44 protein-coding genes, 2 tRNA genes and 1 other annotated feature (1 of these 47 running past the window's edge) are annotated in these 57,671 nt (G+C 61.8%); of the genes, 15 read left to right on the top strand and 31 right to left on the bottom strand.

What is annotated here, in order from left to right:
• The 5 genes from AB5Y53_RS03690 to AB5Y53_RS03670 form a co-directional block, all read left to right on the top strand.
• Positions 1-1,765, top strand: the 3' portion of a protein-coding gene (locus AB5Y53_RS03690; RefSeq protein WP_368181143.1) for a multidrug efflux RND transporter permease subunit. The gene continues 1,370 nt to the left of window position 1, outside the view; 1,765 of the gene's 3,135 nt are visible here — the last part of the coding sequence; its start codon lies beyond the left edge, outside the window; its stop codon occupies positions 1,763-1,765.
• A gap of 810 nt (positions 1,766-2,575) precedes the next feature.
• Positions 2,576-3,937 (top strand): putative glycoside hydrolase, encoded by a 1,362-nt coding sequence (locus tag AB5Y53_RS03685; RefSeq protein ID WP_139127908.1) that lies wholly within the window; start codon positions 2,576-2,578, stop codon positions 3,935-3,937.
• A 61-nt stretch (positions 3,938-3,998) separates the two neighbouring features.
• A complete protein-coding gene (locus tag AB5Y53_RS03680) occupies positions 3,999-5,288 on the top strand; it encodes a carbohydrate porin (protein WP_039041336.1) in 1,290 nt (429 codons plus the stop codon).
• Positions 5,289-5,362: 74 nt separating this feature from the next.
• The gene (locus AB5Y53_RS03675; RefSeq protein WP_368181142.1) at positions 5,363-6,232 is read left to right on the top strand and encodes a MalM family protein; all 870 of its coding nucleotides are present in this window, start codon (positions 5,363-5,365) and stop codon (positions 6,230-6,232) included.
• 139 nt (positions 6,233-6,371) lie between these two features.
• Positions 6,372-7,394: a LacI family DNA-binding transcriptional regulator gene (locus AB5Y53_RS03670; RefSeq protein ID WP_041201452.1), complete on the top strand. Its 1,023-nt coding sequence runs from the start codon at positions 6,372-6,374 to the stop codon at positions 7,392-7,394.
• A 327-nt stretch (positions 7,395-7,721) separates the two neighbouring features.
• Here AB5Y53_RS03670 and AB5Y53_RS03665 read toward each other — a convergent pair whose 3' ends face one another.
• From AB5Y53_RS03665 to AB5Y53_RS03655, 3 genes are all read right to left on the bottom strand, one after another.
• Positions 7,722-9,053, bottom strand: a complete 1,332-nt coding sequence (locus AB5Y53_RS03665) for an ABC transporter substrate-binding protein (protein WP_103244411.1) — start codon at positions 9,051-9,053, stop codon at positions 7,722-7,724.
• Positions 9,054-9,063: 10 nt separating this feature from the next.
• Entirely contained in the window at positions 9,064-11,037 is a 1,974-nt protein-coding gene (locus AB5Y53_RS03660) for a methyl-accepting chemotaxis protein (RefSeq protein WP_368181141.1), read from the bottom strand.
• 93 nt (positions 11,038-11,130) lie between these two features.
• Positions 11,131-13,809 (bottom strand): glycoside hydrolase family 3 N-terminal domain-containing protein, encoded by a 2,679-nt coding sequence (locus AB5Y53_RS03655; RefSeq protein ID WP_368181140.1) that lies wholly within the window; start codon positions 13,807-13,809, stop codon positions 11,131-11,133.
• A 718-nt stretch (positions 13,810-14,527) separates the two neighbouring features.
• On the opposite strand from AB5Y53_RS03655, the gene AB5Y53_RS03650 reads away from it, so the two are divergent.
• The 6 genes from AB5Y53_RS03650 (at position 14,528) to AB5Y53_RS03625 (ending at position 22,100) form a co-directional block, all read left to right on the top strand.
• Positions 14,528-16,879, top strand: coding sequence for a glycoside hydrolase family 9 protein (locus AB5Y53_RS03650; protein WP_368181139.1), 2,352 nt, complete (start codon positions 14,528-14,530; stop codon positions 16,877-16,879).
• An 840-nt stretch (positions 16,880-17,719) separates the two neighbouring features.
• A complete protein-coding gene (locus AB5Y53_RS03645) occupies positions 17,720-18,025 on the top strand; it encodes a PTS sugar transporter subunit IIB (RefSeq protein WP_010673339.1) in 306 nt (101 codons plus the stop codon).
• Between the two features lie 27 nt (positions 18,026-18,052).
• Positions 18,053-19,405, top strand: a complete 1,353-nt coding sequence (locus AB5Y53_RS03640) for a PTS cellobiose transporter subunit IIC (RefSeq protein ID WP_010673338.1) — start codon at positions 18,053-18,055, stop codon at positions 19,403-19,405.
• Between the two features lie 57 nt (positions 19,406-19,462).
• The gene (locus tag AB5Y53_RS03635) at positions 19,463-20,842 is read left to right on the top strand and encodes a glycoside hydrolase family 1 protein (protein WP_323950440.1); all 1,380 of its coding nucleotides are present in this window, start codon (positions 19,463-19,465) and stop codon (positions 20,840-20,842) included.
• Between the two features lie 10 nt (positions 20,843-20,852).
• Positions 20,853-21,164, top strand: a complete 312-nt coding sequence (locus AB5Y53_RS03630; RefSeq protein ID WP_010673336.1) for a PTS lactose/cellobiose transporter subunit IIA — start codon at positions 20,853-20,855, stop codon at positions 21,162-21,164.
• Positions 21,165-21,404: 240 nt separating this feature from the next.
• Positions 21,405-22,100: a family 16 glycosylhydrolase gene (locus AB5Y53_RS03625; protein WP_080560416.1), complete on the top strand. Its 696-nt coding sequence runs from the start codon at positions 21,405-21,407 to the stop codon at positions 22,098-22,100.
• A gap of 94 nt (positions 22,101-22,194) precedes the next feature.
• On the opposite strand, the gene AB5Y53_RS03620 is transcribed toward AB5Y53_RS03625, so the two are convergent.
• Positions 22,195-22,282: transfer RNA gene (locus tag AB5Y53_RS03620), tRNA-Ser, on the bottom strand.
• 198 nt (positions 22,283-22,480) lie between these two features.
• On the opposite strand from AB5Y53_RS03620, the gene AB5Y53_RS03615 reads away from it, so the two are divergent.
• The gene (locus AB5Y53_RS03615) at positions 22,481-23,230 is read left to right on the top strand and encodes a DsbA family protein (RefSeq protein ID WP_039041345.1); all 750 of its coding nucleotides are present in this window, start codon (positions 22,481-22,483) and stop codon (positions 23,228-23,230) included.
• Between the two features lie 174 nt (positions 23,231-23,404).
• Here the strand turns inward: AB5Y53_RS03615 and galE are convergent, their stop codons facing one another.
• The 20 genes from galE to AB5Y53_RS03515 form a co-directional block, all read right to left on the bottom strand.
• Entirely contained in the window at positions 23,405-24,430 is a 1,026-nt protein-coding gene (gene galE / locus AB5Y53_RS03610) for a UDP-glucose 4-epimerase GalE (protein ID WP_052816338.1), read from the bottom strand.
• Between the two features lie 85 nt (positions 24,431-24,515).
• Entirely contained in the window at positions 24,516-25,535 is a 1,020-nt protein-coding gene (locus tag AB5Y53_RS03605; protein WP_368181138.1) for an FAD-binding oxidoreductase, read from the bottom strand.
• Between the two features lie 100 nt (positions 25,536-25,635).
• On the bottom strand, positions 25,636-27,285 hold the full coding sequence (gene hcp, locus AB5Y53_RS03600) for a hydroxylamine reductase (protein WP_139736627.1): 1,650 nt from the start codon (positions 27,283-27,285) through the stop codon (positions 25,636-25,638).
• A 236-nt stretch (positions 27,286-27,521) separates the two neighbouring features.
• Positions 27,522-27,989 carry a Dps family protein gene (locus AB5Y53_RS03595; protein WP_010673329.1) on the bottom strand — a complete coding sequence of 156 codons (468 nt, stop codon included), beginning with the start codon at positions 27,987-27,989 and terminating at the stop codon, positions 27,522-27,524.
• A gap of 130 nt (positions 27,990-28,119) precedes the next feature.
• A complete protein-coding gene (locus tag AB5Y53_RS03590) occupies positions 28,120-28,662 on the bottom strand; it encodes a DUF3833 domain-containing protein (protein WP_368181137.1) in 543 nt (180 codons plus the stop codon).
• An 11-nt stretch (positions 28,663-28,673) separates the two neighbouring features.
• A complete protein-coding gene (locus tag AB5Y53_RS03585) occupies positions 28,674-29,216 on the bottom strand; it encodes a chalcone isomerase family protein (RefSeq protein WP_069785031.1) in 543 nt (180 codons plus the stop codon).
• Positions 29,173-29,391 (bottom strand): TIGR02450 family Trp-rich protein, encoded by a 219-nt coding sequence (locus AB5Y53_RS03580; RefSeq protein WP_010673326.1) that lies wholly within the window; start codon positions 29,389-29,391, stop codon positions 29,173-29,175. Before AB5Y53_RS03580 ends, AB5Y53_RS03585 begins: the two co-directional genes overlap by 44 nt.
• Positions 29,388-29,867 carry a DUF2878 domain-containing protein gene (locus tag AB5Y53_RS03575; protein ID WP_368181136.1) on the bottom strand — a complete coding sequence of 160 codons (480 nt, stop codon included), beginning with the start codon at positions 29,865-29,867 and terminating at the stop codon, positions 29,388-29,390. Before AB5Y53_RS03575 ends, AB5Y53_RS03580 begins: the two co-directional genes overlap by 4 nt.
• A gap of 2 nt (positions 29,868-29,869) precedes the next feature.
• Positions 29,870-31,126 carry a class I SAM-dependent methyltransferase gene (locus tag AB5Y53_RS03570; RefSeq protein WP_368181135.1) on the bottom strand — a complete coding sequence of 419 codons (1,257 nt, stop codon included), beginning with the start codon at positions 31,124-31,126 and terminating at the stop codon, positions 29,870-29,872.
• Positions 31,127-31,232: 106 nt separating this feature from the next.
• A complete protein-coding gene (locus AB5Y53_RS03565; protein WP_042017709.1) occupies positions 31,233-32,012 on the bottom strand; it encodes a DUF1365 domain-containing protein in 780 nt (259 codons plus the stop codon).
• Positions 32,009-33,268: an NAD(P)/FAD-dependent oxidoreductase gene (locus tag AB5Y53_RS03560; protein WP_041214656.1), complete on the bottom strand. Its 1,260-nt coding sequence runs from the start codon at positions 33,266-33,268 to the stop codon at positions 32,009-32,011. The genes AB5Y53_RS03565 and AB5Y53_RS03560 overlap by 4 nt, the downstream gene beginning before the upstream one ends.
• Positions 33,265-33,999 (bottom strand): SDR family NAD(P)-dependent oxidoreductase, encoded by a 735-nt coding sequence (locus AB5Y53_RS03555; protein WP_368181134.1) that lies wholly within the window; start codon positions 33,997-33,999, stop codon positions 33,265-33,267. Before AB5Y53_RS03555 ends, AB5Y53_RS03560 begins: the two co-directional genes overlap by 4 nt.
• Positions 33,996-34,424 carry a nuclear transport factor 2 family protein gene (locus tag AB5Y53_RS03550; protein WP_010673320.1) on the bottom strand — a complete coding sequence of 143 codons (429 nt, stop codon included), beginning with the start codon at positions 34,422-34,424 and terminating at the stop codon, positions 33,996-33,998. The genes AB5Y53_RS03555 and AB5Y53_RS03550 overlap by 4 nt, the downstream gene beginning before the upstream one ends.
• A 1-nt stretch (position 34,425) precedes the next feature.
• Positions 34,426-35,850 carry a deoxyribodipyrimidine photo-lyase gene (gene phrB, locus AB5Y53_RS03545; RefSeq protein ID WP_368181133.1) on the bottom strand — a complete coding sequence of 475 codons (1,425 nt, stop codon included), beginning with the start codon at positions 35,848-35,850 and terminating at the stop codon, positions 34,426-34,428.
• Entirely contained in the window at positions 35,847-36,734 is an 888-nt protein-coding gene (locus AB5Y53_RS03540) for a MerR family transcriptional regulator (RefSeq protein WP_042864296.1), read from the bottom strand. The genes phrB and AB5Y53_RS03540 overlap by 4 nt, the downstream gene beginning before the upstream one ends.
• Before the next feature lie 139 nt (positions 36,735-36,873).
• Positions 36,874-37,818, bottom strand: coding sequence for a DUF523 and DUF1722 domain-containing protein (locus AB5Y53_RS03535; RefSeq protein ID WP_010673317.1), 945 nt, complete (start codon positions 37,816-37,818; stop codon positions 36,874-36,876).
• Positions 37,819-37,991: 173 nt separating this feature from the next.
• Complete coding sequence (locus AB5Y53_RS03530) at positions 37,992-38,621, bottom strand: outer membrane beta-barrel protein (RefSeq protein WP_039041374.1); 630 nt, start codon at positions 38,619-38,621, stop codon at positions 37,992-37,994.
• A gap of 178 nt (positions 38,622-38,799) precedes the next feature.
• Positions 38,800-39,354, bottom strand: coding sequence for a DUF3157 family protein (locus AB5Y53_RS03525; protein ID WP_039041373.1), 555 nt, complete (start codon positions 39,352-39,354; stop codon positions 38,800-38,802).
• A gap of 88 nt (positions 39,355-39,442) precedes the next feature.
• Positions 39,443-40,306 (bottom strand): hypothetical protein, encoded by an 864-nt coding sequence (locus tag AB5Y53_RS03520; protein ID WP_162726160.1) that lies wholly within the window; start codon positions 40,304-40,306, stop codon positions 39,443-39,445.
• Positions 40,307-40,420: 114 nt separating this feature from the next.
• A complete protein-coding gene (locus tag AB5Y53_RS03515) occupies positions 40,421-41,020 on the bottom strand; it encodes an HAD family hydrolase (protein ID WP_368181132.1) in 600 nt (199 codons plus the stop codon).
• A 191-nt stretch (positions 41,021-41,211) separates the two neighbouring features.
• Positions 41,212-41,345 (top strand) — a sequence feature (Phe leader region).
• Between the two features lie 38 nt (positions 41,346-41,383).
• Here AB5Y53_RS03515 and pheA point away from each other — a divergent pair.
• Positions 41,384-42,556 (top strand): prephenate dehydratase, encoded by a 1,173-nt coding sequence (gene pheA, locus AB5Y53_RS03510; RefSeq protein ID WP_103244400.1) that lies wholly within the window; start codon positions 41,384-41,386, stop codon positions 42,554-42,556.
• Between the two features lie 538 nt (positions 42,557-43,094).
• On the opposite strand, the gene AB5Y53_RS03505 is transcribed toward pheA, so the two are convergent.
• On the bottom strand, positions 43,095-43,520 hold the full coding sequence (locus AB5Y53_RS03505) for an LPP20 family lipoprotein (protein WP_010673311.1): 426 nt from the start codon (positions 43,518-43,520) through the stop codon (positions 43,095-43,097).
• An 88-nt stretch (positions 43,521-43,608) separates the two neighbouring features.
• Positions 43,609-44,229 carry a FlgO family outer membrane protein gene (locus tag AB5Y53_RS03500; RefSeq protein ID WP_010673310.1) on the bottom strand — a complete coding sequence of 207 codons (621 nt, stop codon included), beginning with the start codon at positions 44,227-44,229 and terminating at the stop codon, positions 43,609-43,611.
• 265 nt (positions 44,230-44,494) lie between these two features.
• Between AB5Y53_RS03500 and AB5Y53_RS03495 the strand changes: the two genes are divergently transcribed.
• Both AB5Y53_RS03495 and AB5Y53_RS03490 read left to right on the top strand, forming a co-directional pair.
• Entirely contained in the window at positions 44,495-45,646 is a 1,152-nt protein-coding gene (locus AB5Y53_RS03495) for a flagellar assembly protein FlgT (RefSeq protein ID WP_368181131.1), read from the top strand.
• Positions 45,647-45,696: 50 nt separating this feature from the next.
• Positions 45,697-45,773 (top strand) — tRNA-Arg (locus AB5Y53_RS03490).
• Positions 45,774-45,960: 187 nt separating this feature from the next.
• Here AB5Y53_RS03490 and AB5Y53_RS03485 read toward each other — a convergent pair.
• The 5 genes from AB5Y53_RS03485 to AB5Y53_RS03465 form a co-directional block, all read right to left on the bottom strand.
• Positions 45,961-47,175: an HlyD family efflux transporter periplasmic adaptor subunit gene (locus tag AB5Y53_RS03485; RefSeq protein WP_368181130.1), complete on the bottom strand. Its 1,215-nt coding sequence runs from the start codon at positions 47,173-47,175 to the stop codon at positions 45,961-45,963.
• Complete coding sequence (locus AB5Y53_RS03480; RefSeq protein ID WP_368181129.1) at positions 47,165-49,273, bottom strand: ATP-binding cassette domain-containing protein; 2,109 nt, start codon at positions 49,271-49,273, stop codon at positions 47,165-47,167. Before AB5Y53_RS03480 ends, AB5Y53_RS03485 begins: the two co-directional genes overlap by 11 nt.
• Positions 49,274-49,325: 52 nt before the next feature.
• Positions 49,326-50,621: a TolC family protein gene (locus tag AB5Y53_RS03475; RefSeq protein WP_319907794.1), complete on the bottom strand. Its 1,296-nt coding sequence runs from the start codon at positions 50,619-50,621 to the stop codon at positions 49,326-49,328.
• Positions 50,609-53,245 (bottom strand): sulfotransferase, encoded by a 2,637-nt coding sequence (locus AB5Y53_RS03470; RefSeq protein ID WP_368181128.1) that lies wholly within the window; start codon positions 53,243-53,245, stop codon positions 50,609-50,611. The genes AB5Y53_RS03475 and AB5Y53_RS03470 overlap by 13 nt, the downstream gene beginning before the upstream one ends.
• A 71-nt stretch (positions 53,246-53,316) precedes the next feature.
• Positions 53,317-57,671 (bottom strand): beta strand repeat-containing protein (locus AB5Y53_RS03465; protein ID WP_368181127.1); only part of this gene is annotated, 4,355 nt, incomplete at its 5' end.

Raw genomic sequence — 57,671 nt, 5'->3', positions numbered from 1 at the left:
GTTCGGCAGCGGCTCCGTGGGGGTCATCTACCAGCAGTTCACCCTGTCGATGGCGGTCTCGATCCTGATTTCGGCCTTCCTCGCCCTGACCCTGACGCCGGCGCTCTGCGCCACCTTGCTGCGTCCGGTCAGCCCGGATCACCATGAGAAGCGCGGTTTCTTCGGCGCCTTCAACCGGGGCGTCGAGCGGCTCACCGCAGGCTACGGCGTTCGGGTCACCCGGCTGGTCGGGCGCAGCGGACGCATGATGGTCACCTTCGCCGCCCTCTGCGCCGTGCTGGCGATCGCGGCCACCCAGCTGCCCTCCTCCTTTCTGCCGGACGAGGATCAGGGCTACTTCATGACTTCCATCCAGCTGCCGACCGGCGCCACCAGCGAGCGCACCCTGGCCGTCATCAAGGAGTTCGAGGCCCATGTGGCCTCTCGCGAGGCGCTCGACACTAATCTGGTAGTGCAAGGCTTCAGCTTCTCCGGCGCCGGCCCCAATGCGGCCATGGCCTTCACCATGCTCAAAGACTGGGACCAGCGCCATGGTGCCACGGCCGCCGAAGAGGCAGAGCTGGCACAGGCCGCCATGGCCAACAGCAAGGAAGGTACTGTGATGAGCCTGCTGCCGCCCGCCATCGACGAACTGGGCACCTCTTCGGGTTTCACGCTCTTCCTGCAAGACAGGGCCAACCAGGGGGAGGCCGCGCTGCTGGCCGCCCAGGCGCAACTGCTGGCACTGGCGGCCCAAAGCGAAGTGGTGAGCGATGTCTATCCCGACAGCCTGCCCCCCGGCGAGAGCATTCACCTCGAGATCAACCGGCAGAAGGCCGAGGCCATGGGGCTCTCGTTCACCAGCGTGAGCAGCACCCTGTCGGCGGCAATGGGGTCGCTCTACATCAACGACTTCCCCAATGGCGGACACATGCAGCAGGTCATTCTGCAGGCCGACGCCAAGGCGCGCATGCAGCTCGATGACGTGCTCGGCCTGCGGGTGCGCAATGCCAGCGGCGGCATGGTGCCCCTGCGGGAGGTGGTGACGCCGACCTGGCGCCAGTCGCCGCAACAGATGATGCGCTTCGAGGGCTTCCCCGCCGTGCGTCTCTCCGGGAGTGCCGCCCCCGGGGTTTCCAGTGGCGCCGCGATGGCGGAAATGGATCGCCTGGTGGCGCAATTGCCGCCAGGCTTCGCCCTGGCCTGGACGGGACAGTCGCTGCAGGAGCGCCAGTCGGCGGCCGAGGCCCCCCTGCTGATGCTGCTGTCGGGGCTGGTGGTCTTCCTGGTGCTGGCCGCGCTCTACGAGAGCTGGTCCATTCCGCTCTCCGTGATGCTGGTGGTCCCCCTGGGCCTGCTCGGCGCCGTGGCGGCGGTAATGCTGCGCGGCATGCCCAACGACGTCTTCTTCAAGGTGGGCATGATCACCATCATCGGGCTGTCGGCCAAGAACGCCATCCTCATCGTGGAGTTTGCCCGCCTGTTGCATGGCGAAGGACGCTCGCTGCTTGACGCTGCGGTGACCGCCGCACGCCTGCGTCTGCGCCCCATCCTGATGACGTCGCTCGCCTTCACCCTTGGCGTGGTGCCGCTGATGCTTGCCAGCGGTGCCAGCGCGGAGACCCAGCATGCCATCGGCACCGGCGTGTTCGGCGGCATGATCAGCGGCACCCTGCTGGCCATCTTCTTCGTGCCGGTCTTTTTTGTCTTCGTCATCGGCACCCAGGCGCGCATTCAGGCCTGGCGGGCACAGCGAGCACAGCGAGCACAGCACCGATCATGCTGACCGCTGCGCGGGTTTGCTGGCCCTGGGGAGGCGATGATCATGCAATGCATGCCTGGCACCATTTTGCGTTCCTTCGAAGAGGATGAGCGCGCCATGGTGCCGGGCCTGTGGTTCATGGCCGGTGCTGCGGGGCGACCCTATCGCGGGTTGCCTCTCCAGGATTTGTGACCAGCCCTCCGTCACCGGTGCATCCTTGGTCTTCTCCAAGATGGCGATCTGCTATCTGGCACAGGGGGCTTGCACCATCCCGGGTCGGTGCCAACCCAGCAGGAACCCGGCCTCAGCATCGCTCTGACGGCCGACTCCCTTGGCCTCATCGACTGCATGCTGTCTGCCATCACCAGTCAAGGCTGGACACTCCTGGTGCCTGAACCGCTGGAGAGGCCCCCGCAATGTTGATGACAGCCTGAGTCTCATTCAACACACCATGAAATCGAAGTCAATTTAAGTGTTGCTCAGAAATCGACACATCGCAATCACCTCAGATACATTGCAGATCTACTCCAATACTATCCCTCTGATATTCAGCCTCAAGATAAAAATAAAATAAACGATAAAAAACAACACCATAAACTCTTTTCGTTTAAAGATAACTCTTTCTTGCACATCCCATCAGCTGGTCATCAGGACACGCTTTCTGTGATTTGAAACACAAACTTTGATCATCACAGGGGATAAGCATTGCATTGGAAATCGATTTCAAGAAAATGAAGCCAGCATGATTTGTCTTGGCATCGATTGCATAGCGTCTGTTTGAGTCTTGACGGTTCATCGCGGTGGATATTTTTCCCATTGATTGGAGTGGTCAGTATGAATGCATCAAAAAAAGGACTTTTGGCGTCGTTGATCGCCGCTGCCCTGCTTGGCGGGTGTGGTGGGGCCGATAATATCGACTCGAATAGTGGCAACACCGGTGGTAATAACGGTGGCGACAACGGTGGCACCACGCCCCCTGGCGACAGCACCCTGATCCTGTTCGGGGTCGGTGCCAATGGGGGTACAACCCCCAGCATCCAGTCAGAGAAGGACAACTGGAGCTTGCAACCGGTCACCGCTTCTCCCGTCGCCATGACCAGCATCAGCGCCGTGCTCATCAACAATGCCGGTACCGATGACACCGCCGATGTGCAGGTAGCCGGTGACGGAGATGGCACCTTCATGCTCAAATCCGCCACCCCTCTGAACCTGAGCAAATACGCCTCCGGTTTCATCGAGTTCCAGTTGCGGACCAAGAGCAAGGTGCCGGAAGTGCTCAATGCCTCCATCGACAACGAGTATCCCAACCGCAGCAGCCTGCCCATTGCCAGCGCCCTGACCGGTTCGGGCGACTGGGAAACGCTCACGCTGCCCATCAACTGCATGAAGCCCTTCCCCGGTGCCACGGCCATCAACCTCGCCACTGTGGGCACACCGTTCCACCTGGCCACCAAAGAAGCCTTCAACTACGAAATCACCAACATCAAGTACCTGCTCACCACCTCGGCCAAGCCCGTTGTCGACCCGGTCACCTGTGAAGCGCCTGGCGGCGCTACCGACCCGGGCACAGACCCAGGCACCGACCCGGGAACCGATCCCGGTACCGATCCTGGCACCGATCCAGGTACCAATCCGGACACAGGCTCCGGCGTCAACAATGCCCCCGCGTTGGTGGCCACCGATGCCGCGCTCTACTACTCCGGTGACAAGAGCCAGGCCTTGGACCGCAGCGCCGATTACCCGGCAGCCAGCTTCGGCGGCACCCTGACCGATGAAAACCAGGTCATCACCATGGACCTGCCAGGCAATGGCGCCGCCTTCCTCGGGACCGACAGCGCCAATGGGGATCTCTCCGCCTATCAGGACGGCGCCATGCTGCTCGACCTGAAAGTCTCCAGCTACGGTGACTCCCCCAACATCCAGATCCGCATGGACGGTACCGCAGGCCCGGACTTTGGCACCTTCTTCACCATGGACAGCAACATCGTGCCCGATGACGACACCTGGTACCGATGCATCCTGCCGGTCGCCTCTCTCATTCCGGCGGCCAACACAGGCTCGGTGCAAAAGGCGCTCTACCTGAGCGGGGCCTGGGACTCCATGGCCGGTCTGCGCTTCGCCTTCACCAACGTGGCCCTGAAAACAGCCATCCCGGCAGACTTTGACAGCAATCAGCCCTGCCAGCAGATCAAGTGACAAGGCATTGAATCTTCGAGAAATCGATTGAAAATAATTTTCTACGGATTGGAGCAATAAGATGAAATTGAAGTCACTCGCCTTGTTTGTCGGGGCATGTTGCGGGCTGGCAGTGCCCGCAGTATCGAATGCCGCCGAGAGTTTTGGCTTCCACGGTTATATTCGTGCCGGCTCGATGTTTGACGCCAAGGACAACTTCGCCAAGGCGGGGTACGAATATGAGATGGACAAGACCATGGGGCGCCTGGGCTCCGAGCTGGACAACAGCTGGGAAGCAGGCCTGAACAAATTGTGGGATCTGGGCAGCAACAAGTCGGTCAACATCCACTTCAAGGTGGAGTCCGATGCCGATGGCCTGCAAACCCGTGCCGCGCCTCGCGAAAGCGGTGTGTCAGAAACCTATGTGGAGCTGGGTGGCATCACCCCGACCGGGACCATGTGGGGCGGCCTGCGCTATTACGACCGCGAGAACTACATCTGGACCACCGACTATTTCTACACGGACTACTCGGGAACCGGCGTCGGCATCAAAGCCATGGAGATGGCGGGTGGCAAGTGGGACTTTGCCTATATCAACAGCAACGACACCAGCCACTCCGACCGCGCCAATGGCACTGAAGCCACCATGCACACCCTCCACACCAGCGCCCTCTACGGTGCCTGGGACATGGAGATCGCACTCAAGCAGATGCCCAGCAACGAGTTCACCGGCGACAACAAGCAATATGCGACCAAGGGGGCAGAAGGAACCGTCATCTATTCCCGCGACGACTTCTTCTTCATGCCGGGGGGCTTCTCCAAGTTCATCGCCCAGGCAGGACGTGGGCTGGGTTCAGGGGACTTGCTGGGTGCCAACCTGACCAATACCGCCATGTATCGCAAGGGCTCCCTGTATCAGAAGACACTGCAGGACAAGGCGGATGGCTATAAACCCTACCAGTCCAAGGTGATGGAAGGCGATCAATCCTACCGCCTCTTCCTCTGGGGTGGCTGGTATGGCGCCAATATTCATCTGCTGCCGACCCTCTCCTACCAGTACAACGATTACGAGCTGGGTGGCCATGACTCCTGGTATGCCGCATCTCTGCGCCCGGTATTCCCGATCAATGAGTTCTTCTCCATCCAGACGGAAGTCGGATATGTGAAAAACAACCTGATCATCGACAACGTCGAACGGGGTGGCACCTCTCACAAGGTCAGCATAGTGCCGACCTTCACCGTCAATACCGGCATGGGGCCCTCACCGGAGATCCGCATTCTGACGACCTATGTCGATCACAACAACGAGACCCCCTGGCAGGAAGACCGGGAAGATTTCCTGGTCGGTGTACAGGCGGACATGTGGTGGTAGGTTAGGTCGCGATACTTATCTGCACTATAATCTCGGGTCCCTTGGGGGACCCGCATTGCATACGAGGAAACACGATGAAGGGAACGAAGCAGTGTCTGCCTTTCCTGGTCAGTCTGCTGATGGCCGGATGCGCCGGCATGGGCCCGGAGCATTCGCCAGGATCGGCAGTCTCCGCCCTGCAGCAACAGGTTGAACAAGGTCGGGAACAATTGTCGAACAAGGTGGCGGTCGAGTCGTTCAAGGAACTTCGCTTCCAGTCCCTCGGGCAGGAGAGCCGCTGGGTCGATGTGAGCACCGACAGCCAGGTCTATGCATTTGATTCAGGCAAAAGCTATGTAATGGCCTTCTCGCTGCCCGAAATCAGCCAGGCAACTCGCGTCAAAATAACCATTCCGGTCGACTATACCGTCTTCCTGCCCAGCATCCTGTTGCTGGACGAGCAATACAACGCCGTTCAAACCATTCCCGGTTCCACATTCAGTTATGACGGTCGTTCGTTAATTTCAGGGCAGAACATTCAGGGGGAATTCACCATTCCGGCCCCCATCGGCAGCGCTCGGGCCGCCTATATGGTGATCTATTCCACGGCGAAGGACATGCAGGGCAGTACCCGGCTCAACCCGGACCATCTCCAGCGCGCCATGCAATATGATCGCACCACGGATGTCGCCCGCCTCATCAATGTGGAAGTGCCTCACTCTGCTACCGGACGCCTATATTTGACGCTGGACGCAGAGCCTGCTGAGAATGCGACACAGATCGCAAAAACCATATCGCCCGTGACGGTCTCACCAGATAAATCGTTGGGTGAACTGGATTATTATCAGCATATTCGCACTGCCGTTCAGAGCAAAAACTATGAGCAGGCGCTCGCCTGGGTCAAAGCCGCCGAGCAAGCCGGTTTTACCAAGGCAAAAGAGGTCTTTTTTGCCGCCCAGCAGTAGCATTCCCTCCCCTGGCAAGGCGCATCATCGCTTGTCACCACCAGGGGAAACGGGTATCCTAACTTGCTGATTTATTAAGAAGATATTCATATAACACTGGCCATGACCAGGGGTTTTCACAGTCGAGTACGGAGGGGGGATGTCGAAGTCAGCTCAGGAGAAAAAAGCCACTGTCTATGATATCGCCCGCCGAGCCGGTGTCTCGGCAAGCACTGTATCCCGGATATTGAACGGCTCGGCCAAAGTGGCCGCAGATAAACGTCAGGCGGTGGAAGATGCCATTCAGGAATTGAATTTTCGTCCCAACCTGATGGCGCAATATTTGAAAACGGGTCAGTCCATGACCCTGGGTGTTTTGACCCAACATGTGGAGAGTCCATTTTCCAACGAAATGTTGCGGGGTGTTGAACACACTCTTCAGGGCATGGAGTATGTGCCGCTGATTGTCAGTGGTCACTGGAATGCGGAAGAAGAAGTTGAGCGGTTGCGCCTGCTGGTGGCCCGGCGGGTTGATGGCCTTATTATTTTGACCGGCCACGTCAATCAGCAAACACTGCTCGAGTTTTCCCAGCAAATACCGATTGTGGCAACAGGTCACAATATCATGACCGAGCGGGTACACTCCTTCAGCATCAATAACCGGCTGGGTGGCTACATGGCGACTCGCTATTTATTGGATCTGGGTCATCGTGACATCGCCCATATCGTCGGTTTACCGGATCATAACGATGCCATCGAGCGTCATCATGGCTATCGCCAGGCCCTGGTGAGCGCAGGTATTGAATATGACCCCTCCCTGGTCATCCAGGGGGATTTCGCCGAAGTCGGCGGGCTCAATGCCGTCAAGAAGCTGGTGGAGAGCGGCCGGAAATTCTCCGCCATCTTCTGCGCCAACGATCAGACCTGTTACGGTGCCATTCTGGGGCTCAAGCAGTGCGGCTTGCGGGTGCCTGAGGATGTCTCGCTCATCGGTTTTGACGACCTGCCCTTCTCTACTTATTCCAACCCGCCATTGACCACGGTACGTCAGCCCATCTACGAGATGGGTGTCAAGATGGTCAAGACTCTGTTGGGTTTGATCGAGAACACGGAGCTGAACTCGGACGAACTGCCCGAGTTGAGCATTGTGGTGCGTGATACCACACTGCCGTACAAGGGGTGAACACAGACCGGGGCAGTTCCCTGCGCAGCATCAGATCCCAGCACAGCATCAGCGCAAAGCGGCCTTCGGGCCGTTTTTCTTTTGTCAGCCGCCTGCCCAGCGAATGACTTGCCCCTGCCGCGACTTCCACCTTGACTCTCTGACATAGCACAGAGACCACGCTCAACCTGGCGTCCCTCTTCTGCCGGCCCCTCAATCCGGCCTGGCCCGATGACACCAGCCAAAGCCTGGCAATCACAACCCGATGGACCCGGTCGACCTGAATGAAACAAGGCGCCTGAAGGCGCCTTGGGGAGTGTGCAGATCCCTGCGGGAGCAGGGCCACCGTCAAGGCGCTGCGAAGGGGGATTCCGTCCCAGTGGCCGCGCTGGTTGCCAGCGTGGGGAGAGGCTCGTCCGCTTCACACAGACTGGCTCTTCTCGTGGCCGCCTTCTGGGGGGGATACCAGCTTGCCAACCCCTGCTGGATGCGCGCGGCGGCGGCTTCCGGCGTCATGGTGCCGAGCACCACGGATTGCGATACCTCCGCAAGCTCTGTGGTAAGCGATGGCTCACCCCGGGTGAGGAACTGTGCCCCCAGACGCAAGGTGGAATCGCAGGTATCCCGCCAGCCCATCATGGTGCTCGCCACCGGATCCTTGAGCTCGAAGAAGTGGTTGGAGAGGGAGAAAAAGCCGGGCACCGAATTGGAGAAACGCTCGGCAAAGTCGGCGCTTGCCATCCACTCCACCAGTTTCAGGGCGGCCTCCTTGTTCGGGCTGGCGGCATTGATGCCGATCCCCATGTCGGTGTGATCGGTGAAATAGCAGGTGTCCCCCTCCCGTGCAACGGGGGGCGGGAAGGCACCAAAATTGACCTTGCCGGTGAACTGGGCCAGCGACCAGGAGCCCGCCACTATCATGGCGGCCTTGCCCGCAGCAAAGGCATCCACCGCCTGTGCTTCGGTGGCATCGGCAGGATGGTCCCCTATGTAGGGCCGCCAGCTCGCCAGCTCACGAAACGCCGCCACATAAGGGGCGTCGGTCACTCGCGCCTGACCGTTGATCAGCGCCAGGCGGCCATCTTCCCCATGCCAGTAATTGGGACCGATGTTCTGATAACCAAGCTCGGAGACCACCCAGCTGTCGTGAGCCGCCAGTGCCAGCGGCAGATAGCGGCCATCCTGCTTCACCTTCTCCAGCACGGCGAAGAAGTCGGCACGGGTTCGCGGCGGTGTCAGCCCAAGGGCGTTGAAGATATCGACATTGAAGTAGAAACCCTGGATCACGGAGGCAATGGGCAGGCAGAAGGTCTGGGCCCCGGAGTCGGTCTGCCAGGCGGCCTTGGCAAAGCTCGGGAAGTTCTCCATCCCGGGCAGGTCCGTCAGATCCAGCAGATGCCCCTGCTGGAACAGCCGCAGGGACTGATCATAAGGACGGCAAGTGATGAGATCCCCCGCCTTCCCCGCCGCCAGCCGCTCGGCAAGCTCCCGATCGTAATCCGCCGAGCGCTGCGAATGCAGCTTAAGGGTGATCTCGGGATGGATCGCCTGAAAACGGGGCAGAAACTGCTCCTTCCAGAGCGCCTCGTCATCCACGCGCCAGGTTTCCAGCACCAGCTCCTGGGATACCGCCGCCGTACTCAGCCCCCAGACCAGCAGGGCACTCACAGATTTCCACATCGCCTCTCTCCTACACCTTGAAACGGGCCACCAGACTCTGCTGCTGGCTGGCCAGCCCCGACAACACCTCACCACTGCTCGCCGATACCCGGGACGCCTGCTCGGTCTCGTGAGCCACGTCTGCGATGGCCGCCACGTGCTGGGCCACTCCCTGACTCACCGAAATCTGCTCCGCTGCGGCATAAGCCATGTGATCCGCAATCTCCTTGATGGCCTCCATGCGCGAGGCGATCCCCGCCAGGGCACTCTCGACATCCCGGGTCTGCTGCACACTCTGCTGGGTCTGCTCATGGCTCTGGGCCATCACGCTCGCCACATCGCGGGCGCATCCCTGCAGGTTGTCGATCATCACCTGGATCTCCTGGGTCGCCCCTTGTGAACGGGTAGCCAGCGCCCGCACCTCCTCGGCCACCACGGCAAAGCCCCGCCCGGCCTCCCCGGCACGGGCCGCTTCGATGGCCGCATTGAGGGCCAGCAGGTTGGTCTGTTCAGCCATGCCACGGATCACCTCGAGAATGTTGCCAATGTTGCTGCTGTAGCCTTCGAGCTTGCGGGTGATCGCCATGGCCCCGGCGATGTCGGTCGCCAGTTGCTCGATGCCATCCCGATTGGCCTGCATCAGATGACGTCCGAGCCGGCTCTCGTCATTGGCCTCCCCCACCTCCCGACGAACATGATCGCTCGAGCGCGCCACTTCGGTCGCACTGGTCTCCAGCTCGAAGATGGCGGCCGCCACCTGATCGGTCTGGGCCTTCTGCGCCTGCACCTGCGACATCACCTGCTCGCCGATCTCTGCGGTCTTGCGCGTCTCGCTCACCAGGTACTCAGACCCGGTCTGGACCTCCATCAGAAGCGTTTTGGTGTGGTGGGCCAGCTGGTCGATGGAGTTCGCAACCTCACCAAGCTCGTTCCTGGCGGGGTAGCGAACCCGCAGCGTCATGTCCCCTTGTGCCATCAGACCGAGAACCCGATTGATCCGCACCAGCGGCACCTGGATGCTGCGGGCCGTACTCCAGGCAACAATGAGGGCGATGAGCACGGAACACAGGGCCACCATCACGATCCAGGTGCGGGCGCTGTCAACCGCGACGTCGGCACTCAGCCTGTCCTCCTGCATGCTCTGGTTGCTGATGGCGATAAGCCTGTCCAGGACCTCCCCCAGTTGCTGGCTCTGCGCCTCCTGCTGTTCACGCAAGCCATGGAGTTGCTGGCTGATTTGCTGACGGCGCACCAGGGTGGCAATCAGCCCCTTGTCGCCAAATACCAGCTGGGGAATGCGCGCCACATGGCGGGTGAACCTGGCCTTGACGTCATCGGGGACAACAATCCGCTCCAGACGCTGGTTCGCAATGTCGATGTCTTTGGCCAGCACCCCCTGTAGCGCCACCAGATCCGTGTTGCCGTCGGCACGCAGGATCAGCTTGAGATCCCGTGCAATACCGCTGGTGATGAGCTCCGCCTTGTTCTGCAAAGAGCGCCGACCTGCCGTGTAACGCACCAGCAGGTCCGCCGCCGAACGGTAGTTGTCGTCCAGGTGCAGCAGCTCGCTCCGCATCCGTGCGAGCACCCGTTCCAGCTCGACCGACTCTTCGTGCAGGCTCATCAACTGCTCAGAGATGGTAAACAGCCGGGGGGCCTGGTCGGTGACCCGGGCGAGTTGCCGCTCACTCTCGGTATCGAGTGTCAGGGCCGCGAATGCCTTGATGTTCTGCTCATAGCGGACCTTGTCATGGGCAACACGCTGACGGGACTCGGGGAACGCCGACGTCTCCCGGATGGCGAGATGCGCCAGGCTGTCCCTGTCGGCCATCAGCAACGCGGCGCGCAGCCGGCTGGCGGTCAGGGCCTGAGGCGTCGCCTCCTCGGTCACCTGCTGGAAACGACCGTGAATGGAGGTCGTCTTCAGGTAACTGATGGCCCCGAGCAATAGCAACAGGACCAGCAGCAGCGTAAAGCCCAATCTGATCCGCTGTACGATCGACATCCTTCTCTCCCACCTCTCCCTCCGCATCGGGGCGGAGCCGGTTATCAAGGCACCAGGAGCCCGACAGGCATCCTGGTGCATCTGGCTGACGGCTTATCGACTCAACCTGCCCTGGCAATCGAGCCTGACCACTTCCCCTGAGGCCCCCAGCAGAGAAGCCGGTACCCAGCGTACGGTCGCCATGTCGATGCGTGCCTGTCCACTGGTGCCCAGGATGAAGGGGGTATTCACCTTCGCGAAGTCCATGCCCTCTTCGAGGCAGCGCAGGGGCAGACTCAGGGTCACCCACTTCTGCGGGGGCAACTGGCGCAAGGTCGGAGCAATCTCGATGGACTTGCCGCAGGGCCAGCCACACTGCAGCCCCAGCGTCATGTCCCCCGCTGGCGCCTGCTGCACCCGCAGCGTCACCTGCAGCTCGCTCTCTCCCTTCAGGTAGGTGCGACGATCCGCCCCCTTGACCTGGGTGGTCTGCAACTGGATCGTGGCCCCGGAGTCGACACCCGGCTTGTTCGCCCCGAGGAAGGTGACCGCTCGCGCATCCTGCTGGCGCAGGTAGTCGATGGGCTGAACCTTGATGAAGGTCATCTCGGTCACGCTGTTGCCGGAGACTTCAGTCCCCGTCCAGTTGCTGGCATCCCCCATGCGCAGACGATGTTCTTCACCCGCCTTTGGCCCGAACAGCTCGAGCACCTTGTCAGCGGCGGTCAGTTTGGCGGGGTCGCTCTCGTTGCAGCCGAAGGTACGTTTATCCAGGGTCAGGGTATTGAGGTTGCTGACCCGGGCCGCCACAGGGGAAGGCTTGCCGTAGCTGAGCCCGTAGCCATAGGGGAAGAGCGGTGCGTACTCACCCGCAGGATCCTGCTCGAAGGCTGGACGCTGCCAGCCCGGGATATGGGTGGGCGTGCGATTGATGGTGGTGGCGCACTTGCTGAAGGGCCACGAGAAGGAGAGGCGTCCCTGGAAGTCATGGGCCACCTTGCCCTTGGCATCCCTGAACAGCAGATCGGTGATCCCCTCCCCCTCGGTGCCCGGCAGCCAGGCGGCGACAAAGGCGGAAGAGAGATTGAGCTCCTCATTGACGTAGAGCGGACGTCCGGAGAAAAGCACGGTCACCACGGGGATGCCGGCCGCCTTCAGCCGCTTGAGGGTCAACAGGTCCTCATGATAGCTGCTCTTGAGATCCCCATAGGCAAGGGTCTTGTTGTCAGGAATGTCGCCGAACCACTCGGCATAGGGATCCTCCCCCATGACCAGGATGGCGACATCGGGCTTGGCTCCCGCAAACTCACCGGATCCCGTGCTCACCTGCACATGATCCGCACCGACGGTGGCGGTCACCGCATCCAGCACGCTCTGGGCACCGGGGAAATCACCGCGCCCGTTTTCGCTGCCTTGCCAGGTCAGGCTCCAGCCCCCCACCTGCTTGCCCAGATCATTGGCGGCGCTCCCAGCCACCAGCACCCGGCTCTGCCGGCTCAGGGGCAGGATCCTGCCCTCGTTCTTGAGCAGCACCAGCGACTTGCGTACCGCCTCCCGGGCCAGCGCCTTGTGCGTCACGGCACCAAGTTCACCCTGCTTGCCCGCCAGCTCACGGGCCGATGGCATGGGTTTCTCCCACAGCCCGGCCCGCATCTTGACCCGCAGGATACGCGTCACGGCATCGTCGATCCGGCTTATCGGGATCTGCCGGCTCGCCACGCCATCGAGCAGGCTCTGGCGAAACTCCATCCAGTCCTTGCGCGCCGTGACCATGAAGATGTCGACCCCGGCCAGCACCGCAGGCAGGCAGCTCCCCATGGTGCAACCGGCGATCTCGCTGTGACCGTTCCAATCAGAGACGACAAGGCCATCAAAGCCCATCTTGCCCTTGAGCACGTCGGTCAGCAGATAGCGGCTGCCGTGCAGCTTGCCGTTGTACTCAACCCCGTCTTCTGGCAGCACGTCGCGGTTGAGCTCGTTGTGCCAGCTGTTGAACGAAGCCATGACCACCTGGGCACCGGCATCCAGCCCCGAGAAGTAGCCCACCGCGTGCAGGTTGCGCAGGTCCTCTTCCGAATAGAAGTTCTGACCCCGGTCGACCCCGTTCAGGGTACCGCCGTCCCCCACGAAGTGTTTCACGTTCGAGATGACATGGCGCTGGCCGCGCAGATCCGTCGCGGAACCTTGCAGGCCACGCACCATCTCGCCGGCATAGTGATAGACGATGGCGGGATCTTCGGAATAGCCCTCATAGGTCCGGCCCCAGCGATCATCCCTGGGCACCGCCACCGTCGGGGCGAAGGTCCAATCCAGCCCGGTGGCGGCCACTTCCCGCGCCGTCACCTGGCCGATACGGTAGATGAGATCCGGATCCCGCGCCGCCCCCAGGCCGATATTGTGCGGGAACAGGGTCGCCGCGAAGACGTTGTTGTGGCCGTGCACCGCATCGGTCGCCCACATGAAGGGGATGCGATACCCCCTGCCCTCAAAGCCCGCTTCCGCCGCCTGCCAATAGGTGTCGGCCTGGTGTGCCCAGTCCTGGGCCGACGCGTGTTTGTTGTTGCCGGGCCAGCCCCCCCCCCCGTTGAGGACGGAGCCAATCTTGTAGCGCGTCACCTCCTCAGGTGTCACTTCACGAAAGTCGGGCTGGATCATCTGGCCCACCTTCTCCTCCAGGGTCATCCGGGAGAGCAGAGCCTGGATCTGGCGCTCCATCCCCTCGTCCCTGGCAATGGCGCTGTGGATCTGCGGCCAGGTGGAAAAATAGGGCATGGTCGACAACTCATCCGCCATCCCGGCACTCCAGATGCCGCACCCCACGAATAGGCAGGTCATAGACCTGGTGAGACCTGTAGTTTTACGCATTTTCCTTATGACTCTCCGGATGTTCTCGTTCATCGCCTGGACTCATCGTTCATGGCGAGTCGTCTTGAAAAACAGTCAAATTTGAAATCGATTGCAAGAATATTAAATGGTAAACAGAAATCTCTTCGTCATTCCAGCAGTATCTTTGTCATGCCATGACAAAGATCCCGCTGAAAGAGAAAATAGTGATGCAACTCACAAACTCGGGGGCGTGCCTCATCAGCAGAATACCCAGGAAGGAACAGAGAGAACGGGTAGACTCATGTCAGAAAAATCAACAAAATAAAATTAAAACAATAATTTAAATGCAATCTATCACATTAATTTGCCGCATGAGCTGCCTGGAACGACACCGATATGGCCAAACGGCTGGGGAGTCAGAGGAATGTTGAAAGGATTCAATGGAATTCAATTCAAGTGCATGAATATATCAATAAACGAAAATTTGCCGTCTCCATCACATTTCATAAAAGCAAACTTGATCTGCCAAAAAATTTACTGTTACCTGAATCGTGAAATCGATTTCCACTCAAGGATTGTGTGTGAATCTTGACAGTGAAATGCGGGCCGCAGGATGACTCGGTCATTTTCTGCGTGAGTGCGAAAATCGACGCCATTATTTCCGTCTGTGATCAAAGGGGTAACAATGAAAACATCTCGGCTTAGTGCCCTGACGCTTGCCATGTCTTGCGTCATTGGCTTGCATGGCTGCTCACTGCCCAGTGCAGGAGCATCTGGTTCAGCTACCTCCTCGGCATCTGCCGGACCTGTGGGTGAATTGCTGACCAATGGGGGCTTCCAGGGAACCGATGGATGGTGGACGGCCGGGGGGACCCTGAACGCCGAGAACCAGATGGGTTGTATCACCTTCACCGAGTCGGGCTCCAATCCCTGGGATGTCATCCTGGGTCAGTCCAATCTCGGCCTAGTGCAGGGGCAAACCTACAAACTCCATTTCACTGCCATGGCCAAGAGCGACATCAACGTCAAGGCCCTGATCCAGCATGATGGCGCCCCCTACACCAACTACATGGTGCAGGACCTCGCCCTCGGCAGCACGCCCAAACCGTTCGATATTCAGTTCACACCTTCTGCCACTGACGAGAAGACCCAGTTCCAACTTCAGATGGGCACCCAGACACCGACCACTGTCTGTATCGGTGAAGCCACGCTATCAGGCCCCTCCTTGATCAAGAAATCGGAGCTGGGCAGCGTGCGCGTCAACCAGGTCGGCTATCTCAGCAAGGCTCTGAAACGGGCGACCATCGCCACCGACAGCAAGGACGCGCTCCCCTGGACCCTGCGCAATGCCCAGGGTGAGACCATCGCGGAAGGCAAGACCACGCCCTTTGGCCTGAATGCCGCATCCGGCGAGAACGTACAGATTGCCGACTTCAGTCAGGTCACCACCCCGGGCACCGGCCTGGTACTGGAGGTCGCCGGCCAGAAGAGTCATCCGTTCAGCATCGGCGATGACATCTATCACACCATGAAATTCGATGCCCTCTCCTTCTTCTATCAGCAGCGTAGCGGCATCGACATCGAAGCCAAATATGTCCAGCGCCCCGACCTTGCTCGCCCGGCAGGACACAAGCCCGAGAACGTAACCTGCTTCAACAAGCAGGACGCCAAGGGCAACCAGTGGCCTGGCTGTGGCTTCACGCTGGATGTGACCGGCGGCTGGTACGACGCCGGCGATCAGGGCAAGTACGTGGTCAACGGGGGGATCTCGGTATGGACCTTGATGAACCTTTATGAACGGGAGCAGCTGGCGAAAGAGGGTGACAAGAGCGCCTTTGCCGACGGCAAGGTCAAGATCCCGGAACAGCACAACGGCTACAACGATCTGCTGGACGAGTCCCGCTGGATGATGGAGTTCTTCCTCGCCATGCAGGTGCCCGAAGGCAAGAAGGCCTGGGTGCCGGTAGGCGATCAGTCCAAGCAGCTCGACAGCCTGAAACTGACCGAGATCGATGCCTCCGGCATGGTCTTCCACAAGGTCGCCGACGAAGCCTGGACCGGGATGCCGCTCCCGCCCCACAAGGATCCACAACCCCGTTTCCTGAGCCACCCCAGCACGGCTGCGACTCTGAACCTGGCGGCCACCGCCGCCCAGTCTGCTCGCGTATGGAAGGATCTGGATCCGGCCTTCGCACAGCGCAGCCTGCAGGCAGCGGAACGAGCCTGGAAGGCGGCCAACCGCCATCCGGACGTCTATGCCTATGACAACTTTGTGGGATCCGGCCCCTATGATGACACCAACCTGAAGGACGAATTCTACTGGGCTGCCGCCGAGCTGTTTGCCACCACCGGCAAAGCCGAGTACAAGCAGGCCGTCCAGCAGTCCCCTCTCTATCTGGCCGCCCCCAAGGGGGATCGCAGCGCAAGTGGTGATCTCTACTGGCAGGATCTCAGCAGCGCAGGGACCATCACGCTGGCCATGGTGCCTAACAAACTGGGCAATCAGGAAGTGGAGAAGGCACGCGCCGCTATCATCGCCGCAGCTGACGGCTACCAGAAGAGCGTGGCGACGGAGGGCTACCTTATCCCCTATCAGGCTACCGAATACCCCTGGGGCTCCAACTCCAACCTGATGAACCGCAGCATCTTCCTCGGGTTGGCCCATGACTTCACGGGAGAGCGCAAATACCTGCAGGCCATGTCCGATGCCATGGACTATGTGCTCGGCCGCAACCCCCTCGACCAGTCCTATGTGTCGGGCTACGGCAGCCGTCCGCTGAAGAATCCGCACCACAGGTTCTGGGCTCACCCCATCGACCCCGCGTCTCCCCTGGTTCCGCCAGGTGTACTCTCGGGCGGGCCGAACTCCATCAACTTCAGCGATCCCGTTGCCTCCACCCTCAAGGGCAAGTGTACCGGCCAGACCTGCTGGAAAGATGAGATTGGTGCCTGGACACTGAACGAGGTCACCGTCAACTGGAATGCCCCCTTCTTCTGGACGGTCAGCGTACTGGATGAAGGTGGATTGACCCGCTGATCACCCTTCCAATGCTCCGTCCCCGTGACGGAGCATTGTTTTACTCCCCTGCCGACCTTGCCCAGGACAGCTCCCGCACCGGTCGCCGCCCTCCGCTTTACGTTTTCCGTTCCCCTTTTCCCTTTTCCCTTTTCCCTCATCATTCAGAGGCTGACGGCAGCAGAACCCTCTCTTATCGATCATTTCATCTGACCGCACCTTCGCAACCCTGCTTTTTACATGTCCGTCTCTTGGCCACCTTATTTGCGCATCCACTTGATCCCTCATTTGCCATCAGATCTGCTGACGCCATCTGGACATCGCCCGCTCCCCGCCTCTTCTACAGTGCCCCGCGCGCGAAGCAGGCGGGACAGCAGAATACCCGGCTCCTGAATCGGGTTTCGTGACCCTCAGCGAGCACCACAAGGCAACCCAGGCTGAGCCCGCCATCTGAGCAAGACACTGTACAGAGCCCCTTAGCCGCCACCATGACACCCTGCCACCAGGGGGTGAAGGAGCACGGCAATGGGCTCGGTTATCCGGGGTTGCTGGCATGGGCGCCGGATCGGCACCATGCAGAAAGCGCCCCCTGCATCATGCAGGGGTCCAGGAGCAGCATGAAAACCACGACAAATTTGAAATCGATATTTCAACAATCCAAGTCGAGCAAACATGGCGAAAGCCACATCACAAAAACAACGATAAATTACTGATAAGTAACGACATTTCACCTTCACCTCCTTATATCAAACATCCATCAAGTGATCGCGATCACAATTACAAAACCTGATTTGTGAAATCGATTTCCCGCTTTGTTGCATCGATCTATAGTGAGCCCAGCTTAATAACTGAGGAATGATCATGAAAAAAATCATGTTGTGCTGCTCTGCCGGGATGTCCACCAGCCTGCTGGTGAAAAAAATGCTGGTAGAAGCCGAAAAACGGGGCCTGGCTGCCGAGATCAAGGCTTTTGGCGCATCGGAGTTCGATGACCAGATGCCCCATTACCAGGTGGTCTTGCTGGGACCGCAGATCAAGTACATGCAACCGGAGTTGCAAGCCAAGGCGGCGGCTCACGGCATCAAGGTACAACCTATCGACATGATGGATTACGGCATGCAGCGCGGCGACAAGGTGCTGGACTACGCCCTCTCCCTGATTGGTTAAGCGTGCTCACAAGGAAGGACACACACTATGAGTTCACTCTATGGGATGCTGGTCAAGTTGATCGAACAACGGATCGGCCCATTGGCAGGAAAACTGGGTCAGCAACGCTATGTTCTGGCCATCCGTGACGGTTTTATTGCCGCGCTGCCGTTCATGATCGTCGGCAGCTTCATGCTGGTCTTCATCTTCCCACCCATCTCCAGCGAAACCACCTGGGGCTTTGCCAGAGCCTGGCTCGATTTTTCCAACACCTATCGTGCCGAACTCATGTTGCCCTTCAACATGAGCATGGGGCTGATGACGGTCTTCATTTCGGTGGGCGTCGCATCCAGCCTGGCCAAGCAATACTCCCTGGACCCCATCACCACAGGTCTACTCTCCCTGATGTCGTTCATGCTGGTGGCGGCGCAATATAAAGACGGCACCATCTCCACCCAGTATTTCTCCGGTCAGGGCATCTTTACCGCTCTTATTTGCGCCATCTATTCGACCGAGGTCTACGCCTGGCTCAAGCGCAACAACATCACCATCCGTCTGCCCGAGCAGGTGCCGATGGGTGTGGCGCGGTCCTTCGAGGTGCTGATCCCGGTCCTGGCGATTATCCTGACCCTGCACCCCTTCAACATGCTGCTGCAGGAAACCACTGGCATGATCCTGCCCGAGGCGATCATGTCCATGCTCAAACCGCTGGTGGCGGCTTCCGACAGCCTGCCTGCCGTCTTGCTGGCGGTGCTGTTGTGCCAGATCCTCTGGTTTGCCGGTATCCACGGCACCATGATCGTCACCGGCATCATGAACCCCTTCTGGATGGCAAACCTGGCCAGCAACCAGGCCGCATTGGCCGCAGGTCAGGCCATTCCCCACACCTTCCTGCCCGGTTTCTGGGATCATTTCCTCTTTATCGGCGGCGTGGGCTCCACCTTGCCACTGGCATTCCTGCTGATGCGCAGTCGTGCCGTGCACCTGCGCACCATAGGGCGAATGGGCGTGGTCCCCGGGTTCTTCAACATCAACGAGCCGATCCTGTTTGGTGCTCCCATCATCATGAACCCGGTCTTCTTCCTGCCCTTCATCCTGGTGCCGGTGATCAACGCCATCCTGGCCTGGTTCGCGGTGGATCTGGGTCTGGTTGAGAAGGTCGTGATGCTGACCGCATGGACCACGCCGGCCCCCATCGGCGCCTCCTGGGCGACCAACTGGGCCTTCAGTCCGGTCATCATGTGCTTCATCTGCATGGGGATCTCCGCCCTGATGTATTACCCCTTCGTGCGGGCTTACGAACGCACCCTGCTCAAGCAGGAAGCCGAGACGGCTGAAGCGGAAGAAGCGGCCAGATCAGAAAAAGCAGACACAATCACACCGATTCAGAGTCAGGCGTAAGCGCCAGGCGTGCGGGCGCCACGCCGCCTGCACGCCGGTCATCAAGAGGAAACTGCAATGCAATATACATTCCCCGAAGGCTTCTGGTGGGGTAGCGCCTCGTCGGCCGCACAATCGGAAGGGGCTGCCAATGTGGGCGGCAAGGCACCGACTATCTGGGATCACTGGTTCGAGACGGAGCCACACCGTTTCCATGGTCAGGTTGGCCCGGCCAACACCTCCACCTTCTACGATCGTTATCGTGAAGACATCGCATTGATGGAACAGATTGGCCACAACAGCTTCCGCACATCCATCTCCTGGGCCCGGTTGCTGCCGGATGGCCACACCGTCAACCAGGAGGCCGTCGACTTCTACAACAAGGTTATCGATGAGCTGCTGGCCAAGGGGATCAAACCCTTCATCGGCCTGTTCCACTTCGACATGCCGATGTACTGGCAGGAGCAGGGGGGCTGGGAGAGCCGCGAAACCGTGGCGGCTTATGCCGAGTACGCAGCGATCTGCTTCAAACTGTTCGGTGATCGCGTCGCCTGCTGGATGACCTTCAATGAACCCGTTGTGGTAGTGGAAGGAGGGTATCTGTATGACTTCCATTACCCGAACCAGATGGACTTCAAACGGGCAGCCCAGGTGGCCTATCACATGATGCTGGCCCACAGTCTGGCGGTGAAGCGTTACCGCACACTTTCTCTGCCCGGCCAGATCGGCATCGTCCTGAACCTGACCCCCTCCTATCCGCGCTCTTCAAACCCGGCAGACTTGAAGGCCTCGTTCATTGCCGACCTGTTCTTCAACCGCGCCTTCCTCGATCCTGCGGTGAAGGGGGTTTATCCCCAGGAGCTGATCGATATCCTGCGCGAGCACGATCAGATGCCAGTTGTGCAAAGCGGCGACTGCGAACTGCTGGCCGCCGGCAAGATCGATCTGCTCGGCATCAACTACTACCAGCCGCGGCGAGTGAAGGCACGCATGACGGCCATCAACCCGGACTCCCCTTTCCTGCCTGACTGGTTCTTCGAGAATTACGAGATGCCAGGCCGCAAAATGAACCCTTATCGCGGCTGGGAAATATATGAGCGCGGTATTTATGACATATTGATCAACCTGCGAGATAACTATGGAAATATCCCAAGCTATATCTCCGAAAATGGTATGGGTGTCGAAGGGGAGCACAGATTCATTGGTGAAGATGGTCAGGTAAAAGACGATTATCGTATCGACTTCATTCGCGGCCACCTCCAGTGGATTCATACCGCCATTGCCGAAGGAAGTAATTGCCGTGGTTATCACCTGTGGACCTTTATTGACAACTGGTCCTGGATGAATGCCTACAAGAACCGTTATGGATTCATCAGCCTTGATTTGGAAAGCCAGCAGCGCACCGTCAAGAAAAGTGGTGAATGGTTCGCCAACGTCTCTCGTAATAATGGATTTTAAGGAGTCATAAATGATGGATCTTGAAGAAGCAGTCATGGGCATCATCGTCAATGCCGGCCAATCTCGCAGTCTCTGTTTCGAAGCCCTGCGTCAGGCTCGTGCTGGCCAGTTCAGCGAAGCGGATGCCTTGCTGCTCCAGGCCACCGACGCGGGGAAGGCTGCCCATGCCGTACAAACCAAACTGATTGAAGCCGATGAGGGCGAAGGCAAGACCAAGATGACACTGGTCATGGTACATGCCCAGGATCACCTGATGACCTCCATTCTGTGCCGCGAACTGGCCACCGAGCTGGTCGAGATCTATCGCCGCCAAGCCAGCTGACTTTAACTCATCGGATCGGGAGTCCGTGCTTTTGCCACCGTTATATACGGTGGCTTTTTTTATTCTGGTTATACCAGCCAGCCGTCATGTCTTTCATACCTTTTTCAGGCAATTTCAAAAATATGAAACTGTCATGACGCGATACCAGTATAAGTTTCAATATCTGTTTATGGCTATTCTGGTGCTGCTTGTAGTCATCAATAAAACACTCATTAATAAACACACAGGAATGTGGATAATATGCGTAAACTTGGACTGATGTCAGTATTGCTGATGGCGGGAGGATTATATTCCACTCAGGCATCGGCATGGTGGTGGAGCAATCAGGATTGGCAGGTCTCTGATGGTTGGCGCAATGGCGGGTCAGAATTCGACTGCACCTGGCGCGCCGCCAACGTCTGGATGGAGTCCGGCACGGCCATCCTCCATGCGAAATCCGACAAAGGGAACAAGAGCTGTGCTGAGCTGCGAACCTACAACTACACCCGCAAGGGTCGTTATGAGGTGCAGATGCAGGCAGGATCGGTGCCCGGCACCATCAGCTCCTTCTTTACCTATACCGGAGATGCAGGCACCAGCTCTCACTATGAAGTCGACATCGAGCTGATGGGGGGCACCAACCTGCTCCATACCAACGTCTGGATCCAGGGGCGTCAGTATCCCCAGGACATCGACCTGGGCAAGTACGGTATCTCCATCTGGAACATGGAGCGCTACGCCTTCAACATCGACGAGGCGGGAGTCACCTGGCAGGTCTTCAGCCGCACCCAGAACAAATGGGTGAGCGTGCGCCGCGAGAGCCGCCCCGTCACCAGCTGGATGCAGACGTTTGTGAATAACTGGATCAGCGCCAACCCGAGCTTCCCGCCCAGTTCCTACAACGGCCAGCCCGTCTACGCCAAATACAAGTACGCCAATGTGACGCCCTGGGAATGATCGCGATGGTCAACTAAATCCGGACACACGGCGGCATACCCAAAACCGAAGACACAAAAAAGCCCAACTGAATAAATCAGTTGGGCTATATAGATGGCGGAGGAGGTGGGATTTGAACCCACGGATGGTCGCCCATCGCCGGTTTTCAAGACCGGTGCATTCAGCCGCTCTGCCACCCCTCCGCAGCAGTGCGACGCATATTACCCATGCCCCCAGCCCTTGTAAATCCCCACTCCGTTTGTTTGCCCATTTATTGGGCTATCTGGCGCACAAAACCGGCAAAACCGCTGCAAACCGTGCTTTTTCAAGCGGATGGCTTGACTTGAAAACAGACTCACCCACTATAGGGGCCACTACCACATCCCCAGCAAGATGGACTTATGAGAATCAAACATGCCCTGTTCGCCGCCCTGACCGGCGCGACCCTGCTTGCGGCGCCCGTGCAGGCGAGCGAGCTGACCAAGAGCGATGTCGAGCAGATCGTGCGCGACTATCTGGTCAAGAATCCGGAGATCCTGGTCGAGATGTCCAACGCCCTGCGTGCCAAGCAGGAGAGCCAGCAGGCCGAGAACGACAAGACGCTGATTGAAGCCCATGCCAAGCAGCTCTTCGCCAACCAGGATCCCGAGAGCGGCAATCCCAAGGGCAGCCTGACGGTGGTGGAGTTCTTCGACTACAACTGCGGCTACTGCAAGCGCGCTCATCCCCTCATTCAGCAACTGCTCTCCGAGGACAAGGAGATCCGCTACATCTACAAGCAGTTCCCCATCCTGAGCGAAACCTCCTACTACGCCGCCCGCGCGGCGCTGGCGGTGAAGCTCGGCCAGCCCGACAAATACCAGGCCTTCCACGACAAGCTGTACGCCCATCAGGGGCCCCTCTCCGATGAAGCCCAGGTGAAAGACGTCGCCAGGGCCGCCGGCGTGGACTGGAGCAAGGTAGAGGCGAAGATCAAGGACGGCAGCATCGATCAGAATCTGGGTACCAACCGGGCGCTGGCAGAAGCCATGGCCATTTCCGGCACCCCGGCCTTTATCATCGGCGATCAGATCCTGCGCGGCGCACCGCGGGATCTGGCCAGCCTCAAGGCCATCATCAAGGATGTCCGCGCCGGCAAGAGCATTCAGTAACCCGCGCGCTGTTCATGAAAAAACGCCCCGGCATGCCGGGGCGTTTTGCTATTCAGGCTGCAAACCATCAGGCCTGATGGGCCGTCGCGAGAAGCTGTCAGCAAGGCGAAGAGCAGCGCTGGGACCCGAGTTTATATGAATAAATGAGGTTCCTGAGCAGCCCATGACCCTTGATCACGGCTTCGCAGCAGGGCCATAACCGTTCGGGTTCTGGCTTTGCCAGCGCCAAGTATCGATCATCATCTGCTCCAGACCCCGCTCAGCCTGCCAGCCCAGCTCGTCACGGGCCAGGGCCGGTTCAGCCCAGCACTCGGCAATGTCGCCGGGGCGACGGGGCTTGATCTGGTAGGGAATGGCACGGCCACTGGCTGCCTCGAACGCCTTGACCATCTCCAGCACGGAATAGCCCTGACCGGTGCCGAGGTTATAGGTGAAGACGCCGGTATCACTCTTGATGCGGGCCAACGCTTTGAGGTGACCGATGGCGAGATCCACCACGTGGATATAGTCGCGCACCCCGGTGCCGTCCGGCGTCGGGTAGTCGTTGCCAAAGACCCCCAGCTCCTTGAGCTTGCCCACGCCGACCTGACTGATGTAAGGCAGCAGGTTGTTGGGGATGCCGTTGGGATCTTCACCGATGAGGCCGCTCTCGTGAGCCCCCACCGGGTTGAAGTAGCGCAGCAGCACGATGGCCCAGCGAGGATCGGATTTGGAGAGGTCACGCAGGATCTCTTCGACCATCAGCTTGGAGCGGCCATAGGGGTTGGTGGCGCTGGTGGGGAAATCTTCCCGCAGGGGTACCGAGGCCGGATCCCCATAAACGGTGGCCGAGGAGCTGAACACCAGCCGGAACACGCCGGCCCTGGCCATCTCTTCGCACAGCACCAGGGTGCCGGTCACGTTGTTCTGATAGTAGGTGAGCGGGATCTGGCCGGATTCCCCCACCGCCTTGAGGCCGGCGAAGTGGATCACGGATACTATCCTGTGCTCGGCAAACAGCCGCTGCAGGCAGGCTCTGTCCAGAATGTCCCCTTCCACGAAGGTGACCGGCTTGCCGGTGATCCGCTCGACCCGTTTGAGCGATTCGGGGGAAGCGTTGGAGAGGTTGTCCAGTACTACGACCTGCTGCCCGGTACCAAGCAGCTCGACCAGGGTGTGGGAACCGATGTAACCGGCTCCCCCCGTCACCAGAATTGTCATTTTTTATCCCGTACTTTGCTGAAACTGGGGTTGAGTCTACCCGCACGACCCGCCCGGGAAAAGCTCGGGATACCAATGACGCCCGTCAATACTCCAGGCTCACATCCCCGCTGGCGGTGCAGGAACAGGCCAGCGCCACCCCGTTCTCGAGGTCCTGCGCGCTCAGGGTCATCACGCTCTGGCGCTCGATTTCGCCTTCCGTGGTGCAGCGACAGGCGCCGCACACCCCGGCGCGGCAAGCGGCCATCATGGTCTCCCCCGCCCCCTCCAGTGCTGCCAGCAGGGTCTGGCCAGGCAGTATCTTCACTTTCTTGCCGCTCTTTTTGAGGGTCAGCCAGAAGTGGTCGCTGCCGGCCGCAACTGGCGCCGAGCCCGATGCAGCAGCAGGCAGGCCGAACGACTCCTGATGCAACTGCCCGGCGGGCAGCCCGAGCCCGGCCAGCATCTCGCTCACCACCTCCATATAGGGGGCGGGCCCGCACAGATAGACGTGGCGTGCGAGCAGGTCTGGCGCCAGTTCCCTCAACATGTCCGGTGTGAGCCGGCCAACCCAAGGATGCGCCGTTGGCGCCTCTTCCCCTACTTTCTCCAGCACTAAAGCATGGCGCACGCCGGCATGAGCCTCGGCCAGCGAAGCCAGTTCCCTTGCGAAGATCACATCCCCGGGGGTTCTGGCGCTGTGAATAAAGCGGATATCTGCGTCCGGCCGCTTGGCGAGCTCGTCCCGCAGCATGGCCCACATGGGGGTGATGCCGGAGCCGGCGCTGAGCAGCAGCGGCCGCTCGCAGGGCAAAGCAGTCAGGTGGAAGTCGCCGAAGGGGCCGTCTACCCGGATCTCGTCCCCCACTTGCAGGCTCTGGTGCAGATGGTGAGAGACCAGCCCCACATCCTTGATGGTGACCTGCCAGAAAGGATCCTGCGGGCTGGAGGAGAGGGTGTAGGCGCGGCAGTGGGGCTTGTCGTCAATCATCGTGTGCAGGGTGATGCACTGGCCGGCCAGCACGGAGGGCAGGTTGCCAGCCAGGGGTTCAAATTGCCAGCTCGCCACGTCGTGGGTCTCTGCCCGGCGGGCTATACAGCGCAGGCTCAAAGAGGTGGAGGTCATCGCAAGGCTCCTCTTGCTCGGAAATAGCGTTGAAAAAAGGCGAGCCATCAGGCTCGCCAAAGGCTTACAACATGCTGAGCGTGTAAGGCTGTATCTTTGCTCAGGCCGCCAGGATCTCGGCGAGATCCGCGTCTGCCGTGGTGGTGCCTTTCAGGCCGAACTGCTCCTCCAGCACCTTGAGCAGGGCCGGGGTGAGGAAGGCCGGGGCGGTCGGGCCGGTGCGGATGTCCTTCACACCGAGCGCCAGCAGGGTGAGCAAAATGACGATGGCTTTTTGCTCAAACCAGGAGAGCACCAGGGTCAGGGGCAGATCGTTGACGCCGCACTCGAACGCGTCGGCGAGCGCCAGGGCCAGCTGGATGGCGGAGTAGGCATCATTGCACTGACCCACGTCCAGCAGACGGGGAATGCCGCCGATGTCGCCGAAATCGAGCTTGTTGAACTTGTACTTGCCGCAGCCCAGGGTCAGCAGCAGGCTGTCCTGCGGGATCGCCTTGGCAAACTCGGTGTAGTAGGCGCGCTCGGCACGGTCACCGTCACATCCCCCCACCAGGAAGAAGTGGCTGATTTCGCCAGCCTTGACCTTGTCGATCACCGCAGGAGCGGCCTGCATCAGGGCGTTGCGGGCAAAACCGATGGTGATGAAGTGCTCGAGCTCAACGTGCTTGAAGCCTTCCAGCGCTTGCGCCTTGGCGATAACAGCGGAGAAATCTTCCCCTTCCAGGTGGGTCACACCGGGCCAGCCGACGATAGAGCGGGTGAAGATGCGATCCGAGTAGTTGCCCACGTTCGGGTCGATGATGCAGTTGGAGGTCATCACCACGGCGCCCGGGAAGTTGGCAAACTCCTTCTGCTGGTTCTGCCAGGCGGAGCCATAGTTACCCACCAGGTGCGGGTACTGCTTGAAGAAGGGGTAGGCCAGGGCCGGCAGCATCTCGCCATGGGTGTAGACGTTGATGCCAGTGCCCCTGGTCTGCTCCAGGATGAGCTTGAGATCCACCATGTCGTGGCCGGAGACCAGGATGCACTTGCCCGGTACCGGAGTGACGCGTACCTGGGTCGGCTCGGGGTGGCCGAAGGCGGTGGTTTCACCGAGATCCAGCATCTCCATGATCTTGAAGTTCAGCAGGCCAATATCCATGGCGCACTTGAACAGGGGATCCAGATCGCAGGGATCCGTGCCGAGCCAGCTCATGATGCGATGGAATTCGGCGGCGACCCCGGCATCCTGCTGATCCAGCACCCGGGCGTGTTCCATGTAGGCGGCGGCACCCTTGAGGCCGTAGAGGCAGAGCAGGCGCAGCCCCATGATGTCTTCGTTGACCTCGTTCTTGCCCCGGTTGACCGCGGTCTGCGGCGCCTGGGCAAGCTGGGCCAGCAGATCGGCACCCGGCTCGAAGCTGGCTGCGGCGGGCAGTGTGTCGGCCTGCACCGCCAGCGGTGCCAGCTTGGCGGCCAGTTGCTGGCGATAGGCCAGCGCCTGGTTGACGTAGGCGACGATGCGAGCGGAGTCGAAGTTGACGTTGGTGAGGGTGGCAAAGAACGCCTTGGGCACGAAAGCGTCTATTTCGCTGTCGACGATGCCGTGCTCGCGGGCCGCCAGGGCCCAGGCGCTGAGCCCTTGCAGGGTATAGATCAGCACATCCTGCAGGTCGGAAGTTTCCGCCGTCTTGCCGCACATGCCTTGTGCATAGGCGCAGCCGTTGCCTGCCGGGGTACGAATAGTCTGTTCACATTGCACACAAAACATCATGTCTCTCCTAATTGGACATTTCAGTTATCTGTTTTGTGGCGATTCTATTCCCCTCCTGGAAAACTTAATAGGCATTCAATTTACCAATTAACATTTCATTGATGCAGATCAAATAGAAAAAAGCCGCCCAAATCGGGCGGCAAGCGGGTGGGAAATCAAGGAGAGACAACTCGGGTTTGCAACAACAGGGGCAATGATACGGGCCGGGGCATGGGCAGCCGGCCCCAGGTTCATCAGGCCAGATAGGCGCGCAGCATCCAGACCAGTTTCTCCTGCTGCTGCACATAGTCGGAGAGGATGGACGCAGTCCCTTCATCACCGGCATCGGCGGCCTGACCCAGGATGCGGCGCTGGGCAACCAGCAGTTCGCGGAAGCTCGCCAGCAGGGATTCCACGCAGGCACGACCGTCATGCAACCCCTTCTGCTCGGGGATGGCAGACACCTGGATGTAGTCGCTGAAGCTGTGCAGGGGCACCCCATCCAGGGTCAGAATGCGTTCGGCCAGGGCATCGACTTTCAGCAGCAGGTCGTTGTAGATCTCTTCGAATTTCAGGTGCAGCTCGAAGAACTGGTTGCCGCGGATGTTCCAGTGGAAGCCACGGACGTTCATGTAGAGGATCTGGTAGCTGGCCAGCAGCTTGTTGAGCTCGGCGGCCAGGGCTTGTGATTGAACGGTATCAAGACCAATGGGGCTCTTCATGATTCACCTCCAGGTGGTAAGCATTATCGGGAATGGAGTCAGCTTATCCAGAAGCAGACTCAAAGGACAATCGTCTGTGCCTTGCCGATTCATAGCCAATGGCTATCGTCGGCAAAAAATGCACCGGCTTTCATTGCTCAAGCCGTTCGATATAGAGGATCACCTCGCCGAGATGAATGCCGAACTTGCTGATCTTCGCGCGGTTGATCAGGCGGTCGTCGTCCAGCAGATACATCCAGTCATCAAAGCTCACCCTCACCACTCCCTCATCCGGCAGAGCCAGATCGAGTTGATAACGCCAATTGAGGGCAAAGCCCGCTGTCTTGCCTACCGCCTCCCCCACCACGTCTGAAGCCGTGCCGCGCCAGTGGCCATCCGCCCCCTTGCTCAAGAACCAGGTGCGGGTCTGCCGACGGCCATCATCAAAGTAGAACTGCTCGAACAGCTCCCCCTTGCCCTCTCGCCAGTGCCCCTGCATCTCGACCCGAAAGCGACTGGTCACTTCGCCGCTGCGGTCCGTCACCAGGCCATGGGCCACCAGCTTGCCATTGAAGAAACGGGCGAGATCCCAACCCGGCCGGGAGCCGCGATAATCGTCAAGACCCGCGCCGCAACCAGAGAGCCACAGCAGGGGCAGCAACCAGGCAAGACGCCACCAAGAAGAGAACTTCATGGAATACTCCATCAGGATTGGCCGCGCAGGCGGCGGGTCAGAGCGGGATCCCGGCTGTCGTCAGTCAGCCAGATAGCAAGAAACGCGGGGGCGAAGGCGGGATCATCGAGAGAGCCAAGGAGGCGATCTCGCAACCAGAAGTGGCCCGCCCCCTGCTCGTCCACATAAAAAACCAGCTTGTCGCCGGGGGCGACATCCGGCCAGAGCGTGGCCAGTCGAGCCAGCCAGCGTTGGCGCTCACTCTCGCTGCCAAGGCCGAGCCGCTGCCACTCGGCGGCGGTCGCCTCCAGCAAATCCTGGCGCTCGATGGCCCTCGCGTAGGTAATGCTGAGGGCCTGCGGGTAGCGCCCCGGCTGATAGCGGCCGCTCTCGCTGTAGAGGGTGGCGTCATAGAGCTTGAACCAGAGCCAGCGCATCTCCCCCTGTCCCACGGTGCGCAGCCCCTGCCAGGGGGCGGCAACGCTCTGGGCGGTCGCAAACAATGGCAGGCTCAAGGCCGCCAGCAGCAGGCTAGTTCCACCCCATGTGCCAACGGGCGGGATCCTCCAGTTCATGCCAGTCCATCTCCTGTTCCTGCAGGGTGTTGATATCCTGCATCACCACGCTCGCCAGATGCCCCTGGGCATCGCGCTGGCAGGCCACCACCAGGTAGAAACGTTCGGCCAGCTCGCACTGGCCATCCCTGGTCCACTTGGAAAACAACAAGGTGTCGGTCGAAAAGGTGTTCATCTCGTCTCACCCTCCAGCTTGACCGTTACCCACAGGAGTACGGGTAACCACCACATCCAGATCACCGCCAGCAGCACTGCGCTTGTCCAGATGCCCCAGGGTAAGTTTACTGCCCCCATGGCGGCCCCCGCCATATAGGAGGAGGCCCCCCCCACCATGCCGAACAGCCCCTGTTGCCAGCGCGGCAAGGGGCGAAGCCAGCGAAGGCCGTGGGAGAGGGTCAGGGCGAAACCGCACCAGAGCAGCAACAGCCAGAGCGGAAAACCGGACGGAAAGTGAAACAGGCCGAGGCGCCAGAGCAGGATGTCGAGCAGGCAGCCTGCCAGGGCGACCGGGATGAGGCGCCAGTCCTGCCCACAGCAGGGGGAGAAGATGAAATGGAGCAGCAGCATCCCGAGCAGCGGGCCCGGTTGCTGCCATGTCACCGCCAGCAACCAGTAGAGGTTGAACCCCAGCAGGTGGGCCCACTGCCACATGATCAGCGACCGCTTGCCGGCAAGTCCCCGGACCAGCCATGAGGCCCCGGCTTGGCAGCCTCCAGTTGCACCAGGCTGATGGCCCGCTCCCAGAATCCCCCTTCACAGTAGGCGAAGTAGAAGTGCCAGAGCCGGATGAAATCCTGGCTGTAACCGAGCTTGGGCAGCTCCGGGGCAAGCGCCAGGAAGCGTTCGCACCAGTGGGCCAGGGTACGGGCATAGTGGTGGCCGTGATCGTGCAGCCGTACCAGCTGCATGTCGGTCTCCCGCGCCAGCAGACCCGCCATCTGGGAGACGCAGGGCAGGCAGCCTCCCGGGAAGATGTAGCGCTGGATGAAGTCCACCCCGCGCAGATACTGGGCGTGGCGCTGATCGGCGATGGTGATGGCCTGGATCAGCAGGCGTCCGCCGGGCTTGAGCAGGCGCGACAACTGGCGGAAATAGTCGGGCAGGAAGGCGTGCCCCACCGCCTCGATCATCTCGATTGAGACCAGCTTGTCATAGCGTCCCTCCAGCTTGCGGTAATCCTCCAGCAGCAAGGTAATGCGATCTCCCAGCCCCTCCCGCTCGATCCACGCCTTGGCATAGTCGTGCTGGGCCTGGGAGATGGTAGTGGTGGTGACCCGGCAGCCGTAGTGACGGGCCGCATAGACGGCGAGACCGCCCCAGCCGGTGCCTATCTCCAGCAGATGGTCGTCCGGCCCAAGCTCAAGCCGCTCACAGATGGTGCGCAGCTTGGCCTGCTGCCCCTCCTCCAGGGTGGCATCCGGGTGGGGATAGATGGCGCTCGAATACTGCATGTGGCTGTCGAGAAAGCCCTGATAGAGGGTGTTGCCAAGGTCATAGTGGGCGGCGATGTTGGCGCGCGAACCGGTCAGGGTATTGCGATTGAACCAGTGGCGCACCTTGTTGAACGGGAAGCTGAGCCAGCCGAGGCGCCGTTCCAGGGCGTCGAGCAGCGGCAGATTGCGGGCCAGCAGGCGCACCAGTGCCACCGGCTCCGGGCTGGTCCAGAGACCCTCCACCCAGGTCTCTCCTGCGGCGATGCTGCCCCCCAGCAGCAGGCGGCGATAAAACGCCGGATCCTGCACCACCAGCTCGGCATGCAGGTCGCTGCCCGCCTTGCCGAAACGGTGACACTCGCTGCCGTCGTGGAGCACCAGCTGGCCCTGCTCAAGGCGCGCCAGCAATTTGAGCAGCAGTTGCTTGGCCCCCTTGTCGATGAAAGAGGCAGAGAGGGTTGATTGAGCAAGTTCCATTAGCGGCTCTCCGAATGGGTCAAGAGTGGGGTCGTTCGGTTGGGATGAACCCGCACCATGGGCTGCTGACAACACCAGGAAGCGGAATTAAGCGGGTGTGTCAGCGTCACGGGCGGCTCTCCGGATGGGTGAAGACGGGGGTGCGTTTGATAAAAAGGCGCAGGGCCTGCCAGTAGATCCCGAGCAGCACCTTCAGGGTCATCCAGGGCCAGCGAGCCAGCAGCGCCGCCAGCCCCTTGCGCGACAGCGGCGCGCGGCGCAGGGCCAGGGTGGCGTCAAACAGCTTGCTCTCACCGGATACGGGGTGGCTCTCGATATGGATCAGCGCCTCCTCTTTCGGCGCCCGGATGCGCCAGTGGTAGCGCATCCCCAGTCCCATGAAGGGGGAGACATGAAAATCCTTGTCATGGGGGGAGAGCGCCGCAAGATCCAGCAGGTAGTAGTGGCGCTCGTTCCAGGGGGTATTGGAGACCTCCGCCAGCAGGTAGCGGGTCTCCCCCGCCCGATCACAGAAATAGAAATTGACCGGGCTGAAATAAAACCCGAGGCAGCGCACGTTGCCAAGGAGCAGCACCCGCCCGCCGGGCTCCGCATCCCCCCCAAGGGCCGCCACCTTGTCCCAGACCGCCTGCTTGAGGGGCCCTTCGCTGCCCCGCAGATAGTCCTCGCGGCGAAACGAGAGCAGTCCGGCCCGCTCCACGGCAAACCAGCGCCCCTGCTCAAGCCCGGGCAGTTCATCCAGATCCAGCCCCAGCATGAAGAGGCTGTATGAAAAAGCGTGGGCCCTGGGGGCGAAGCGGCGGTGGCGCACCGAGCCTTGCCAGATGGCGCTGATCCCCTCCCCCATTCCCTCGTCCCCTTGCGTCAAGGCTGCGGCGCCGCTCATAGCTCGGCCCCGAAGCGTCTGGCCACGTCCAGGGCGCTGCGCACCCCGTCCTCGTGAAAACCGTTGTACCAGTAAGCCCCGCAGAAGTGGGTGCGCTGATGGCCACAGATCTCGCCCCGTCGCTGCTGGGCGGCGATGGAGCCCTGATTGAATACCGGATGATGATAGACGAAACGGCGCAACACCTTGCTCTCGTCCACCCGTCCACGGGGATTGAGGCTGACGCAGAAGGGCGCGGGGGAGCTTACCCCCTGCAGGATGTTCATGTTGTAGCTCACCAGGGGGCGCGCCCCGTCATCCTCACCGAGCTGGTAGTTCCAGCTCGCCCACGCCTTGCGGCGCATCGGCAGACAAGAGGCGTCGGTGTGCAGCCAGACGTCGTTGGCCTGATAGGGCATGTTCCCGAGGATGGCCCTCTCTCCGTCGCTCGCATCCGCCAGCAGGGCCAGGGCCTGATCGCTGTGACAGGCGAAGATCACCTCGTCAAAATGGGCCTCCTGCCCCTGGCTGGTGACCACGACGCCATCCGCCACCCGGCGCACCGCCTCCACCGGGGTAGCGAGGCGGATGCGCGACTGCCAGCCCGCCGTGAGCGGCCCTATGTACTCTCGCGAGCCACCCGGGATCACATACCACTGGGGCCGGTTCGCCACCTCCAGCAGCCCGTGGTTGGCGAAAAACCGCAGGAAGAAGCTCAAGGGGAAGGCACGCATGTCCGCCAGGGTGGAGGACCAGATGGCCGCCCCCATGGGCAGGATGTAGTGGCGGGCGAAATAGTCGCTGAATTTCCCCGCCTGCAGGAAGTCCCCCAGGGTCAGCTCGGGGGTCAGCTCCCGCTGGCGATGCGCGGCCAGCCAGGCCCGCGCCTCCCGGTTGAAGCGCAGGATCTCGGCGACGAAGCGATAGAAGCGCGGGCTCAGCAGATTGCGGCGCCGGGCGAACAGGGTATCGAGGTTGTGACCGTTGTACTCCATCCCCTCGGGACTCTTGACCGAGAAGCTCATCTCGGCGGGTTGGCGCCCCACCCCGATGCGCTCCAGCAATTTGAGGAAGTTGGGATAGGTGCGGTCATTGAAGACGATGAAGCCGGTGTCGATGGCATAGTGGCGCCCAGCCTGTTCCACCTCCACGGTGGCGGTGTGGCCTCCCAGGGTCGGCGCCGCCTCGAACAGGGTGATGTCATGCAGCTTGTGGAGCAGAAAACCGGCGGTGAGACCGGAGATACCGGAGCCGACGATGGCGATCTTTTTCTTCATGAAGGGCGTCCTTTCGAAACGAGTGTGCGGCCAAGGCGCAGCCAGAGCCCTGTCGGCAGGGCGCCGAGCAGGCGCAGCAGCCAGATGAAGCGACGGGGAAAGTGGATCTGGTGGCGACCGGCGGCAAGCCCCGTCATGATGGCGCGGGAAGCCTCTTCCACCGTCACCAGGCAGGGCATGGGAAAATCATTCTTGTCGGTGAGCGGCGTCTGCACGAAGCCCGGGCGGATCAGGGTCACCCCGATGCCCTTGCTGGCCAGATCCAGGCGCAACGTATCCGCCAGATAATCGAGGGCCGCCTTGGAGGCGCCATAGGCCTCCGCCCGTGGCAGGGGCAGCCAGCTCACCGAGGAGCTGACGATGGCAAGCCGTCCACCCGCCCCCAGCCGCGGCAGCAAGGCGGCCAGGGCGTTGCCGGTGGCAATGAGGTTGGTCTCGATGACCCGGGCAAACAGGGCGCCGTCAAAGCCTTCTGCCGGATCCATGTATTCACAGTTGCCCGCATTGAGAATGAGCAGGTCGAGGGCGGGCAGACTCGCGGCCACCCCGGCCATGGCGGCGCTGTCGCGCGCATCGAATCGCAAAGGGGTGATCCCCAGGTCGGCCAGTGACTGCAAGCGCACCTCGTCCCGGCCACAACCCCACACCTGCCAGCCGGCGCGCCGATAATCCAGCGCCAGCTGGCGGCCGATGCCCGAGGTGGCCCCGGTGATCAGCACCCGGCCGCTCATGTCCCCAGCCTCCCCTTGATGGCACGTACCACGGGCCCCAGCAGCGGCAACTGCTCGTAGAGCATGGCCCCGAGATCGAAGTAGTCCCGGTGCAGGCACACCTTGCCCCAGGAGTCGAACGTCAGCCGGGTGGCACCCTCGACCCTGACAGCCCGGCCACCGGCAATCCTGGGGTGGGAGAAGGTCATGACCCAGGCGAGCCAGGCTTCGTTGCCCGACTGCTGCTGACTCGTTATCTCGAAACTGCACTGGGCAAGGCGCTCATAAAGGGAGGAAAAGTAGCGGGTGAGCGCGGCCAGCCCCTCTATCCGGTGCGCAGGATCGATGAAGAGCACCTCATCGGCATAGACCTCCGGCAAGCGGTGCAACTGATGCTTGTCCAATTGCAGGTAGAGGATGACAAAGCGGGCCAGCGCGTCATTCATGCTAGTTTTTCTCCAGTTCGCGGAACATCTCGATGGCCCTCACCCGTGCAACGGCATGATCCACCATGGGGGCCGGATAATCCTGCCGCCCCTTGAGCCGCAACCAGTCGTGGGGCTCGTGGAGATAGGCAGCAGGCACATCCGCCAGCTCAGTGACCCAGGTACGAATGAACTCCCCTTGTGGATCAAATCGTTGCCCCTGGGTGGTGGGGTTGAAGACCCGGAAATAGGGCGCCGCATCGGCCCCGGTCCCCGCCGCCCACTGCCAGCCACCATTATTGGCCGCCAGATCCCCGTCGATGAGCCGACTCATGAAGTAGTCCTCCCCAAGCCGCCAGTGGATGTGGAGATCCTTGGTGAGGAAGCTCGCCACTATCATCCGCAGCCGGTTGTGCATCCAGCCGGTGGCGTTGAGGCAGCGCATGGCCGCATCGACCACGGGGTAACCGGTGCGCCCCTCGCACCAGGCGGCGAAGGCATCCGGATCCCAGCTCCACGGCAGGGCCGCCGTCTCCGGCTTGAAGGGGCGGTTCATGGAGAGGCTCGGGATCAGCACCAGCAAGTGGCGGTAGAACTCGCGCCAGATGAGCTCATTGAGCCAGACAAAACCGGGTTGGGCCTTCGACAGGGGCCGGTAGCCGAGACGCTGCTGCAGCGCCCCCACGCACTGGCGGGCACTGATGATGCCCGCCGCCAGATAGGGGGAGAGCACGGAGGTGCCCGCCAGCGCCGGAAAGTCCCGGGTCTCGCCGTAATCGAGCACCGCCTGATCCAGAAAAGCGTGCAACCGGCGGCTCGCCTCGGCCTCCCCCACCGGCCAGCGGGTGTCCGGCGTCAGATCCCCCAGCCCGTCGTCCACCCACTCCCGCTCGGCCAGGGGCAGCCACGGCAACGGCTCGCTGCGCGGTGCGGGGGCACGGTGAATGACGAAGCCATCCTCCTCGAGAGCCTTGAGCCAGGCGCGGCTGAAGGGGGTGAAGACCTTGAACATCTCCCCCGACCCGGTCAGCACCCGACCGGGCGGCAGCACGCAGCAGCCGTTGAACCAGTGGCTGGTCAGGCCCTGCTCCCCCAGCGCGGCGCTGACAGCGTGGTCGCGGCGCAGCTCGTCGATCTCGATGGCCTGGTTGGCGTAGAGCTGGCTCACCCCGAGCTCCCGGCAGAGCGCCGTCAGCGCCGTCGGCACCTCGGCAAAGGTCTCGACCCGCAGCAGATGAAGCGGAATGCCGAGGGCCGCCAGCTCGCGGCCCATGGCATCCACCTGTGCCAGCATGAAGCGCTGGCGGACCGGGGCCAGCTTGTGCGCCTGCCACTGGGTCGGCGAGACGATGAAGAGTGCGGCGACCGGTTCATCTCCGGCGCAGGCGTGGCGCAGGGCCGGGTTGTCGGCCAGACGCAGATCGTTGCGAAACCAGACCAGCCTCATGACGGTGTTCTCCCGCCCTTGCCCTTCGCCTTGGCAGTGCGGGGCGTCGCACTGACCTCTGCCAGGGTGGCGTGCCAGTTGCGGGCACGCCGCCACGGCTCATCGTAGAGGCGTCCCAGCTCGCCAAAGAAGCGGGTGCCCGCAGGCCATTCGGCGGCCTGGTCCTGCTTGCCGAGCCCGGCCCCCAGCAGGATCAGCCAGGGGGGAGTGGCACGCCCCTCCAGCAAGGTGGCATGGCGGGGCTCCACCGCCCCCAGCAGTTGCACCTCATAACCCTGACCGATGAGCTCATACGCAGCCCAGACCAGATCCAGCGGCCCCACCTGCCCCCAGCTTGCCAGGGTGACGGGGACACCCTTCTCCTGCTCGATGAGGTGGCGGGCGAAGCGGGTATGCAGCCAGCCGAGCCACACCTGTTGCAGCAGCTCGCCATCGGGGCGCTCGCGCCACAGCCCCAGCAGCCGCTCCACCAGGGGCTGCAGCACCCGGCTGCGCACCAGCTCGAAGGGGTAGCTCGCCAGCAGATCGCCAAGCTCGGCCTCCGCCTTGCGCTGGTTGAAAGCGAGCAGCGCCTGGCTGAACTGCTCCAGGGTCTGCTGCCAGTGATCGCTCACCGGCGCACTCTGGGGCTCGCTCAACAGCCCCTTCACCTGACCTATGCTCACCCCCCGCTCCAGCCAGCTCAGGATCTCGCCTATCTGGCGGATATCCTGCTCGCTGTAGAGACGATGGCCCTTCTCGGTTCGGGCCGGTTGCACCAGCCCGTAGCGGCGCTGCCAGGCGCGCAGGGTGACGGCGTTGACGCCGGTGAGGCGGGAGACCTCGCGAATGGGGTAGACGCCCTCGTCGGGGAGAGGCGCGGCGGCTTGTGATTCATCAGACATGAGAGAGTCCATCAGACGTTGGAAAGAGGCCCCGGTCATCCACCGGGGCCTGCACAGGGGGTTCAGAGCCCGTAGCGCAGCTTGAGCGTGTCGGGATGAAGGTCGAGGTAGGCCTGATCGGCCAAATCCAGCCACACCTTCACAGCCCGTAACGCAATTTCAGCGTGTCGGGATGGGGATTGAGGTACACCTGCTCGGCGAGATAGGGGTTCGGGTACTCGCGCAGGTAGTGGCGGATCAGGGTAAGGGGCACCAGCAACGGGAAGACCCCGGTGCGGTACTTGTCGATGGTGTCGCACAGCTCCTGCTTCTGGGCCGGGGTCAGCACCCGCTTGAAGTAGCCCTGCAGGTGCATCAGCACATTGGTGTGGCTGCGGCGGTTGGCCCGCAGGGTCAGCGCCGCCATCAACCCCTGGATGTAGCTGTCGGCCACCTCCTGCAGGTTGGCCTTGCCAAGGTTGGCGAGCAGGCGCCCCAGCGCCCGGTAGTGGGTGGTGGCGTGGGAGAGCACCAGGTACTTGTAGCGTGAATGGAAGCGGATCAGGGCTGAGGCGGTGATCCCCCGGGCGCAGAGCTGCTGCCAGTCGTGGTAGGCGAAGACCCGCAGCACGAAGTTTTCCCGCAGGATGGGGTCGCACAGGCGGCCATCTTCCTCCACCGGCAGCAGGGGGTTGGCCTCCATCAGCGCCTTGGCGAAGAGGCCGACCCCCTCCTTGGCGCTCCCCTCGTTGTTGGCGCCATAGATACGTACCCGCTCCATGCCGCAGCTGGGGGACTTGGCGCAGAGGATGTAGCCGGAGAGGAAGTCGAGCTGGCGTGCCTTCTGCTCGCTGAAGGCAATCAGCTTGTCGGTGACATCGAAGCTGCCGTTGCTTGCCTCGGCCCGCACCTCGCCCTGGCGTTTCACCAGCCGGATGGCGGCGCGGGGTGCCCCCAGGCCAATGGCCATCTCGGGGCAGACGGGGTGATAGTCGAAATGGGCACCCAGATCCCGTTCGCAGAAACTGGATCGTTTGTGGCCCCCGTCGAAGCGCACTTCCTGGCCGAGCAGACAGGCACTGATACCGACCTTGATCTTGTACATGATGAAGCCCCTTGTATAAGCCTTGAGTAAGTTATAGCAGTTATACAAAAAATTGGAAGCTGTATAACTATTGCGAACTGATACGGCCAGGGGGCGGCGGGCGGATCAGCCCCCATAAAAAAAACCCATGACCGAAGTCATGGGTAAAGGTGAAGACCCTGCAGGAAGGATGATCAGAAGCTGTATTTCACACCCAGGCTGGAGATGGAGCCTTTTTGCAGATCCCAGTTGCGATAGGTGTAGTCGGCGGTGAGGGCCAGGTTCTGGGTCAGCTTGTAGGCCGCCCCCGCCTTGAAGTCGTGCATGTCGTCGGTCATGTTGGCGTAGCGATAGCCGGTGGAGAGCTCGACGGCGCCGATGTCGTAGCGCAGGCCCACTTCTCCGTAGAGGCTGCCGCTCTTCTTGCGGGCCAGGGTATCCCAGCCGGAATGGTTCACATCGGAGGCCAGCTCCCGTTCCAGGCTGTAGCCCATCAGGCCGGTTTCACCGTAGAGGTTCAGGCCGGTGCTGAGGGGGGTGTAGACACCCATCCCCAGGCTGGAGATGGCCATGCTGTCGTTGCCGCTGCTGCGGGAGGTGTATTCGCTGCCGATCCGGCCATAGACATTGCTGGTGAAGCTCTTGGAGAGATCCAGGCTCAGGCCGCCGAAGTCGCGGTTCTCCCCATCCTTGCCACCGATGTAGTCAGACTTGGTGTGGGCCCAGGTGGCAGAGCCCTTGGCATAGCTGAAGGCATCTTGCGCCAGGACGGAGGTGGAAGAGAGACCGGCCAGAACCAGAACAGACAGTGCGATCTTTTGCATTTTGTTGACTCCATGGGTTGAGTTAGGCGGACCTAACTGGAATGGAGCCATTGTGACGGGCAAAGGGGGCAACGCCGAGGAGCAAGCTGTTGCCAAACCATGTCAGATGTAAGCGGATATTGCTGGCGGTTACCGGTGCAACACTCTGCGAGGGAGCGAGGGCTCCCCCGCCGTCATCCTAGCGGAACTCCACCTCGTCGATCTGCACCCGCACCAGCGGCTTGCCGGTGAGGCCGGCGGGGCGTGCCAGCTCGATGGCCCGGGAGGCGCGCGCCTCCCCCTTGCGCAGGTAGGAGTCAGGCAGGCGGTTCTCCCCGACCCAGAAGCGCACGGGCTCGCTCGAGAGCTGCACCCCGTCGGCGCTGAACAGGGTCAGGCTGCCGTTGACGCGCACCACGTTGCGACTGCCGGTGTTGCTCACCACGAACTGCAGGCTGAGGGGATCGTCCCCCGCCACCTGGTCCAGCTTCACCGTGATGCCGTCCCGGGTCGCCTGGGAGAGCAAGTCGGGATGGGCCATGGCCTGCTCGGTCAGCACCGGGGCCGCGACACTCGCCGTCACTGCCTGACCGGCTACCGTGGCTGCCGGCTTGACCAGCAGGTATTCCCAGGTGAAATCGTCATTGAGTTGCACCTGGCGACCATCCGGCAAGGTGATCTGGTGCAGGGGAGCCGCCTCGGCCAGCAGAGGGCACAGACAGAGGGCGACCAGCAGTCGGGAGAGGGGTTTCATGGGCAGGCACTCGATAAAGGATGCGAAGGGGGCAGTATAAAGAGTCGCGCCCTCCTTGCCTATGACCCCCCCCACGTTACGCCCCGGCTCAGATGACCAGGGGGTGGGGATCCTCCAGCGTGGCCAGATCCAGGGTCACCAGATCGAACTGGGCACTCCTGAGGGCCTTCTGGATGGTGGGCTGCATGTCGAACACCAGGGCCCGCAGCCGTTCGGGCACCCGGATCCTCGCAAGGGTGGTGACCCTGTCACCCAGGGTATGGAAGAAGACCTGGGCTCCCCCCAGCCCCATGTCCACCAGCATCTGCTCGGCCATGTCGACCATCCGCAGGTGCCGCCTGTCCAGGGAGGTCATATCGACAAAGCGCCGGCTCAGGCAGGCCTCCCCCACGTCTCCCCAGAGCGCCAGTTGCCGCTTGTGAAAGCCGTAGCGAAAATCCCGGTTGGTCATCCCCTGCTCGGCAAAGATCCAGAGGGTGTTGGCGGGCAGGCTGTGGAATCGGCGCAGGTACTCCCGCTTCTCCTCCACCGAGGCCGACATCAGCAGCGGCGGTCCCTCTTCATGTTCGAGCTGCTGGCAGAGGTAGCGCACCGGGTCGGTCACCTCGGCGAGGTGGCCCAGGTGGGCGCTGAAGATCATCTCGTCGGTCTTGAGCACCTGATGGGGGATGCCGTAGTGCCGGCAGTAGCGCTGTGCCCTGGCCACCGACTGGCGGCTGAGGGTGGGGTTGTCCAGGGTGATGGCGCGAAATCGCACCCCGCTGGCCCGGCACAGATCCATGCTGTAGCAGGATTCCAGTCGGCCGGAGAAGGAGACAAGCAGTTCGCTGTAACCGGCCAGGGTGTTGATGAGCCTCTGTTCCCTGGCTTGAAAGGTCTGATCGTATCCCCGATTCAGCGCAACGACATTGGCATCCATAACAACAACTCCGGATGATGAACTGGATACCATTTTGCCCGCCCCAAGCTGAATATACACTTAAAGAGTGCGGGTAAAACTGTACATTATTTGCTCCAAATCAACGCCTCCCCCACTTTTTTCGCTGCGAAGCGAAACTGGCTCCCCTCAGGCAGGCAACAACCCCTGATCGATCAGATGCGCCCGGCACCGGGCCGGATCGGTGAAGATCAGCCCCCGCAGACCGAGCGCCTCGGCCGCCGCCACGTTGGCCGGGCTGTCGTCGATAAAGAGGCACTCCCCAGCCTTGAGGTCGAACGACACCAGCAGATAGCGGTAGATGTCGGGCTCGGGCTTGAGCATCCGCACCCGGGCCGACACCACCTTGCCGCTGAAGAAGCGCCAGAAGGACTGATGCAGCTCCAGCCAGTCGATGCTGGCGTGCCCCATGTTGGAGAGGGCATAGAGGGGGTGGCCTGCACCGTGCAATTCTTCGATGAGCGCCACCATGGCGGGATCCGGCACAAGGGAGGACGGCACCGCCTGCAAGATGGCCAGATTCTCCGCCATCGACAGGCCGGTGCGCCCCTGCGCCTGACGGGCCATGGTGTGCAGGGAGAGGGTCCCCCTGTCCACCTCCAGCCAGTCCGGGTGGTTGAACAGCTGCTCCGCGATCGCTGTCGCCCCCTCGGGTCCGCGCACCCCACTCACTATGGCCACCGGATCCCAGCGCACCACCACCCTGCCCAGATCGAAGATCACCGCCATCGTCTCGTCCCCTCTATGTGTTGTTGCCACGGATGTGGTCACAGCGGTTGCCACAAACAGGGACCAGAACGACGCTCACTCTCCCCCGGCAACCCGAGCCACCACCCTGCCCCGTTCAACGCCCCCGGGCAAGTTTTACTTGCATCGCACCGCCAAATCCCTTAATGGTTATGGCGTTACATTCAGGACACGCCCATGAACACACCATTCTTCTTTGTTTTCTCGTTTACCCGGCCCACATGAGGGAAGGCCCGTCGTCACGTGAACCATTCGCGTAAACAGAAACCAAAGACGAATCGAGCCTCCCCAGCGGAGGCTTTTTTTTGCACCACACACCACAGAATCACTGGATAGGGAACCACCATGGCAACGCTCGACGAGATCAGACACGACATCACCCAGTTGGATCAGGAGCTGCTCGCCCTGCTGGCCAAACGCAAGACCCTCAGCATCGAGGTCGCCCGCGCCAAGCAGGCCAATCCCCGTCCCATCCGTGACCACCAGCGCGAACAGGACTTGCTGGTCGCCCTGATCCAGAAAGGGCGCGCCCTCGGACTGGATGCCCAGTACATCACCCGCATCTACCACACCATCATCGAAGACTCCGTGCTCTCCCAGCAGGCCTACCTGCAGAGCCTGCTCAACCCCCAGCAGCAGGAGCCCATGACCAGCGTCGCCTACCTGGGACCACGCGGCTCCTACTCGAGCCTGGCCGCCCGCAAGTACCTGGCCCGCTACAAGGATCAGGTGATCGAGGTGAACTGCCAGAACTTCCGCGAGGTGCTGGACACCGTGGAGTCGGGCCGCGCCGCCTTCGGGGTGCTGCCCATCGAGAACACCAGCTCGGGCTCCATCAACGAGGTGTACGACGTGATGCAGCACACCACCCTCTCCATCGTGGGTGAGCTCACCTATCCCATCGAGCACTGCATCCTCACCGCCGTGCCGACCGAGCTGTCCCGCATCAAGACCTTCTACGCCCATCCCCAGGTGTTCCAGCAGTGCTCCCATTACCTCAGCAAGCTGGAAGGGGCGCGCCACGAAATCTGCGACTCCTCCTCCAGCGCCATGATGAAGGTGAAGGAGCTGGCAAGCCCGGAAGCGGCGGCCATCGGCAGCGCCGCCGGCGGCGAGCTCTACGGCCTGGACGTGCTGGCCGAGCAGCTCGCCAACCAGAAGGAGAACTACAGCCGCTTCATAGTCGTGGCGCGCAAGCCCATCGACGTGGCGCCCCAGATCCCGGCCAAGACCACCCTCATCATGTCCACCTCCCAGAAGCCGGGCTCCCTGGTGGAGGCGCTGCTGGTGCTGCGCAGCCACGAGATCAACATGACCAAACTCGAATCCCGTCCGGTGCAGGGCAACCCCTGGGAGGAGATGTTCTACCTGGATGTCTCCGCCAACCTGCAGACCCCGGCCATGCAGGCCGCCCTGCTGGAGCTGACCAAGATCACCCGCTACATCAAGGTGCTGGGCTGCTACCCGAGCGAAGACGTCAAGCCGACCGCCGTGCCGCCCGTCTTGATGGGAAGCTGATGGGGAGCGGATCCCGCCCCTGCCACACAAAGGCGAGCCCCGGCTCGCCTTTGTGCTCTCTGCCCCCTCCCCGTGAGACGCGGCCCAGTCCCGCCCTTCCCTTCCGGCATTAAACCGCCCTCCACCCCCTTCCTCGTGGACCCGGGATCCTGGCGCTGCTGTCTTTCCACTCACCATCAGGCCATCTTCCTCCCGTTGCGGCCCCCTTTTGCCGCCTGCCGGGCCTTTCTATCGTTTGGCTTTATTTAACGACATGGCTACATCGTTAGATTTCCCTAAACAAAAAAGGCCGCCATTCCGGCGCCCGGGCGCCTCTTGTACTACCTCAGCCCCCTTTTTCCTCGCCACAGGCCGGATCCCGCCCGGCCCCTCAACCACGGTTATCCTCACCGCAGGCCCTATCCGTCCAAGACGCCAGCCCCGGTTATTCCCCGCAGATCCGAGCTCTTTCCCGGCCAAACAAAAAGGCGAGCCTGCGCTCGCCTTTGTCTGTACCGTGATGATCGCCGGGCTGATGCCGGCGCCCCCCGGACCCGCCCTAGAACTGGCCCGCCATCAGCTGGTTCAGGTGATAGAGGTTGCGGGTGTCGAGCTCCAGCTCGGTGGCATAGGTGTTGCCACGGGGATAGGTCGCCACCACCCGGGCACCGCGCACCATGCCCGCCACCGACACATCCAGGGAGTTGGAGGTCTGGGTCAGGTCCTTGTAGCTGCTCTGGCCGCGCACCTGCTGGCCGTTGAGCTGCTCCGCCAGCTCCCGGTAGGCGTCCATCTTGGAGGCGCGGATCGCCTGCAACATCTTCTCGGACTGGGAGGGACCGGGCTGGATGTCGATCACCGCATACCCCACCGCCTTGAGCACCGGGAAGTCATCGGGCTTCTCGCCCACGTCATAGTTCACCACCCGGTTGCCACTGCACGCCGTCAGCAACATGGCCATCAGGCAACCCAACAAGATTTTCATCGCTGTTTCCCCGTTTTCCTGTTCACCACACCCGATGTTTCACGGCTCAATGTCAGCCAGCCCGCTTCACGCTTCATGACGCGCCACCTCAAGGGGTCAGGTTGACCAGATGGCCGGACGGGCTCTGGCCCCCCCGCATCAGGTAACCGCGATTGATGGAGGCCCGGCCAAAGGAGTTGCTGGCACCGGACAAATATTGTTTCGGGATCAGGCTCTGGGCCGTGGTCTCCACCATCTTGGTGCGCAGATCGATGATGCGGGCGTTGACCAGGATCCCCTGCTGATTGCGGCTGAAGGTGCCGGTCAGGATGCGGGAGATGGGCAGCCGGGACGAGAGATCCTTGTAGTTGCGGCTCATCACGAAGTCCCCCTGCGGGGTCACCTGGATGTTGCCCGTGGTCTTGAAGTCCACCACCACCTCACCGCGCCGGTTCAGCTCGTAGATAAAGCTCTCCTCGATCTGCTGCCCCATCCAGTTGGTGTCCTTCAAGGTGTCGAGATCGACAAAGGAGGCGACCGCAATGGGCTCGGTCAGAGTCGTGAGGGACTTGCGCTCCATCAGCTGATCCGTCATGCGGGCCACCAGCCAGTTGAGCTCCATCCCCTTCGCCGCCTGGCGGGGGTCTCCCAGCTCCCGATTGATGGGGTCGGCCGACCCGCAACCGACCAATGCCAGTGCCACCGCCAGCACCGTGATAACTCTCTTCATGGATACCTTTCCTGTATCTGCACCTGACCTGTTATCGGTCGCAACCGCCAACACTTGAGGCGGGAATGCGCGCAGGATCCTCGATGATCCCCGGGCAGAGGCGCGCATTGCGCCACCGGAGCCCACCGTAGGGGCTCCGGCCAGGGAAGAAGGCATGGTTCTTGCTTTTATTTGGTCACCCGCTCCGGTGCAGACCGGATCTGTGTCCAGGATCCCTGACCCGCCCCACCGGCGGCAGCGGGGTCGCCCACTCAAGGTGTTTGTTATGAAAGTTTCGCTGCTGTTCACCCTGCTGCTGGCCAGCCTGTCGGCCAGGGCCGAACTTATCGAGGCCCAGGGCAGTGCCGCCATTCTGGGGGGCGACGAGGTCTACGCTCGCGAGCAGGCGACCCGGGATGCCCTGCGCCAGGCGCTGCTGGCCAGCGGTGCCTCCGTCTCCAGCATCCAGCGCCTGGAAAACGGCAGCCTGCGCTCCGAGCAGATCCAGATCCGCTCCGGCGGCGACATCCGTCAGTACCGCCTCAAGCGCGAAGAGGTGCGCAACGGCCGCATGTACATCACCCTCGTGGCCGACATCCAGGCGGAGCGGCAGATCTGCCAGACCCAGCACTACGCCAAGGATTTGACGCTGGTGCGCCTGCGCATGCGCTACCCGGACCAGGCGAGCACCGGTGCCCTGGACGACATGCCCGCCGATCTCTCCCGCCGGCTGTTTGAAACCCTGGCGACGACACCCCAGGTGGTCGCTCGCCAGTGGCTGGACGAGAATCTGCGCATCGACCCTCTCCATCTGCAACAGGGGGATCGCAGCGCCCTCGAGGAGATCAAGGCCCTGAGCCTGCGCACCGACAGCCAGTATCTGGTGCTCGGCAGCATCGACGACCTCTCCCTCGAGCCCCAGGGCAACGCCCTCACCAGCTGGTATGAGGATCCCGTGCGCAACTTCTCCATGCAGCTCTACCTGTTCGACGGCATCAACGGCAGCCTGCTCGGCCGCAAGGAGTACAAGGGCCGCGCCAACTGGACCTTCTCCAAGCGGGAACAGGTGGGCAGCAGCGGCGGCCAGTTCTGGCAGTCGAGCTTTGGCCAGGAGGTGGGCTACCAGTTGATGGAGGCGGCCCAGGACATCGCCGCCGAACTCGCCTGTGCCCCCGTCACCGCCCGGATCGTGGCCCAGCACGAGCGCGGCCCCCACATCAACCTGGGCCGTCGCAACGGGGTCAAGCTCGGGGACCAGTTCCGGGTTCAGCACAGCGCCGACTTCGTCGACCCCTATGGCAAGTCCAGGGTGATGCGCAACCCCGCTGACGGTCTGTTCGAGGTGGTGCAGGTGTTCGAGGATGGCGCCATCATCAGCAGTCAGAACAAATATTCGCCGTTCAATGTCCAAATCGGTGACCTGGCCGTATTGGAATAGGAATCAAGGGTTTAAAAGCACAATGCTTCTTGTATAATGCCCGCCACAAGGTTCCCGTAGCTCAGCAGGATAGAGCGGTCCCCTCCTAAGGGACAGGCCACTGGTTCGACTCCAGTCGGGAACACCATACACAGCAAGGGGCTGGCATCGTCATGATGCCAGCCCCTTGTGCGTTTCTGCGCCATTTCCCCCTCATCCCGGGCGCCACATGGCGGGCCTCGGGGAGCGACAACCCTCGCCACGGCCTGTGCGCCATGCCCGCCAGATCAGGCAGGCATCAGCTCGGGGACGAGGTCACGTCCCCTCAATCCCATCTAGCGCTCTCCGAATGACTCGCTCAGGGTCTTGCGCAGGGGCTTGAGCAGGTAGTCCATCACGGTACGATCACCGGTGCGGATATCCACCTGGGCCGTCATCCCCGGCAACACATCGATCTCCCTGCCCGTCGTGGAGGTCACGGGGTAGCTGGCAGGCTTGATCCGCACGCGATAATAGATGTCCATGCCGCGACTGGTCTCTTCCTTGAGGCTGTCAGCACTGACATAGGCCACCTCCCCCTTCACGCCGCCAAAGATGGTGTAGTCAAAGGTGTCGAAACGGATCGTCGCTTCCAGACCCGGCACCACACGGGCAATGTCCGCGGTGCTCACCTTGGCCTCAATCATCAGATCGTCGTCGACCGGGATGATCTGCATCAGCTCCTCCCCGGCCCTGAGCACACCGCCCACCGTGGTGACCCGGATGTTCTTGACGATGCCAGGCACCATGGCGGTAAACATGCTGTCCTGCTGCTCCTGCTTGCGCAGGGTCAGGGTCTGCACGCCCTGCGCCATGTCATCCTCCGCCTTGGCCAGCTCCAGTCTGGCCTCCTCAAGGAACTGGTTGCGCCGGTTCACCAGCCGGGCCTCGGCCTCGTTGAGCCCACGCTGCACCCGCAGCAGTTCGGAGCCGCTGGCATCGCCATCAGCATAGAGCTGCTCCACCAGACGCAGCTCCTTCTGGGCCAGTGACACCGCCACTCGCATGGTTCTCAGCTCTTCCCTGAGGCCGGTCTGGCGCTGCTTGAACAGCGCTTCCTCGACACGGGCCGTCTCGGGAGAGCGTGCCAGCAGGTCAGGTGAGAAGGTGAGTCGCGGTTCACCGATGACTTCCGCCCGCAGCCGGGTGGCCCTCGCCTCCAGCGCAAACAGGCGGGCCTCCACTTCTCCGACCGACGCCCCCACTCTGGTCTGCTCCAGACGGGCGAGCAACTGACCGGGGGCCACCCTGTCCCCCTCCTTGACCAGCAACTGCTCCAGCACGCCGCCATCCACCGACTGGATGATCTGCACCCGGCTGCTGGCAATGACCTCGCCCGTGGCACGGGCGACTTCGTCCACCCGAAACCATGAGGCCCAGGCAACAAAGATCGCCATCAGGAGCGCCGTTATCCACAACCAGCCCTGACGGCCCCGGTGAGAGTTCTGCAACTTGCGGATCCGAGCCTGGGTACGCGCATCATCGTCTTGCAGGAAACGATCAGACCACATCAAGCATTCCTCCTTTGCCAGGGTGCGAAGATGCCGCCGGTCGGGCGAGCATCTGTGTCAGCACCCGATCCGGCGTGCCATCTTTTACCACCCGCCCCTGTTGCATGGCGATGACCCTCGTCGCCAGCCGGGCGGCCGCCATGGGCCTGTGGGTCGCCACAATCACGATATCCTCGGGCTGTATCGCCCCTTGCAAGGCCGTCCAGACACGCTGCTCAGATTCGCCGTCAAGGGCCGCAGTCGGTTCGTCCAGCAGCCATACCCTGGGCTGGTTGATCAGGACGCGAGCAAGCGCAACCAGCTGCCTCTGGCCGCCAGAGAGCCCCTCTCCTCCCTCGCTGATCACGAGATCCATCCCCTGAGGGCTGGATGCCGCAATGCCGTCGATGCCGAGCTCGCGGGTGATCTGCAGCAGGCGAGAGTCGCTGGTCACGCCGGTCAGGGCCAGATTGCTGCGCAGGGTGCCCTTGAACAGCTGTACGGCTTGCGGCAGATACCCCACCTGGCTTGCCACCAGTTGGGGATCGATTTCCCACAGATCGGCGTCTCCCAGACGGATGCGGCCTTCGCTGGGGCAATACAGGCCGGCCAGCATCTTGAGCAGCGTCGACTTGCCACACCCGATCGGCCCGACCAGCAATACCCGCTCACCGGATTTGAACTGCAGGCGCTCGATGTCGAGCTGGCAGATGGGCGATTCGGGATAAGCGAAACGCACGCGCTCCAGGGCCACCTCCCTGGGGAGTTCGTCCGGCAGCAGCAGTTGCTGCTCCGGGCGCCGATCCCGCGACAGGGACAAGACCTGGTGCACCATCTGCAACGCCTGTCTGACTTGCTGCCACTGCGCAAGATATTGGACGCTCTGGGCGATGGGGGCGATCACCCGCCCCCCCAGGATGCTGCACGCGATCATCCCCCCCATCGTCAGGAGGCCTGCCTCGATCTGCCATACCCCGACAACCACGGCGGCCACATAAGCCAGGGTTGACAGGCTGCTGGTGCTGACGCTGGAGAAACTGCTGACCGCCTTCTGCTGGATGTTGTAGCCATCGATGGTCGCCGTCACGTCTTGCCACTCCTGTGCAAAACGCCAGCCGGCATTGTTGGCGCGAATCGTCTCTGCGCCCCGGATCGTGTCGACCAGCAACCCCTGGCGCTCGTTGCTGCGCAGCATCTGCTGTGACAGCAAGGCGCGAAGGCGCCACTGGCTGACATATCCCAGCAGCAATGCCACTGGCAGCAGCAGGGTGTACACCCAGCCCACCGCGCCGCCGATGATGGCGATAAATGCCAGAAACAGGGCAGCAAAGGGCAGATCCACCAGTGCAAACACCACGCCGGCACTGAAGAACTGACGCACGGCATCCAGCCCGCCAACCTGGGCCGCCAGAGTGCCCAGGCTGCGCGGCTGCTGATCCAGGCGCAGATGCAGTACATGCTCGAAGACCTGCTGCGAAACCCGCTTGTCGACGGCACAGGAGAGGCTGTCCAGGATCCTGGCCCGGGTGATCTTCAGCATCCAGTCCAGCAGGATGATCAATCCCATGCCGGTTACCAGGGTGGTCAGGGTCGAATAGGCCAGGGTCGGCACCACACGGTCATAGACCTGCATGGCGAAAATGGACGTGCCGACGGCCAGCAGGTTCACCAGCACGGTGGCCACGATGACTTTCCACAGCCAGCCCCGCTCTCGAAAGAGTTCTCGCCACACCAGGCGAGACGCCAGGTTGCCGGAGAAGACACTGTCGGCATCGGCACGTCTGCTCACCGGTGCCCGCAGCCAGACCACCAGGGCATCCTGCAGCTCGCTCTCATCGGCCTCACGGCGCATCCCTGCCCCATCGAGCAGGGTCAGGCAACCCGTGGCATCCCGCTCCGCCAGCACCCACTCCCCCTGGGAACAGACCAGTGCCGGCAAGCGGCGCTGATCAAGACGACGCCAGGCGAGTTGCACGGGTGCAAGGTTCTTCAATCCGGCCTGGATCAGTACCTGCCTCAACCACTGTGCGGGCCCGAGGGTGGCAGTGGCTGGCGCCGCTTGCTCCCACGCCTGTGCCAGTGCATCGCGGTCGAACGGGATCTGTAACGTAGCCAACAAGTGTGTCACCAACGCAGATGACATGCCGTGCGGCGCCTGCTCGGCGGTTTGCCTATCCATGGGGTTGTAACTCCTCACCGTTCAAGGTCACCAGGGGATCCAGCCCCCCTGTCAGGGCAGCCAATTGCAAGGAGTAAATCTCCCAGTCACTCTTTGCCTGGACCAGTTGCAACTGCTGTTCACTGAATTCGCGCTGGATATTCAGCACATCGAGCCAGCTCTTGGTCCCTGCCACATACTGGCGTTGATAGGATCCCAGCACGGCCCCCAACTCCGCCAGTGACTCAGTCTGTACCCGCACCAGCCCGGCCTGCAGCTCACGGCTGCGTTGCAGGCGACGCACGCTGCGCTCCAGCTCGCTGACGGCGTAGGCCAGGTCATCTTCGGCCGCGCTCTGCTGCGCCACCGCTGCGTCTGTCCTGCCTCGGGTCGCAAAGCCCATCCCCTCCAGCGTGCCCTCCAGCACCAAACTGACCCGGGTATCATCCCGGTAGGATGGCTGATCGTAATCCTGCTCTGCTTGCAGGTAGAGCGTGGGCATGGAGGCTGTTCTGACCTGCTCCACACTCGCCCTGGCCCGCTCGATCTCCTGCTTCTTGTAACGCACTTCGGCGCTGCCCTGCAGGGCGGCCTGGTGCAATGCCTCGCCCTCGCTGACCTGCAGCAGATCCGGTGTCACCGGTTGTCGGGCCGGTACGGGCGTCTGGGTCAGGGCCAGCAGATCGCTTCTCGCAATGGCCAGCTCCCCTTCGTATCGCTCCACCCTCGCCCTGGCTTGCGCGAGGCGAGTGGCCGCCAGGCGAACATCGGCCGTCGATGCCAGCTGACCCTGCTCCCGGCGGCTGATCTGCTCGAACAGCGACTGATGGGCAGCCAGACTGGCTTGAACCACCTCCAGGCGCTGACGGCTGCCAAGGACATTGGAGTAGGCCACGGCGGTCTGCTCCAGCAACTGGCGCCGCACTCGCAGCAGGTCGACACGCTCGACCTCTGTGTCGGCATCGGCAAACGCAATGCTGTTGTCGATGCGCCCGAATGCCCACAAAGGTTGGCGAGCGCGCAACGTCACCGGCGTGGCGCGATCCTCCCCCGTGGTGGCTTCAGCATCCTGCTGCACCTGGGCAGTCACGCTGGGGTAGCGCTGACTGCGGGCTGCATCGGCAGAGTATTCCCTTGCCTCGATCTGTGCCCGTTTGCCACTCACGGCAGGGTGCTGGCTCAGGGCCGCCTGCAACGCCGCCTGCAAGCCATCGGCCTGTTGTGCATTCGCGGGCAGGGTCAACACGGCCAGGCTCAGGAGCAGCAGGCCATGTCGCCTCAACTGCGGCAAGCTAGTTACCATGAACATTCTTCGTCGATTTCCTGTTCGTTGTGGGGCAAGGCTGTCTGTGCCACAGGCGGCACCTTGCGCATCAGCTGCGCCGCCTTTTCCGGCTCGCCCGATAGCGTATATGCCTGCGCCAGATCCTCGCGCCATTGCCCATGCCAGGGGCACTGTTCGTGGGCCTTGTGCATCAGGGCGATGCCTTCGGCCAGATGGCCCTTGCGCACATAGACAAGCCCCACCATGAAGGTGGCGGCAGCGTGCTCGGGCAGGTGATGCAGCAACTGCTTGAAGCAGTGCTCGGCCTCGTCCAGCTTCTCTTCGCGGTAGCGCGCCACGCCCGTTTCCAGCAAGCCGGGCACGGGTAGCGCCACCATGTCGTCGATTGGCTGCCATTGGATGCGCGCATTGGTGCCGCACAGCAGCGGGGCCAGATGGGCCTCGTAACACGCCCATCTGGCCATGGAGCTCTTGTACAGCGGCTGGCGCACCTGCCAGACGCTGGCTGTTTTCACCGGCCGTTGCAACTCGCTGAAATTGAGGACCTGAGGCTCCCAGGCCACCCCGACGTAATCCAGCATGCGCCGCGCCTCGCGTTCGGGGTCCGCCAGCACATCCTCGTAGATCACCTCCAGGATCTCCCCGGGGAAAAGCTGGTTCCAGTGGTGCATCAGCAGGTTATGGTCAGCGAGCTGCTCCCCTATCCAGGTCAGGTCATAGGCAAAGCCCATGCCGCCGTGTTTGGCTGCGTAATCGGTAAAGTAGTTGGAGATGGCGATATCGCGGGGATCCCGCCGCACCGAGATGATCCGCGCATGGGGGAAGAGCAGCTTGATGAGACCGATGTTCTCGAAGTTGTGGGGCAGCTTGTCCACCACATGCCGCGCCCCGGGAGCATACTCCCGCAGCTCTTTGAGAAGATTGCCCGTGATGCCCGCGATCACCTTGGCGTCCAGATCGTCCACACAGTCGGGGTAATGTCGGCCGGAACCGACCCGGCGCTCCCACCGTTCAAGGCCCGCAATCACGCCGGGGATGAGCCCCAGCTCGCCCGCACCATGCACCTGGCTGTGGCCGGCCAGCATCTGCTCGATCAACGTGGTGCCGGAGCGCGGCATGCCCAGCACGAACACTGGCAGCGTCGAGTCATTGCCAATACCCCGGCGATGTTCATAGAGCGATCTGCTGAAGGCATGACGGATGCGCGCGCAAGCTTGCCGGTGCGCCGCCGGGTCATAGCCGAGCAAGGCGCGGCTGGCGCTGTTGGCCTCATCGGCGAGTGCAAAGGCCTTGGCATAGTCCTGGCGTTTCTCCCAGGAGGCCGCCAACTGCAACAGCAGACCGGGTTTCACCAGCCCCTCTGGACCGGGGCGGCGGGCCAGCACCTCCAGATGGTGCAGGGTGGCGTCATCCTCCGGGAAGCGCCGCGCATTGATAAGCGAGGCATATCCGCGCACCGGGTCGAGCACCTTGACCCGTTCAAACAGCGCCACCGCCTCCTCAATTCGTCCCAGTTGCAGGTACAACTGCCCCAGCCCCAGCAAGGCCGGCACCTGTTGCGGATGCGCTTGCAGCACCTGGCTGTAGCGCGCGTCGGCTTCATCATACTGCTGCTCCTGCGCCTCGACCCCGGCCAGCGCCACCTGTGCTTCGGCCAGCCAGTGGGATCGGGAAGCCCCGTCGAGACGCTCTGACGGCGGCAATGCCTGCGCCTCTTCGAGTGCCTGAGTGGCCATCTCTCTGGCCAGCGCCGTCTGCCCCTGGGTCGCGACGGCAACCAGCTTGAGGCGCAATGCCAGCACGGGCTGTTGCTGCTGGCCCGCCAGATGGATGGCCCGCCGCAGCAAGGCGATGGCCTGGGACGAGCGCCCTTGCAGCTCAGCCAGCTCGGCGCGATGCTGATGCAAGCCGGGATGGTCGGGATACTCTCTTCCTCCCCGGCACAAGGCATCCTCGGCCTGGGCATGGCGACCTTGCTCGGCCAGCCGCTGGGCGTACCCCCTGACCAGGCCGCAATAATCCTCTTCGTCCAGCAAGCGTTGCTGCTCGTCCAGCCAGGCATCGGCGACGGCATATTCCTCTGCCGCCAGCCACAACTCCAGACGCAGACCTCGCAATTGCTGGCTATGCCAGGCCGCCTGTGGCTCGGGCCAGTGCTCCTGCTCCCCCTCCCAGAAGGCCTCGGCCCGGGTCAGCAGTTGCTCGCCCAATGCGATGGCCCCGTCCTGCAAATAGAGGCGCAGCAGTTGTTGATAGAACAGGATATTGGGCGCCAGGAAAAGGCTGCGCTCATACAGTTGCCGCGCCGCCGCCGTCTGCTGGCGCCTGAGCTGGCAGGTCGCCAGCCGCGCCAGCAGCAACGCATGATCCGGTGCGTCATGCCGGGCTGCCTCGAGCAGCGCCTGCGCCATGTCGAGCTCACCCAAGAGCAGTTGGACGGCAGCCAGGTCGACACGTCCGTCGACGTCAAGAGCGGCAAGATCCAGCCCTGCCAGCGCGTGGCGTGCAGCATCCAGCTCGCCAAGCTGGGCACAGGCCAGCGCCAGCAATACCTGTTCGGCGGGGTGTTGTGGGGCGCTGCAGGCCTCCTGCAACAGCACAAATTGTTGCTGCAAGGCCAGCGTGCGCAATAGGGAGAGTGAACTCATGGGAACCGCGGGATCCTGGGACTGGATCGCCCCTCCATGAGGGGCGATAAGGGTGGATAATTAGAGCCGGGTCAGACCAGCCCTTGAGAGGTCAGGACACCGTTTGGCATCTGGAGCATATGTGCATCATTGAAGACTTTTCCCGCATTGATGTGGGCCCAGGTGCCGTTCCACAAATCGCCGTTCCCATAGAGAGCCCCCGGAACCTGTCCGGTGCTCCATGCTATGCCACGATAGACTGTTCCTTTGGCATAAACCGTCATGCCCAGAACTGACATCGTATATATCGCATAGTAATCCTGTGTGTTCGAACCATTACGGCCTGCATCCGCTCTTCCTACGACGCGCCATTGCGAGCCGCTCTTGGCCATGACCCCCTGCCCCGTTCCCACAAACACCACCTTGTCATCCGCCCCCAGATTATTGGCCCCCGACCACATTCCCCAGGTTCCAGGCCCATTACCTGCCGTGCTCATCTCGGCCTTCTGGCTCTCAACACGGATATAAATGGTGTAACTGGTATTTGCATCGAAAGTACGGCTGCTGTGGTCGGAACTGACCCCCTGCACCAGGTCAAACACCACTATGCTGGTGTCGGCCACAGGCCCAGATGTGTCGATCACGATGGCTTCATTTGCCCCGAGCGAACCGGTCCCACCCGGGGTCGGCAAGGTCAGGGTGGCGTTGTTGCCGGCAACGTCGCGGATGGTGCCGCCATTGAGGCCGAGCGCCCCCGCGCTCAGGTAATCCAGATCGGCACTGGTGTCCCCCGCCTGCACCGTGTAGTTGAAGGTCAGGGTATTGGAGCCTGAACCACTGACGTAATTGATGGTCCGATCCGTGGCGCCGGTTTCCAGAGTCAGTTGCGGCGTGCCAGAGACGGTGACCGCCTCGCTGAAACCGACCTGGATGCTGATCACACTCCCCACTCCATAGGTACCCGCTGCCGTAGAGCTGCTGACCCCGCTCACCACAGGCGCCGTGGTATCCACCAGGTAGCTGGCGTTGTCGGTCACCTGGGAATGGCTCAGGTTCGCATCATTGCCCGCGGCATCGCTCAGGGTGCCACCGTTGGCCTCCAGGCCATTGGCAACGATCGAGATGCCGTTCGCATCGGCCTGACCCGCCAGAATGGTGTATTGGAAGAGCAATGAGGCCGTGCCACTGCCCGAGACGTAATTGGCATAGACGGTGCTGCTCCCGATATTCAGCGCCACACGGGGTGTGCCGCCTGAGGTATCGATCACGGTCGCTTCATCCATGGTCACGGTGACGCTGACCACGTCACCGGCATTCAGGGTGTTGCTCTGTGCACCGCTGGCCCCCGTGATACCCACACTGCTGACAGCCGGGGCCGTGGTGTCCACCAGGTAGCTGGCGTTATCACCTACCGCACCATGAGTCAGGGTAGCGGCATTGCCCGCCGCATCACGCAGGGTGCCGCCGTTTGCTTGCAGTGCATTGGCATCCAGACTGATGCCGTTGGCATCGGTCTGACCCGCCAGAATGATGTATTGGAACAGCAAGGAGGCCGTACCACTGCCCGAAACGTAATCGGCGTAGACGGTGCTGCCACCGACATTCAGCGCCACACGGGGTGTGCCGCCCGTGGTATCGACCACGGTTGCTTCATCCATGGTCACGGTGACGCTGACCACATCGCCTGCATTCAGGCGCCCGCTCTGTGCACCGCTTTCCCCACTGATGGCGATGCTGCTGACTGTCGGTGCGGTTTCATCCACCAAGTCGTTGATAGCCAGGGTGACGGTTTGCTCGCTGGCATTGCCTGCCGCATCGGTGGCCACCACGGTGAAGCTGTAGCTGGCCTTGGTCTCGTAGTCCGGGTTGCCCGTCAGGGTCACCGCGCCCGTGGCGGCATTGATGCTGAACAGCGCCGCGTCCGCTCCCGCCTTCAGGCTGTAGCTGGTACTGCCGGTCACTATGTCGTCGGTGTCAGTGCTCGTGACGGTGTAAACGACTTGGCCTGCCCCACTGTTCTCGCTGATAGCTGTTGCGGTAGCAGCGGAGGTAATGGTCGGCGCTGTGTCATCCAGGTTGTTGATCCCCAAGCTAACCACCTGCTCGCTGGCATTGCCCGCCGCATCGGTGGCCACCACGGTGAAGCTGTAGCTGACCTTGGTCTCGTAGTCCGGGTTGCCCGTCAGGGTCACCGCGCCCGTGCTGGCGTTGATGCTGAAGGCGGCATGGTCGTCCACCGCCTTGAGGCTATAGGTGACGTTGTTGGCATCGGTGGCCGCTGCAATGTAGATGGTTTGCCCAACATTGCTATTCTCGTCGATGGCCGTGGCCATATCAGCGGAGGTGATCACGGGTAATACAGCATCTATCGAAGTCGGCCCCATGCTGCCGGAGTAGTCCGTGAACTGGATGTTCCAGCCCTGCAGATAGCCAACATCCGCCTGTGCCTCGTCTGCTATCCGCAGCGTCCAAACCCCGCGCGCCCCCCCCGTCAGGTTGCTGAAGGCCTGTTCTGGGGTGAAGGTGCCGGTAAAAGGCGCCGAGCCATCCGCCAGCGCACTGCCACCTGGAGCAATCACCGTATCGATGAAGTTGTGACCACTCGCCCCCCTCTGATACACCAGCGTGATACTCGAGTCATCGGGGGCGATCAGGCTGATGACTAAGTCGGAATCATAAGAGTGCTGGATATTGAAACCCAGGCTCAGCAAGTCCGCGGCGCTGGCATCAGAGTCAACGTAGAGCCGGTAATCGGTGGTCGAATAATCGGTGATCGCCTGCATACCCGGCACAGGCGTGTTGTAAAGCGCAGTATCACGCCCGATGCCATCTTCCAGCGAAAATGACAGCGGTATCGAACCGCTCACAGCTACGCTCTGCCCTCCCTCGACAACAGTGAACTGGGCGCTGTAGGTCTGGTTGTCGATACGGGTCAGGTTGGTGAGGTCGTAACCCGCTAGGGTGCCGTCAATGGCGTTTAGCGGTATGCCATGATCATCGTCGATAAAGATGGTGATAGTTGCAGTATCCCCCACGCCCAGGGTCTCACCGGCGAGCACAATGCCAGTGATAACAGGTATAGCTGGTGCGACAGACAAGGTGACCACCTGCTCGCTGGCATTGCCCGCCGCATCGGTCGCCACCACGGTGAAGCTGTAGCTGGCCTTGGTCTCGTAGTCCGGGTTGTCCGTCAGGGTCACCGCCCCTGTTGAGGCATCGATGCTCAACAGCGCCGCGTCCGCTCCCCCCTTCAGGCTGTAGCTGGTGCTGCCGGTCGAGACGTCGCCGCTGTCGGTACTGGTCACGGTGTAAACGACCTGCCCGGCACCGCTGTTTTCATCGATGGCGCTGGCCGTGGTTCCCGAGGTGATGGTCGGCGCCACTTCGTCCAGGTTGTTGACCCCCAAGGTGACCACCTGCTCGCTGGCGTTGCCCGCCGCATCGGTCGCCACCACGGTGAAGCTGTAGCTTCCCTTGGTCTCGTAGTCCGGATTGCCCGTCAGGGTCACTGCCCCTGTGGTGGCATTGATGCTGAACAGCGCCGCGTCCGCTCCCGCCTTCAGGCTGTAGCTGGTGCTGTCGGTCACTACGTCGCCGCTATCGGTACTGGTCACGGTGTAAATCACCTGCCCGGCGCCGCTGTTTTCATCGATGGCGCTGGCCGTGGTCCCCGAGGTGATGGTCGGCGCCACTTCGTCCAGGTTATTGATGCCCAAGGTGACCACCTGCTCGCTGGCATTGCCTGCCGCATCGGTGGCCACCACGGTGAAGCTGTAGCTCCCCTTGACTTCGTAATCAGGATTGCCGGTCAGGGTCACCGCCCCCGTGGCGGCATCGATGCTGAACAGCGCCGCGTCCGCTCCCGCCTTCAGGCTGTAGCTGGTGCTGCCGGTCGAGACGTCGCCGCTGTCGGTGCTGGTGACGGTATAGACCACCTGCCCGGCACCGCTGTTCTCATCGATGGCGCTGGCCGTGGTCCCCGAGGTAATGGTCGGCGCCACTTCGTCCAGGTTATTGATGCCCAAGGTGATCACCTGCTCGCTGGCGTTGCCCGCCGCATCGGTGGCCACCACGGTGAAGCTGTAGCTGGCCTTGGTCTCGTAGTCCGGGTTGCCCGTCAGGGTCACGGCACCCGTGGCAGCATTGATGCTGAACAGCGCCGCGTCCGCTCCCGCCTTCAGGCTGTAGCTGGTGCTGCCGGTCGAGATGTCGCCGCTGTCGGTGCTGGTCACGGTGTAAACCACCTGCCCGGCGCCGCTGTTTTCATCGATGGCGCTGGCCGTGGTCCCCGAGGTGATGGTCGGGGCCACTTCGTCCAGGTTGTTGACCCCCAAGGTGACCACCTGCTCGCTGGCGTTGCCTGCCGCATCGGTGGCCACCACGGTGAAGCTGTAGCTTCCCTTGGTCTCGTAGTCCGGGTTTCCAATCAGGGTCACCGCGCCCGTGG

The organism is Aeromonas sp. R7-5, assembly GCF_040908015.1.
Classification (GTDB): domain Bacteria; phylum Pseudomonadota; class Gammaproteobacteria; order Enterobacterales; family Aeromonadaceae; genus Aeromonas; species Aeromonas caviae.
This window is presented reverse-complemented; position numbering and strand designations above follow the sequence as displayed.

Bases quoted from the DNA above. Each gene is read 5' to 3' on its own strand.
- AB5Y53_RS03685 (WP_139127908.1), top strand. From the start codon at position 2,576: ATGAATGCATCAAAAAAAGGACTTTTGGCGTCGTTGATCGCCGCTGCC.
- AB5Y53_RS03680 (WP_039041336.1), top strand. From the start codon at position 3,999: ATGAAATTGAAGTCACTCGCCTTGTTTGTCGGGGCATGTTGCGGGCTG.
- AB5Y53_RS03675 (WP_368181142.1), top strand. From the start codon at position 5,363: ATGAAGGGAACGAAGCAGTGTCTGCCTTTCCTGGTCAGTCTGCTGATG.
- AB5Y53_RS03670 (WP_041201452.1), top strand. From the start codon at position 6,372: ATGTCGAAGTCAGCTCAGGAGAAAAAAGCCACTGTCTATGATATCGCC.
- AB5Y53_RS03665 (WP_103244411.1), bottom strand. From the start codon at position 9,053: ATGTGGAAATCTGTGAGTGCCCTGCTGGTCTGGGGGCTGAGTACGGCG.
- AB5Y53_RS03660 (WP_368181141.1), bottom strand. From the start codon at position 11,037: ATGTCGATCGTACAGCGGATCAGATTGGGCTTTACGCTGCTGCTGGTC.
- AB5Y53_RS03655 (WP_368181140.1), bottom strand. From the start codon at position 13,809: ATGGCGGATGAGTTGTCGACCATGCCCTATTTTTCCACCTGGCCGCAG.
- AB5Y53_RS03650 (WP_368181139.1), top strand. From the start codon at position 14,528: ATGAAAACATCTCGGCTTAGTGCCCTGACGCTTGCCATGTCTTGCGTC.
- AB5Y53_RS03645 (WP_010673339.1), top strand. From the start codon at position 17,720: ATGAAAAAAATCATGTTGTGCTGCTCTGCCGGGATGTCCACCAGCCTG.
- AB5Y53_RS03640 (WP_010673338.1), top strand. From the start codon at position 18,053: ATGAGTTCACTCTATGGGATGCTGGTCAAGTTGATCGAACAACGGATC.
- AB5Y53_RS03635 (WP_323950440.1), top strand. From the start codon at position 19,463: ATGCAATATACATTCCCCGAAGGCTTCTGGTGGGGTAGCGCCTCGTCG.
- AB5Y53_RS03630 (WP_010673336.1), top strand. From the start codon at position 20,853: ATGATGGATCTTGAAGAAGCAGTCATGGGCATCATCGTCAATGCCGGC.
- AB5Y53_RS03625 (WP_080560416.1), top strand. From the start codon at position 21,405: ATGCGTAAACTTGGACTGATGTCAGTATTGCTGATGGCGGGAGGATTA.
- AB5Y53_RS03615 (WP_039041345.1), top strand. From the start codon at position 22,481: ATGAGAATCAAACATGCCCTGTTCGCCGCCCTGACCGGCGCGACCCTG.
- galE (WP_052816338.1), bottom strand. From the start codon at position 24,430: ATGACAATTCTGGTGACGGGGGGAGCCGGTTACATCGGTTCCCACACC.
- AB5Y53_RS03605 (WP_368181138.1), bottom strand. From the start codon at position 25,535: ATGACCTCCACCTCTTTGAGCCTGCGCTGTATAGCCCGCCGGGCAGAG.
- hcp (WP_139736627.1), bottom strand. From the start codon at position 27,285: ATGTTTTGTGTGCAATGTGAACAGACTATTCGTACCCCGGCAGGCAAC.
- AB5Y53_RS03595 (WP_010673329.1), bottom strand. From the start codon at position 27,989: ATGAAGAGCCCCATTGGTCTTGATACCGTTCAATCACAAGCCCTGGCC.
- AB5Y53_RS03590 (WP_368181137.1), bottom strand. From the start codon at position 28,662: ATGAAGTTCTCTTCTTGGTGGCGTCTTGCCTGGTTGCTGCCCCTGCTG.
- AB5Y53_RS03585 (WP_069785031.1), bottom strand. From the start codon at position 29,216: ATGAACTGGAGGATCCCGCCCGTTGGCACATGGGGTGGAACTAGCCTG.
- AB5Y53_RS03580 (WP_010673326.1), bottom strand. From the start codon at position 29,391: ATGAACACCTTTTCGACCGACACCTTGTTGTTTTCCAAGTGGACCAGG.
- AB5Y53_RS03575 (WP_368181136.1), bottom strand. From the start codon at position 29,867: ATGTGGCAGTGGGCCCACCTGCTGGGGTTCAACCTCTACTGGTTGCTG.
- AB5Y53_RS03570 (WP_368181135.1), bottom strand. From the start codon at position 31,126: ATGGAACTTGCTCAATCAACCCTCTCTGCCTCTTTCATCGACAAGGGG.
- AB5Y53_RS03565 (WP_042017709.1), bottom strand. From the start codon at position 32,012: ATGAGCGGCGCCGCAGCCTTGACGCAAGGGGACGAGGGAATGGGGGAG.
- AB5Y53_RS03560 (WP_041214656.1), bottom strand. From the start codon at position 33,268: ATGAAGAAAAAGATCGCCATCGTCGGCTCCGGTATCTCCGGTCTCACC.
- AB5Y53_RS03555 (WP_368181134.1), bottom strand. From the start codon at position 33,999: ATGAGCGGCCGGGTGCTGATCACCGGGGCCACCTCGGGCATCGGCCGC.
- AB5Y53_RS03550 (WP_010673320.1), bottom strand. From the start codon at position 34,424: ATGAATGACGCGCTGGCCCGCTTTGTCATCCTCTACCTGCAATTGGAC.
- phrB (WP_368181133.1), bottom strand. From the start codon at position 35,850: ATGAGGCTGGTCTGGTTTCGCAACGATCTGCGTCTGGCCGACAACCCG.
- AB5Y53_RS03540 (WP_042864296.1), bottom strand. From the start codon at position 36,734: ATGTCTGATGAATCACAAGCCGCCGCGCCTCTCCCCGACGAGGGCGTC.
- AB5Y53_RS03535 (WP_010673317.1), bottom strand. From the start codon at position 37,818: ATGTACAAGATCAAGGTCGGTATCAGTGCCTGTCTGCTCGGCCAGGAA.
- AB5Y53_RS03530 (WP_039041374.1), bottom strand. From the start codon at position 38,621: ATGCAAAAGATCGCACTGTCTGTTCTGGTTCTGGCCGGTCTCTCTTCC.
- AB5Y53_RS03525 (WP_039041373.1), bottom strand. From the start codon at position 39,354: ATGAAACCCCTCTCCCGACTGCTGGTCGCCCTCTGTCTGTGCCCTCTG.
- AB5Y53_RS03520 (WP_162726160.1), bottom strand. From the start codon at position 40,306: ATGGTATCCAGTTCATCATCCGGAGTTGTTGTTATGGATGCCAATGTC.
- AB5Y53_RS03515 (WP_368181132.1), bottom strand. From the start codon at position 41,020: ATGGCGGTGATCTTCGATCTGGGCAGGGTGGTGGTGCGCTGGGATCCG.
- pheA (WP_103244400.1), top strand. From the start codon at position 41,384: ATGGCAACGCTCGACGAGATCAGACACGACATCACCCAGTTGGATCAG.
- AB5Y53_RS03505 (WP_010673311.1), bottom strand. From the start codon at position 43,520: ATGAAAATCTTGTTGGGTTGCCTGATGGCCATGTTGCTGACGGCGTGC.
- AB5Y53_RS03500 (WP_010673310.1), bottom strand. From the start codon at position 44,229: ATGAAGAGAGTTATCACGGTGCTGGCGGTGGCACTGGCATTGGTCGGT.
- AB5Y53_RS03495 (WP_368181131.1), top strand. From the start codon at position 44,495: ATGAAAGTTTCGCTGCTGTTCACCCTGCTGCTGGCCAGCCTGTCGGCC.
- AB5Y53_RS03485 (WP_368181130.1), bottom strand. From the start codon at position 47,175: ATGTGGTCTGATCGTTTCCTGCAAGACGATGATGCGCGTACCCAGGCT.
- AB5Y53_RS03475 (WP_319907794.1), bottom strand. From the start codon at position 50,621: ATGTTCATGGTAACTAGCTTGCCGCAGTTGAGGCGACATGGCCTGCTG.
- AB5Y53_RS03470 (WP_368181128.1), bottom strand. From the start codon at position 53,245: ATGAGTTCACTCTCCCTATTGCGCACGCTGGCCTTGCAGCAACAATTT.